Source organism: Methanococcoides sp. AM1 (genome assembly GCF_900774055.1).
Lineage (GTDB): Archaea > Halobacteriota > Methanosarcinia > Methanosarcinales > Methanosarcinaceae > Methanococcoides.
This window is the reverse complement of the sequence record NZ_CAAGSW010000002.1, coordinates 461,371-516,161: the sequence shown is the minus strand read 5'-3', so window position 1 is coordinate 516,161 and position 54,791 is coordinate 461,371. Positions and strand designations below refer to the sequence as shown.

Annotated in this window: 50 protein-coding genes; 31 read left to right on the top strand and 19 right to left on the bottom strand. The window is 37.2% G+C overall.

The features are described 5' to 3' along the window. Nucleotides 1-493 precede the first annotated feature (493 nt). From hisS to E7X57_RS05095, 15 genes are all read left to right on the top strand, one after another. The gene (hisS, locus tag E7X57_RS05165) at nt 494-1,729 is read left to right on the top strand and encodes a histidine--tRNA ligase (protein WP_135611191.1); all 1,236 of its coding nucleotides are present in this window, start codon (nt 494-496) and stop codon (nt 1,727-1,729) included. 17 nt (nt 1,730-1,746) lie between these two features. Beyond that, complete coding sequence (locus E7X57_RS05160; protein ID WP_135611189.1) at nt 1,747-2,220, top strand: hypothetical protein; 474 nt, start codon at nt 1,747-1,749, stop codon at nt 2,218-2,220. Between the two features lie 17 nt (nt 2,221-2,237). Continuing rightward, nucleotides 2,238-2,831, top strand: a complete 594-nt coding sequence (locus E7X57_RS05155) for a hypothetical protein (protein WP_135611187.1) — start codon at nt 2,238-2,240, stop codon at nt 2,829-2,831. Next, entirely contained in the window at nt 2,806-3,303 is a 498-nt protein-coding gene (locus E7X57_RS05150) for a hypothetical protein (protein WP_135611185.1), read from the top strand. Before E7X57_RS05155 ends, E7X57_RS05150 begins: the two co-directional genes overlap by 26 nt. Before the next feature lie 12 nt (nt 3,304-3,315). Further along, nucleotides 3,316-4,476, top strand: a complete 1,161-nt coding sequence (locus E7X57_RS05145; protein WP_135611183.1) for a hypothetical protein — start codon at nt 3,316-3,318, stop codon at nt 4,474-4,476. 158 nt (nt 4,477-4,634) lie between these two features. Next, nucleotides 4,635-5,093, top strand: coding sequence for a 30S ribosomal protein S15 (locus E7X57_RS05140; protein ID WP_135611181.1), 459 nt, complete (start codon nt 4,635-4,637; stop codon nt 5,091-5,093). A gap of 178 nt (nt 5,094-5,271) precedes the next feature. After that, on the top strand, nt 5,272-6,489 hold the full coding sequence (glmU, locus tag E7X57_RS05135; protein ID WP_135611179.1) for a bifunctional sugar-1-phosphate nucleotidylyltransferase/acetyltransferase: 1,218 nt from the start codon (nt 5,272-5,274) through the stop codon (nt 6,487-6,489). Nucleotides 6,490-6,501: 12 nt separating this feature from the next. Beyond that, nucleotides 6,502-8,346 carry a glutamine--fructose-6-phosphate transaminase (isomerizing) gene (gene glmS / locus E7X57_RS05130; protein ID WP_135611178.1) on the top strand — a complete coding sequence of 615 codons (1,845 nt, stop codon included), beginning with the start codon at nt 6,502-6,504 and terminating at the stop codon, nt 8,344-8,346. A gap of 17 nt (nt 8,347-8,363) precedes the next feature. Next, nucleotides 8,364-9,665: a phosphoglucosamine mutase gene (glmM, locus tag E7X57_RS05125; RefSeq protein ID WP_135611176.1), complete on the top strand. Its 1,302-nt coding sequence runs from the start codon at nt 8,364-8,366 to the stop codon at nt 9,663-9,665. Continuing rightward, entirely contained in the window at nt 9,662-10,852 is a 1,191-nt protein-coding gene (gene glmU, locus E7X57_RS05120; RefSeq protein WP_135611174.1) for a bifunctional sugar-1-phosphate nucleotidylyltransferase/acetyltransferase, read from the top strand. Before glmM ends, glmU (E7X57_RS05120) begins: the two co-directional genes overlap by 4 nt. 37 nt (nt 10,853-10,889) lie before the next feature. Next, entirely contained in the window at nt 10,890-12,203 is a 1,314-nt protein-coding gene (locus tag E7X57_RS05115; RefSeq protein WP_135611172.1) for a DHHA1 domain-containing protein, read from the top strand. A gap of 9 nt (nt 12,204-12,212) precedes the next feature. Beyond that, complete coding sequence (locus tag E7X57_RS05110; protein WP_135611170.1) at nt 12,213-12,458, top strand: KEOPS complex subunit Pcc1; 246 nt, start codon at nt 12,213-12,215, stop codon at nt 12,456-12,458. Continuing rightward, a complete protein-coding gene (locus E7X57_RS05105) occupies nt 12,448-12,996 on the top strand; it encodes a uracil-DNA glycosylase (protein WP_135611169.1) in 549 nt (182 codons plus the stop codon). Before E7X57_RS05110 ends, E7X57_RS05105 begins: the two co-directional genes overlap by 11 nt. A gap of 258 nt (nt 12,997-13,254) precedes the next feature. Further along, entirely contained in the window at nt 13,255-14,763 is a 1,509-nt protein-coding gene (locus tag E7X57_RS05100) for a serine--tRNA ligase (RefSeq protein WP_135611167.1), read from the top strand. 169 nt (nt 14,764-14,932) lie between these two features. After that, on the top strand, nt 14,933-15,622 hold the full coding sequence (locus tag E7X57_RS05095; protein WP_135611166.1) for a 30S ribosomal protein S3ae: 690 nt from the start codon (nt 14,933-14,935) through the stop codon (nt 15,620-15,622). Nucleotides 15,623-15,878: 256 nt separating this feature from the next. On the opposite strand, the gene E7X57_RS05090 is transcribed toward E7X57_RS05095, so the two are convergent. The 3 genes from E7X57_RS05090 to E7X57_RS05080 form a co-directional block, all read right to left on the bottom strand. After that, nucleotides 15,879-17,588, bottom strand: a complete 1,710-nt coding sequence (locus E7X57_RS05090) for a glutamate--tRNA ligase (protein ID WP_135611163.1) — start codon at nt 17,586-17,588, stop codon at nt 15,879-15,881. A gap of 66 nt (nt 17,589-17,654) precedes the next feature. After that, complete coding sequence (locus E7X57_RS05085; RefSeq protein ID WP_135611161.1) at nt 17,655-17,954, bottom strand: hypothetical protein; 300 nt, start codon at nt 17,952-17,954, stop codon at nt 17,655-17,657. Then, a complete protein-coding gene (locus E7X57_RS05080) occupies nt 17,954-18,685 on the bottom strand; it encodes a fumarylacetoacetate hydrolase family protein (RefSeq protein WP_135611159.1) in 732 nt (243 codons plus the stop codon). Before E7X57_RS05080 ends, E7X57_RS05085 begins: the two co-directional genes overlap by 1 nt. Before the next feature lie 154 nt (nt 18,686-18,839). Here E7X57_RS05080 and E7X57_RS05075 point away from each other — a divergent pair, with 154 nt between their 5' ends. After that, entirely contained in the window at nt 18,840-19,469 is a 630-nt protein-coding gene (locus tag E7X57_RS05075) for a class I SAM-dependent methyltransferase (protein WP_135611157.1), read from the top strand. On the opposite strand, the gene E7X57_RS05070 is transcribed toward E7X57_RS05075, so the two are convergent. From E7X57_RS05070 to E7X57_RS05060, 3 genes are all read right to left on the bottom strand, one after another. Continuing rightward, nucleotides 19,466-20,365, bottom strand: a complete 900-nt coding sequence (locus tag E7X57_RS05070; RefSeq protein WP_135611155.1) for a mechanosensitive ion channel family protein — start codon at nt 20,363-20,365, stop codon at nt 19,466-19,468. The two genes, E7X57_RS05075 and E7X57_RS05070, sit on opposite strands and share 4 nt — an antisense overlap. Nucleotides 20,366-20,491: 126 nt before the next feature. Further along, nucleotides 20,492-20,908, bottom strand: coding sequence for a hypothetical protein (locus tag E7X57_RS05065; protein ID WP_135611153.1), 417 nt, complete (start codon nt 20,906-20,908; stop codon nt 20,492-20,494). Between the two features lie 98 nt (nt 20,909-21,006). Then, nucleotides 21,007-21,342: a Rieske (2Fe-2S) protein gene (locus tag E7X57_RS05060; protein ID WP_135611151.1), complete on the bottom strand. Its 336-nt coding sequence runs from the start codon at nt 21,340-21,342 to the stop codon at nt 21,007-21,009. Nucleotides 21,343-21,534: 192 nt separating this feature from the next. Between E7X57_RS05060 and msrB the strand changes: the two genes are divergently transcribed. Further along, entirely contained in the window at nt 21,535-21,930 is a 396-nt protein-coding gene (gene msrB, locus E7X57_RS05055) for a peptide-methionine (R)-S-oxide reductase MsrB (RefSeq protein WP_135611279.1), read from the top strand. 31 nt (nt 21,931-21,961) lie between these two features. Further along, nucleotides 21,962-22,420, top strand: coding sequence for a peptide-methionine (S)-S-oxide reductase MsrA (gene msrA, locus E7X57_RS05050; RefSeq protein ID WP_135611277.1), 459 nt, complete (start codon nt 21,962-21,964; stop codon nt 22,418-22,420). A 101-nt stretch (nt 22,421-22,521) separates the two neighbouring features. Here msrA and E7X57_RS12435 read toward each other — a convergent pair whose 3' ends face one another. Continuing rightward, nucleotides 22,522-22,689 carry a hypothetical protein gene (locus E7X57_RS12435; RefSeq protein ID WP_167880900.1) on the bottom strand — a complete coding sequence of 56 codons (168 nt, stop codon included), beginning with the start codon at nt 22,687-22,689 and terminating at the stop codon, nt 22,522-22,524. 185 nt (nt 22,690-22,874) lie between these two features. Between E7X57_RS12435 and E7X57_RS05045 the strand changes: the two genes are divergently transcribed. Further along, nucleotides 22,875-23,201, top strand: coding sequence for a DUF1801 domain-containing protein (locus E7X57_RS05045; protein ID WP_135611149.1), 327 nt, complete (start codon nt 22,875-22,877; stop codon nt 23,199-23,201). A gap of 100 nt (nt 23,202-23,301) precedes the next feature. Here E7X57_RS05045 and E7X57_RS05040 read toward each other — a convergent pair whose 3' ends face one another. Continuing rightward, nucleotides 23,302-23,868, bottom strand: coding sequence for a hypothetical protein (locus tag E7X57_RS05040; RefSeq protein ID WP_135611147.1), 567 nt, complete (start codon nt 23,866-23,868; stop codon nt 23,302-23,304). Between the two features lie 633 nt (nt 23,869-24,501). On the opposite strand from E7X57_RS05040, the gene E7X57_RS05035 reads away from it, so the two are divergent. From E7X57_RS05035 to E7X57_RS05005, 7 genes are all read left to right on the top strand, one after another. Then, complete coding sequence (locus tag E7X57_RS05035; RefSeq protein WP_167880899.1) at nt 24,502-25,623, top strand: site-specific integrase; 1,122 nt, start codon at nt 24,502-24,504, stop codon at nt 25,621-25,623. Nucleotides 25,624-26,658: 1,035 nt separating this feature from the next. After that, nucleotides 26,659-29,373: an ATP-dependent DNA helicase gene (locus E7X57_RS05030; protein ID WP_135611143.1), complete on the top strand. Its 2,715-nt coding sequence runs from the start codon at nt 26,659-26,661 to the stop codon at nt 29,371-29,373. Nucleotides 29,374-29,391: 18 nt separating this feature from the next. After that, nucleotides 29,392-32,409: a site-specific DNA-methyltransferase gene (locus tag E7X57_RS05025; protein ID WP_135611141.1), complete on the top strand. Its 3,018-nt coding sequence runs from the start codon at nt 29,392-29,394 to the stop codon at nt 32,407-32,409. Between the two features lie 3 nt (nt 32,410-32,412). Further along, nucleotides 32,413-35,604, top strand: coding sequence for a DEAD/DEAH box helicase family protein (locus E7X57_RS05020; RefSeq protein ID WP_135611139.1), 3,192 nt, complete (start codon nt 32,413-32,415; stop codon nt 35,602-35,604). 30 nt (nt 35,605-35,634) lie between these two features. Then, nucleotides 35,635-36,651, top strand: coding sequence for a restriction endonuclease (locus E7X57_RS05015; RefSeq protein ID WP_135611137.1), 1,017 nt, complete (start codon nt 35,635-35,637; stop codon nt 36,649-36,651). Then, nucleotides 36,627-37,469 (top strand): hypothetical protein, encoded by an 843-nt coding sequence (locus tag E7X57_RS05010; protein WP_135611135.1) that lies wholly within the window; start codon nt 36,627-36,629, stop codon nt 37,467-37,469. The genes E7X57_RS05015 and E7X57_RS05010 overlap by 25 nt, the downstream gene beginning before the upstream one ends. A 65-nt stretch (nt 37,470-37,534) precedes the next feature. Beyond that, on the top strand, nt 37,535-37,969 hold the full coding sequence (locus E7X57_RS05005) for a ribonuclease III domain-containing protein (protein ID WP_135611133.1): 435 nt from the start codon (nt 37,535-37,537) through the stop codon (nt 37,967-37,969). Nucleotides 37,970-38,109: 140 nt separating this feature from the next. On the opposite strand, the gene E7X57_RS05000 is transcribed toward E7X57_RS05005, so the two are convergent. From E7X57_RS05000 to E7X57_RS04990, 3 genes are all read right to left on the bottom strand, one after another. Continuing rightward, nucleotides 38,110-38,754 (bottom strand): recombinase family protein, encoded by a 645-nt coding sequence (locus E7X57_RS05000; RefSeq protein ID WP_135611132.1) that lies wholly within the window; start codon nt 38,752-38,754, stop codon nt 38,110-38,112. Between the two features lie 123 nt (nt 38,755-38,877). Continuing rightward, on the bottom strand, nt 38,878-39,816 hold the full coding sequence (locus E7X57_RS04995; RefSeq protein ID WP_135611130.1) for a hypothetical protein: 939 nt from the start codon (nt 39,814-39,816) through the stop codon (nt 38,878-38,880). Beyond that, the gene (locus E7X57_RS04990) at nt 39,817-40,842 is read right to left on the bottom strand and encodes a hypothetical protein (protein WP_135611128.1); all 1,026 of its coding nucleotides are present in this window, start codon (nt 40,840-40,842) and stop codon (nt 39,817-39,819) included. It abuts the gene before it with no gap. 335 nt (nt 40,843-41,177) lie between these two features. On the opposite strand from E7X57_RS04990, the gene E7X57_RS04985 reads away from it, so the two are divergent. From E7X57_RS04985 to E7X57_RS04970, 4 genes are all read left to right on the top strand, one after another. After that, the gene (locus E7X57_RS04985) at nt 41,178-42,620 is read left to right on the top strand and encodes a phospholipase D-like domain-containing protein (protein ID WP_135611126.1); all 1,443 of its coding nucleotides are present in this window, start codon (nt 41,178-41,180) and stop codon (nt 42,618-42,620) included. A gap of 14 nt (nt 42,621-42,634) precedes the next feature. Beyond that, nucleotides 42,635-43,090, top strand: a complete 456-nt coding sequence (locus E7X57_RS04980) for a ribonuclease III domain-containing protein (protein WP_135611124.1) — start codon at nt 42,635-42,637, stop codon at nt 43,088-43,090. Between the two features lie 68 nt (nt 43,091-43,158). Continuing rightward, entirely contained in the window at nt 43,159-43,737 is a 579-nt protein-coding gene (locus E7X57_RS04975; RefSeq protein ID WP_135611122.1) for a hypothetical protein, read from the top strand. Next, a complete protein-coding gene (locus tag E7X57_RS04970; RefSeq protein ID WP_135611120.1) occupies nt 43,734-44,246 on the top strand; it encodes a BglII/BstYI family type II restriction endonuclease in 513 nt (170 codons plus the stop codon). The genes E7X57_RS04975 and E7X57_RS04970 overlap by 4 nt, the downstream gene beginning before the upstream one ends. Here the strand turns inward: E7X57_RS04970 and E7X57_RS04965 are convergent. Then, nucleotides 44,238-44,912, bottom strand: a complete 675-nt coding sequence (locus E7X57_RS04965; RefSeq protein ID WP_135611118.1) for a hypothetical protein — start codon at nt 44,910-44,912, stop codon at nt 44,238-44,240. The genes E7X57_RS04970 and E7X57_RS04965 overlap by 9 nt on opposite strands. A gap of 112 nt (nt 44,913-45,024) precedes the next feature. Continuing rightward, nucleotides 45,025-45,573, bottom strand: coding sequence for a hypothetical protein (locus E7X57_RS04960; protein ID WP_135611116.1), 549 nt, complete (start codon nt 45,571-45,573; stop codon nt 45,025-45,027). Nucleotides 45,574-45,708: 135 nt separating this feature from the next. Here E7X57_RS04960 and E7X57_RS04955 point away from each other — a divergent pair, with 135 nt between their 5' ends. Next, entirely contained in the window at nt 45,709-47,067 is a 1,359-nt protein-coding gene (locus tag E7X57_RS04955) for a C2H2-type zinc finger protein (RefSeq protein WP_135611114.1), read from the top strand. Nucleotides 47,068-47,177: 110 nt separating this feature from the next. Here E7X57_RS04955 and E7X57_RS04950 read toward each other — a convergent pair whose 3' ends face one another. From E7X57_RS04950 to E7X57_RS04925, 6 genes are all read right to left on the bottom strand, one after another. Continuing rightward, nucleotides 47,178-48,869 carry a MarR family winged helix-turn-helix transcriptional regulator gene (locus E7X57_RS04950; protein WP_135611112.1) on the bottom strand — a complete coding sequence of 564 codons (1,692 nt, stop codon included), beginning with the start codon at nt 48,867-48,869 and terminating at the stop codon, nt 47,178-47,180. Between the two features lie 114 nt (nt 48,870-48,983). Beyond that, nucleotides 48,984-49,877, bottom strand: coding sequence for a hypothetical protein (locus tag E7X57_RS04945; protein ID WP_135611110.1), 894 nt, complete (start codon nt 49,875-49,877; stop codon nt 48,984-48,986). 639 nt (nt 49,878-50,516) lie between these two features. Beyond that, a complete protein-coding gene (locus E7X57_RS04940) occupies nt 50,517-50,714 on the bottom strand; it encodes a hypothetical protein (RefSeq protein ID WP_135611107.1) in 198 nt (65 codons plus the stop codon). 126 nt (nt 50,715-50,840) lie between these two features. Beyond that, complete coding sequence (locus tag E7X57_RS04935; RefSeq protein WP_135611105.1) at nt 50,841-52,865, bottom strand: DUF3732 domain-containing protein; 2,025 nt, start codon at nt 52,863-52,865, stop codon at nt 50,841-50,843. Beyond that, entirely contained in the window at nt 52,862-53,323 is a 462-nt protein-coding gene (locus tag E7X57_RS04930; RefSeq protein ID WP_135611103.1) for a three component ABC system middle component, read from the bottom strand. The genes E7X57_RS04935 and E7X57_RS04930 overlap by 4 nt, the downstream gene beginning before the upstream one ends. Then, a complete protein-coding gene (locus E7X57_RS04925; protein WP_135611101.1) occupies nt 53,316-54,446 on the bottom strand; it encodes an ABC-three component system protein in 1,131 nt (376 codons plus the stop codon). Before E7X57_RS04925 ends, E7X57_RS04930 begins: the two co-directional genes overlap by 8 nt. Between the last annotated feature and the right edge of the window lie 345 nt (nt 54,447-54,791).

The window sequence follows — 54,791 nt, the reverse complement described above, 5'->3', positions numbered from 1 at the left end:
GGAAGATTGTGACACATTTTTGGAGAATGTGCCGATATGCGTGAAAATATATCACGTTTTTCGAACTCTCAACAGATCGTGTCAGAATCGACAGCAACCAGCTCATTGAGAGCACCCCTACAATAGCCCCCTTGCATATATACGTTGTGTGACAATGTGTGACATGGGTATATATTAGATGCAAATTTAATACTTCAAACGACGAATACATCAACAATAAAATAGCACAGAAAATAGTATCCAGTATATAATTCAGCAATCAAAGAACACAGATCCATAATAAAATTGAAGCATCAAATTATTTGAAAATACAAAAATCAACCGTTCTTCGGGCAACATCTTATGAGAAAACTAATCGAAAATATAAAATACATCATTCCTTACTATAGACCAGCCAAATACCACAGGCCCTACATAATATAACAAGAATAATGGCATAAAACGTAGTGCCGAAAATAATTATAATAATCCGCATCAGCAGGATTCGATCAAAATGAAAGTCAGCAAACCAAGAGGAACAAGGGACTTCCTTCCAGAAGAGACCGCTCGCAGGAGAAATGTAGAGAACATCATGAGGCAGGTAGTGACAAAATGGGGATACAAAGAGGTCATTACACCCACATTCGAGCATCTGGAGCTCTTCACCCTTAAATCCGGAGAAGGCGTGGTAGGCGAACTTTATAATTTCAGCGACAAAGGTGACAGGGACATGACATTGCGCCCCGAACTTACCGCACCTGTGATGAGGATGTACGTCAACGAAATGCAGGCAATGTCCAGACCACTTAAGTTGTTCTATTTTGAGAATTGCTTCAGGTATGAAAGACCGCAAAAAGGACGCTTCAGGGAATTCTGGCAATTTGGCGTAGAGGTCATAGGCAGCAACCGCGCAGCCGCAGATGCAGAGATCATTGCCCTTGCAACGAACATGATAGAATCAGCAGGCATCAAAGGTGACCTGCATGTTGGTCACTTAGGAATTATACGCCACATCCTCAAGGATACAGAAGACGAACAAAAGAGCAAGATCATGCGCCTTGTCGATAAAAAGGACGATGAAGGACTTGACAACTACTTCGAAGAGATAAACGCACCTGCTGAACTCCGAAGAAACCTTCTTGAGCTAATCTGCCTAAGCGGTTCAGAAGCTATCGCAAAAGCAAGAGAGATCCTGGGAGACATTGAAGAGATCGACAAGTTCGAAGAACTTCTTACCCTGCTTGATGCATATGAGATCGACTACGACGTCGACCTTGGCATCGCAAGGGGACTGGATTACTACACAGGAATGGTGTTTGAGATATACGCAGAAGGTCTTGGTGCACAGAACCAGGTCTGTGGTGGCGGTTCCTACCAACTCATATCCCTCTTTGGCGGAGGAGATGTACCTTCAACCGGATTCGGAGTTGGGTTCGATCGCATAATGGAGATCTGTGAGATACAGCCTCCAAAAGAAAATAAAGTAGTGATTGTCGCAACTGATGATACCCGCACTGATGCAATAAAAGTAGCAACAAAGATGCGTAATGAACTCACCGTTTACATAGACATCATGAAACGCAACTTCAAAACTCAACTATCCCATGCTAATAACATTGATGCAGACTACGTAGTCATTGTAGGGAAAAAAGAGATCGAATCGGGTAAATTGACAGTAAAGAACATGCAAAGCGGAGAGCAGTTGCAGCTGCCAATTGAAGAAGCCATGCAGTTGATAAAAAGCAACTGATACTATAACCCAAAAGTATGTATTCACTTCTCAAAAACGAAAGGGCAGCCGATTCACTGCCCTTAAGGTTCACAATTGCATCCCTCCTGATATTGCTCATAATGGCACTTTTTTTCACTGCGATCTCCGATCTAAAAGGAAGTTCAGACGAAAATATGGCCATAATCGAGATTGACAAACTCGTTTCAAACTCCGAGCAAATCTCCGTACGCGGAGAAGGAAGTATCATTTATCTGGAGATCGACATTCCGGAAAAAGTGAAAGTGCATATGGGAGAACTGCCCCACGAGGATAACTTGTGGCCTTCAAACCCAAAAAATTATTATATGCAGATTGGTGAACGACATACCATATACGAATCAATGTCCGCATTTTCCAACGAGAACATGACCGGTGCATACACAATATCCCCCGGCCATCATGAACTGAAACTTGAAACCGAAAGAGAAACCATAACAGGAATGCTCTTCGTAAAGATATCTGAAAAATAAAAATGAAAAACGAAATAATGCCCCATACAATCCAGGAAATATTCAGGAACCGATCCGGCTGGATCGAGTTCACCCTATCAAAAGCTGCATTGATGATAACAAGCATAATATTACTTGCCGCATTCTACCAGATAGGAGCCGATTTTAGTGATATCCAAATGCAAAGACAACTTGATTCCGAAGTCCTTGACCTGAAAATGTCAATTGATGATATCGGCAGCATCTCGCCCGATAGCATCAGGCAATATTCCACATATCCATTCAATTCCGAATATCCAATTAATGCATTTATTTCCGGCGAATACATACGATTTGAAACGACTTATCATGAGCAGAATATTCACTCGGTCAAACCCCTCGCATTCAGGACAATTCCACTTAATGAAACTGAAATGAGAACAATCCTTTCAAATAATTTCAATGGACAGCACGGAACACTCGAACTTCCTTTGATTACGGATACACCCACTATCCTTGAAGTGATCTCAACTGTTGGCAGTCAGGAAGTAATGTTAAATACAGGAAAAATAGTCCACATTGAGAAAACATCCATTTACCTGAAAAACGATTCCGAGGTCAATAGACTTGAAGTTGTACTTGTTCATCAATGACGAGCAAGCGATCCTTGAACCCCACAATGACATCCTTGCCACAGCACTGGTAGTCATTGGATTTGTGGTCTTTGCTGCAGTCATGTCAAAAGCCTACCTCATCTACGATGAGCAGAGCCATTCTATAGAGAACTACGAAGAAGCATCCCGAATAGCTGAAAACATTGCCAGCTGGGATGAACTACAGGGAACACGACCCGACATAATATCCGCTGAGATACTTGAAGAGATCTCAGACCCGGTCTCAGACAGAGAAACACATGAGCTTTTCTTTGCACGATTCTCCGCGAACAATGAGTTCTCAGTAGAGATCCATACCGACGACGGAAAACACAATTGGGACATACAAAAAAGTAAAAATGCAGCAAGCGGAAATGTAATAGCAGCATCCATCCCAGTTATTATAGAGATAAATCCTGCACAATACACATCCGGAACACTTACTGTCCGACTCTGGAAAAGATACATATAAAGAAGGAAAATTATGCCAAAAACGAAACTCATAGAGGACCAGCGTGCATTTTCTTCAACGGCAGATGCACTCTTTTTCCTTGTGCTCATCTCCATTGCAACAGTCATAATTATGCCATCTATTATGGCAGAAAGGCAATACGATGCAGCAGCATACACCGCAACACAGGACTTTGACACCCATCTTTTAAGTTCCTTGCTCAACTCAAATGTGGATGAATTTGGATATGAGATCACACCTCTTGCGATCACAGGCATAACAATTCCTGAGAATTCCATCGTTAACGACCCCATCAATACAATGTTCAGAAGGCAGCAACATCATCGCACTTTCGCAGATATGATCGCAGAGGACATGGTACTAACACTTGCAATAGATAGCAATGGAACTACCCGCTACATCAATCCAATTGCACAGGAGCATAAAGAACAGACCTCTGCCGCAATTGCTTCATACCTCGATAAAAGAATAGGAGGAAGGTATGAATATAACCTTCAAGCAAATTGGGAACCGGTAGAAGATTATCCACTAAAAAGCTCCATATCAGTTGGAATTACACCACCATACGATGCAATCCGTCAGAGTTCACGGATAACACTGCCATTAAACACAAGAACATCCAGAGATGAACTTTTTGTAAACATAAACGACAGCATACTTGAAGGAGTTCATAATTCATCCAACACGACAAAGTTCTCCACATATCATGAAGCTTTCAACAACACCATAGAAGGGGCATCAACGTCCACTGCCGAACTCATCACAGACATTGTATTCCCCTCAGAATACCTTAGAAGTCTGATAAGGCAAGACCAAAGCACAGAAAACGTATTCATTAGCAACCCACAGGATGAAAACGAGGATCCCGAAATGCTGGTAGCAGCATACATGCTGAATTACAGCATGAACACGACATATGGGACCAGTTCCATGCCTGCAGAACTGAATAATAGCATAATATCCATTATTGAAAAGGAGATCATTGAACGTAACCAGCAGAGCATTGCAACGCACCTCCACAACGATATGGATCAGAAGATCAACGAAACGGTCTCACAAATGATAAACTCCACGGACACCAATACGACAAAAGAACTAAGAAATGTTCAGGTAGAGGAAATATACGGGAAAGTTAACAATGGATATGTGGACATCACCATTTCCATCTGGTAATATGAACATAAGCTTTATATTAAATGTCAGGTGTATTTAGGTCACTTCGCCAAAGTAACGATTCAAGTTATTGTTCCCAACGTTCCCTTAACTTGAGCATAAACTCAAAACATAAATATTCACTAAACGATCAAATTATAATCATCAGGAGGAATGCTATGGCAAAAATGCATACTCGTACAAAAGGTAAATCCGGATCAACAAGACCAATCAGGACAGAAGCTCCAGCATGGTCCACAGCAACAACTGAAGAGATCACAACTGTGATCCTCGATATGTGGAAGCTTGGTAACTCCACAAGCGTCATTGGAATGCACCTCAGGGACAACTACGGAGTGCCTGATGTCAAACTCGCAACAGGAAAGAAGATCACCGACATCCTGAAAGAGAATGATGAAGCTCCAAACTTACCGGAAGACCTGTACAATCTTATTGTAAAAGCTATCGGAATGCGCAAGCACCTTGTTCCTAACCACAAGGATGTACACAACAAGAGATCACTGCAGTCAACCGAGTCCAAGATAAGAAGACTCGTTAAATACTACCAGTCCACAAAGGTACTCCCTGCAGACTGGAAGTACAAGCCAGAAACTGCAGAAATGCTGATCACAAGATAAGCGGCCAGCCCGCTTATTAATTCATTGATGTTCAGTCCTGCTGAGCATCAAATGTCTTTTTTTGATTTATTTCTTATTTTTATAGGCCAACCTATAACCTCAAATTGAGTAGCTAATAGCTTTCAATATCATATATTAAAAGGCAAGATATAAATTCATAGAATGACCAGTAGAAGTTATGAAAGCTGTTATTCTGGCTGCAGGAGAAGGTATCAGATGCAGACCCCTTACATCCACTCGATCAAAGGTCATGCTCCCTGTCGCAAATAAACCGATACTTGAACATGTTATCGAGTCACTTGCAAAGAATGATATAAAGGAGCTAATACTTGTTGTGGGCTACGAACGAGAGCGTATAATGAACTATTTCGAAGATGGTCTCGATTTTGGAATCAATATCAAGTACGTTCACCAGAAAGCACAGCTTGGCACAGCCCATGCCATCAAACAGGCAGCAGACCTGATAGAAGAAGATGATCGGGAATTCATGGTACTCAATGGGGACAACGTTATTGAACCACAAACGATCAGGGACCTTATAGACAAGCATACCGGCGACGCAACGATACTGACCATCAAAAAAGAACATACCTGCGGATATGGGGTCGTTATCTCAAACGGAAAAGAAGTAACAAAGATCATAGAAAAACCAACCACGGAACTCAGCCACATCATCAACACAGGCATATACATATTTAACCATGATATATTCGAAAGAATAGAACACACATTAATATCCCCGCTGGGAGAGTATGCGATAACCGATACCATCCAACAGATGATCGAAGATGGCATGGATGTAGATCATGTTCTTACAAGATCATTATGGAGAGATGCAGTCTTTGCATGGGATCTGCTGAAGGATAATTCGATGGCCCTTGATAGACTAGAGGATTACAATATCGAAGGAACCGTTGAAGATGGCGCAATTATCCATGGCAAGGTCAGTATTGGCAGCAACACGGTGATAAGATCTGGATGTTACATAGTAGGACCTACAATTATAGGTGACAATTGTGAAATTGCACCCAATGTCGTGATACTCCCATCCACAGCTATTGGTAACAACATTTCAGTCGGCTCCTTCACACAGATCCAGAACAGTATAATTATGGATAACACCAGAATACGTTCACATGGATCCATCTCAAATTCTATAATCGGACTGAACAACATCATCGGACCTTACTTTGTTGCTGAAGACAAAGAAAATGTAAAGATGGAGATGGAAGATGGACTTTGTACTGCTGAAAAACTGGGAGCGATCACTGGCGACGATATTATAATCGGCCACAGGGTCCTTGTAAAAGCGGGATCCATGATATCCCACAACTGTCGGATCGAATCAGGAAAGACTATTGCCCAAATACTGCCCGAAAATTCCATTGTTGTTTAAAGGGGGAGCAAGATGTGTGGAATCATAGGATATGTAGGCAACCGTGAGGCAGCGCCTATACTAATAGAATGCTTAAAAAAGCTCGAATACAGAGGATATGACTCGGCCGGAATCACAATACTCAATGGAAATCTCGACACATACAAGACCGTCGGGAAAATACGAGAACTGGAAAAGATCATACCCGAAGAGGTCAAAGGAAATATTGGGATCGGACACACAAGATGGGCCACACATGGAATCCCAAGCACGATTAATTCCCACCCACATAACTCCGGCGATATATCCATAGTACATAATGGAATTATCGAGAACTATCTTGCTATCAAAGAGAAATTACAGCAGGAGGGTTATGATTTTTTATCCGAAACAGATACGGAGGTTATTGCCCATCTTTTACATTCAAAATTATATGGAAGCTTTGACAACACAGAGAAGATATGTGATCTGTTCACAGCACTTCGCGATACACTCCAGGAAGTTGAAGGGTCCTATGCAGTCACTGCCTTATGTAGCAGTGAACCCGACCTAATGCTCGCAGCCAGAAAAGACAGCCCATTGATAATCGGTATAGGAGATGGAGAATACTATGCGGCATCTGATGTTACTGCATTCCTTAATCACACAAAAGAGGTCATTTTTGTAGATGACCTTGATCTTGTTACCATCAGACCGGAAGGAGTAGAGTTCTTTGATGTCGAAGGCAATGTCCTTGAAAAAGAAAAGACCACCATTGAATGGGACATTGAATCTGCAGAAAAAGCAGGATATGAACATTTCATGCTTAAAGAGATACATGAGCAACCCAGATCTGTGAATGATACATTTTCAGGCAAGCTATCCGAACTGGATGGTTCCGTGAATCTTGAAGAGCTAAACCTCTCCAATGACGACATAAGGAATATTGACAGGATCGAGATCATTGCCTGCGGGACATCTTTAAATGCAGGACTTGTAGGAAAATACCTTTTTGAGAATCTAGCAGAGATACACACCGATGTAGATATCGGGTCTGAGTTCAGGTATAGCAGTCCCATAATGAATGAGAACATCCTTTCAATTGCGATCACCCAATCAGGAGAAACAGCAGACACCCTGGCTGCGATCAGAAGCTGCAGATCATATGGCTGCAATTCAATTGCCATTACCAATGTAGTTGGCAGCAGCATCACAAGAGATGCGAACAATGTTCTTTATACACATGCGGGACCCGAGATAGGTGTAGCTGCAACAAAGACATTTACGGCACAGCTCATCATGCTATACCTCCTTGCCATCCGATTTGCAAGAGCTAAGGGGACGCTTAATGTAAATGATGCAAAGGACCTGCTTGTGAACCTGAAGCGCATCCCAGCCCAGATACAGAAAATATTGAACCGAAAGGATGCGATCCGCGAATGTGCAGAGATGTTCGCAAAAGAGAGAGATTATTTCTTTATTGGAAGACACCTTAATTATCCTATTGCACTTGAAGGTGCTTTGAAGCTTAAAGAAATATCATATATACATGCAGAAGGATTTGCAGGTGGCGAACTTAAACACGGACCTCTTGCGCTTATAGAGGACGGAACACCGGTCGTTGCCATCGCCACAAAAGGTCATGTGTATGAGAAGATCCTGAGCAATATCAAGGAAATAAAAGCAAGAGAAGCAAAGGTCATAGCTGTGGCCAATGTGGATGATACTGAAATAGAGAAATATGTGGACTGGGTCTTGCGCGTACCTGCAACAGAGGAAATACTCTCACCAGTACTATCAACCGTGCTTTTACAACTGCTTGCTTATTATACCGCCCTTGCAAGAGGATGTTCCATAGATAAACCGAAGAACCTTGCAAAGAGCGTTACTGTCGAATGAAAATACGGAGTTATCACATGAAGTTATTCGGATCATCCGGTATAAGAGGCATTACTAACAAGGACATAACTGTAGATCTTGCGTTGAAGGTCGGACTTGCTCTTGGAAAGACAAAAGGAACGGCAGTTATCGGACGTGACCCGCGAGTTGCAGGGAAAATGATAGAACATGCTGTTATATCAGGTCTCCTTTCCTCTGGTTGCAATGTCGTACGCATCGGAATGGTAAGCACCCCCACACTTGCCTATGCATCCAGGAACTATGAATGTGGAGTAATGATAACCGCATCACACAATCCTTCGGAATATGTAGGGATCAAATTGTGGAATCCTGATGGAATGGCATTCGATTCGGGCCAGCAGGAAGAGATAGAGGAGATCATTGAAAATGAGACGTTCGAGCCTGTCAGATGGAACATGATCGGCAACCTGACCGAAGACAGCAATGCGATCAGACAGCACATCGAGATGATCGTGAAAAATGTTGAAAGATCATCAAAACGCGTGATAATAGATTGTGGATGTGGTGCTGCCAGTACTATCACACCTTATGTGCTGAGGGAGATCGGATGTGAGGTCATAACATTGAACTCACAGCCCGACGGACACTTCCCTGCACGGAATCCGGAACCGAACGATGCAAACCTGACATTACTCAAAAAAGCGATGAAGGAATTCGGAGCGGATATTGGTATTGCACAGGACGGAGATGCGGACAGGATGATGACGGTGGACGAGAACGGAGAATTCATCACCGGAGATGAGATGCTTGCAATGTTTGCCAGACATGAATGCAAAAGCGATGCGAAACTTGTCGTTCCGGTGGATACGTCGATGATGATAGATGATGCCCTGCCGGATTCAACGGTTGTCCGTACAAAAGTTGGAGATGTCTATGTTGCTGAAGAGATAAAGAGATCAAAAGCGGATTTCGGAGGAGAGCCATCCGGAAGCTGGATATTCCCTGCAATATCATATTGTCCCGACGGGATCTATGCGGCTGCAAAGGTGATGGAACTTATTCAGGAAAAAATGCTATCAGAGCTAAAGGGTGAACTTCCACACTATCCAACGCGCCGCGGAACGGTCAAATGTGACAATGATAAAAAGGATTCTGCAATGGCACTAGTACGTTCTGAGCTCGGACCTTCCGGAGAAATAATGGATATCGACGGGATACGCGTAGATATGGAAGAAGGATGGGTACTTGTAAGACCATCCGGAACTGAACCCAAGATACGCATTACCGCAGAAGCCAGAGAAGGTGCGGATAAACTATACGACATGGCGGAGAATATTGTCAAAAGAGGCGTGGCATGAAAGCTGTAGTACTTGCAGCCGGAGAAGGTACCCGGATGAGGCCATTGACATCAGCACTTCCAAAGGTCATGCTTCCGATAGCCAACAAACCGATGCTTGAACATATAGTTGATGCAGCGATAGAAGCAGGTATTGAAGGATTTGTGTTCATCACAGGTTACCATGAGGAAAGCATCAGAGAATACTTTGGTAACGGAGAAAGACAAGGCGTTACTATTGACTACATTCACCAGGAAGAACAACTTGGCACGGCCAATGCAATTGCCTGTGCAAAAGGGTATGTTAAAGACAGGTTTATCGTACTCAACGGAGATGTTCTTGTCAGTTCATCACATATCAAAAGGATGATCGAAGGAGAAGCTGATGCGATAATTACCGTAAAACATGTGAACAATGCTTCAGATTTCGGTGTTATTGAGACCAATGGGAACAAAGTTTCCAGAATAATCGAAAAACCAGAGATACCACCAACAAACCTTGCAAATGCAGGAATATACCTTTTCAGGGAAACCATTTTTGAACTTATCGAAAAGACCCCATTATCACCAAGGGAAGAATACGAGATCACTGATTCACTTCAGATGTTGATAGACAGCGATGCCAATGTTGGTTATGAGGTCCTGGAAGAAGAATGGATAGACATCGGAAGACCATGGGACCTCCTCGATGCTAATGCAATTCTATTAGAAGAGATGCAGCCAGCTAGATCAGGCATTGTAGAACCGAATGCCACCCTGATAGGCGATGTGAGCGTAGGAGAAGGAACCCTCATACGCAATGGAGCGTATATAATCGGACCTGTAGTAATAGGAAAAGATTGCGATATCGGACCTAATTGTTTCATACGCCCTTCAACAACTATCGGAAACAGGGTTCATATAGGGAATGCCGTTGAAGTTAAGAACAGTATCATCATGGATGATACAAAGATCGGACACCTGTCCTACATAGGGGATAGTATTATAGGACGAAAGTGCAATTTCGGTGCCGGAACAAAAGTTGCTAACCTTAGACATGATGGCAAGAACATAATGGTCAATATCAAAGGAAAGAGGACAGATTCCGGAAGAAGGAAGCTTGGCGTTATAATGGGCGACGACGTCCACACAGGGATAAACACCAGCATAAACGTAGGAACGGTTATGAAAAGTGGAAGTTTTACGAAACCCGGAGAAGTTGTCAGATGATAAAGAACCATTTTTACATTAATACACGGTGATCTGATTGATAGAAATGCAGAATTTAATAGAACTTGCAAAACAGATAGCTGCCATCATTGAAGAGTATGAACATGCACGGGTCATCTCCCATAATGATGCCGACGGCATATCTTCAGCTGCGATCATCTGTCAGGCACTGCTCAGGAAAGGGATACCATACCATCTGACGATCATTGGCCGCCTGGACGAAAGTGTGGCAGAGATGGTCAATGAAACTACTTCTGATGAGGATATTGTGATATTCTGCGATATGGGTAGCGGGCAGTCAGAGATAATCGAAAAGGTCGAACAGGATGTGATCGTGATAGATCACCACAAGCCAGTCGGAGATTCACCTGCTAAAGCCATGATCAATCCACATATGGTCGGAATTGACGGAGCAGTACACCTGTGTGCCGCCACTACAACATACCTTGTTGCAAAGGCTCTGGATGAAGAAAATATTGACCTTGCAGGACTTGCTGTCGCAGGTGCTGTTGGAGATAAACAGCTTTTCGAGACCGCAAATAAGGTAATACTGGATGAAGCTGTTGAAGCAGGCATCGTTTCTGTCAAAAAGGGACTGAAAGTGGGCAGTGGCGATGTTGCTGCCATACTGGAGAACACGCCGGAGCCATACCTTGACCTTACAGGCGAACGTGAGAAGATCGACCAGTTCCTGGAGATGCTTGACATACACGGCAATATTAACTCACTCGATACGGAACAGTTGCAGAAGCTAACTTCCACAATTGCATTAAAACTTACGAAATCCGCCAGCCCTGAAGCTATTGAAGCTGCTATCGGTGATGTATATATACTGAACAGAGAAGTTGTCAAGAATGCCTACGATCTTGTAGCTATCATGAACACCTGTGGCAAACAGAAAGTCCCCGGACTTGCCATTTCACTTTGTATGAAGGACGAGTCTGCACTTGAAGAAGCACAGGATATTACCCTTAAAAGCCAGAAGGCCATCATCGCCGATATTAAGAAAGCAGAAGAGCTGTTGCAAAAAGGTGAGAACATCTACTACCTGAGTGGTAAGGAACTTGAATCCACAGGAATGGTAGCGAGTACAATTATAAGATATGTCCATCCTGATATGCCCTTCATTGCCATTAATGAGGTAGAAGGTGTTATCAAGATATCCGGAAGAGGGACCCGGGAACTGGTTGAGAAAGGACTTGACCTTGCTTATGCAATGCGGACTGCTGCATCATCTGTTGGCGGAGATGGAGGGGGTCACAGTGTAGCTTCCGGTGCATCCATACCACTGGGAAGAACAGAGGAATTCATTGCACTTGTCGATGACATTGTCGGAGAACAGCTGAACTGATGTGAAATTATGAAGATATCCACGACGATCAGGTTCAACAGCCCGGATGCAACTGATGTTGCCAGGAAAATTGCACTTTCACTAAAACCAGACAATCTTACCAACATGGAAACAATGATAGAAGAAGATCAGGTATCCATAACCATCAGAACAGAGAAGATATCATCCATGATCGCGACTGTGGATGATCTGCTCATGAACGCAAAGATCTCCGAGGATATCATAAAGGAAGTGGAGGAGAAAGATGACCTCTGAATGGAAAACACTTGAAGTTGTTGAAAAGTATATCTTCGAATGTACTGCATGCCCTCTTTCTGACACGGTTATAAATAAGGTCATACGCAAGGGATCGGAGAAACCTAAAGTACTATTTATCGGGGAAGCCCCGGGAAAGAATGAGGATGAGACCGGAGTGCCTTTTTGCGGACGTGCAGGAAAGATACTGGATGAACTTATCGACTATGCCGGGCTTGAGGATAGCGATTGGGCAGTCATCAATACTATCAAATGCAGACCGCCAAAGAATCGTAATCCTAACAAGAAAGAGCTTGAAGCCTGCAAACCATTCCTGAAAAGGCAGATAGAACTGCTTGACCCGAAATTGATAATCCTCCTTGGCAATACTGCTGAAAAAGCCTTCCTTAATGGACATAAGATGGAATGGGGATCTGTCGAGGAATTCGAAGGACGGGATGTGCTTAAGATATTCCACCCGGCCGCATTGATCTATACAAGATCAAGAACAGATGACCAGCATAGGTTCATTGATGAGAACAGGCATTTGTTCTCATGAATTGAAAAAGTGATCTATACAAAGGCGATGTCTTCGCCTCCAACATATTTCTGGCAGATCGGCACTTTAAAGTGACGTTATCATAATTACAACTGCTTTTTATTGGAAAAATTATTAAATCTGGAGCCTATTTCATAACTGTTTGCTTTAGCAATAAATGCAATAAATGCAATAAATACAATTAATTCGATCATGACCATAAATGAAACTTAAGAGCCTGTTGACACAATATAAGGCCAGTTTCAAGAGGAATAACGTATGGAACTTAAATTCAACCTGAAAGGAGCATTCAAAACCAGCGCCGACCCGACCGACGCAAAAGATATTATTGCCCAGTATATCAATGAGGCAAATGAGACCATCCTTACAAAAGGAGCACCAGAAGGACAAGGTGCAAGGATCACAGAATGGAATATTGTTGGTAACAGTGTCGAGGTCTCTATAGAATCAGGAAGGTTCGTCAGGGCACATGATGCGATCATACGCCTCAGGAAACCCCTTGCAAGAAAGCTTGGGAAAGAGTTCCACATAGGTATTCGTGGCATTGATGTGAAAGAGTTCACCATTGAAATGCCTGCTGAGGAAAAACTTGAGAATATAAAGATCCCTCACGTAAGCAACATCACAAATGTGGAAGGTGGCATAGTCCTTGAGCTTGAGGTCGGTGAATCCGAACTTGAGAACCGTATTCCTGACAGGATACTGACCCTCATGGAAGAGAAGGTCAGGGCAAAGGATTACGGCGGCAAAGCAGAACACTGGCAGGTCCTCTGGGAAAGTGAAAAGAAGGAACACACATTCCATGGTGATCCTACACAGGAAATGATGAAAGAGGGATGGATCAAGCGAGGAGCAAGCCGCGGACAGTGGATACATGGCCCGCAGTCCACAAAGATGTTCAGGACATTCGAAAGGATCGTTATGGAAGAGCTCCTCGGACCTCTGGGATACAGGGAAATGATCTTCCCAAAACTTGTCCCATGGGAGGTCTGGCAGAAGTCCGGACATGCAAAGGGTGTATATCCAGAGATCTACTACGTCTGCCCTCCAAAGACAAGGGACCCTGAGTTCTGGGAAGAGGTCTCTGATCACTATAAGGTCACACATGAAGTGCCCACTGCACTGATCAAAGAGAAGATCGGCGACCCTATCGGCGGCCTGTGCTATGCACAATGTCCTCCTTTCTGGATGTACCTGCAGGGAGAAACAATCCCTACAGAGGACTTCCCGATAAAGGTATTTGACAGGTCCGGCACATCGCACCGCTATGAAAGCGGAGGAATTCATGGAATGGAGCGTGTGGATGAGTTCCACCGTGTGGAGATCGTATGGCTGGGTACAAAGGAACAGGTTGTGGAAACTGCAAAGGAACTGCATGAAAAGTACATGCACATCTTTAATGAGATCCTTGACCTTGAATGGAGAAAGGCATGGGTAACCCCATGGTTCATGGCACAGGAAGGTCTTACAGGCCTTTCAGAACAGGGTGAAGCAGGTACCACTGACTATGAAGCACCACTGCCTTACAGAGGCGATGACGGAGAATGGCTTGAGTTCCAGAATGTCAGTATCAACGGCAACAAATACCCATCAGGATTCAATGTGAAATCCCAGTCAGGTGAAGAACTATGGTCAGGATGTTCAGGCGTGGGACTTGAGCGCTGGGCATCAGCATTCTTTGCACAGAAGGGGCTTGATCCCGAAAACTGGCCAGAGGAGTTCAGAAAGAGAGTCGGTGAAATGCCAGAGGGAATTCATTTCCTCTGATATCCCTTTTCATTGTACCGATTTATTTATATAGAGACATGTACAGTATTGACCCGCTATTAATAACCATTCACACGGGAATTATAACGGTCAGAATCACGAACATCAAAACTTAATTCGATCAATTTATTGATCAAAAACAACTATCACAATAATAAGGAGGAATTTCTTGGCAAAAAAGAGAGTACAAAGGAAGCTGGATAAGTGGAAATCAAAAGAGTGGTATAACATCGAGGCACCAAAGTTCATCGGTAGCAACCACATCGGTGTAACCCCAACTGACGACCCGGAGAAACTGCTCGGTCGTATTGTGGAAACCACCGTTGGTGAACTCACCAATGATTTCTCAAAGCACAATATCAAACTCAAACTTGAGATCGATAACGTAACCGGTGATGTGGCAAATACAAGATTTATCGGCCACGAGATCACTACCGATTACCTTCGTTCCATCGTAAAGCGCCAGACTTCCAGAATTGATGCAAATCTTAATGTCAAGACAAAGGATGGTTACAAGATAAGGGTCAAACCTATCTGCTTTACAGTCAAGAGAGCAAGGACAAGCCAGATCAAAGGTCTCAGGGACGTCATGGTCGAAACAGTAGCAAAACGCGCATCAGAACTCGACTTTGAGCAGTTCGTAGAAGAAGCTATTGTCGGTAAGCTTTCCGCAAACATCTACAGGAAATCAAAAACCATCTACCCACTGAGAAGAGTAGAGATCAGGAAGACCGAAGTTCAGGTCGTTCCACCACACGCAGTAGCAACTCCAGTAGTTGAAGAAGCTCCAGTAGTTGAAGAAGCTCCGGTAGTTGAAGAAACTCCCGAAGTTGTAGAAACCCCTACAGCTGAAGAATGATCTTTTAAAACATAATGGTGGCCTCCTTCGGTCACCGTTAACATCTTTTTTTAACAATATTCATTTTCGATGAGCTTTAGCCAGCATTGCAAACTTACATGCATGCAGGAATACATATTTTTATCTCAAGATGAAGCAAGTGACCCCCTACCATCAATTTGAGAACACACTTTCAGTTGACCAATCCATAGCTAAAATAAAAGAGAAAAGGTTGGTCAAACCAACCTTACAGGAATATCCAGATCCCAAATTAACTTCACTTATGGGTGAAGTACGCAACAACACTATCATCCACTGAATCGATCCTGCAGAAGCCGAATCTTTCGAACTGGACAACGTTGTTAAGCTCTTCAACAACCTGCTTCTCGCCAACGCCTGTGAACTCACCATGCGGTGCCAGCACTTTTATGGCGACGTTATCTTCAGGTGCCCAATGGATTATGCGCATCTTCCTGGTTTTGGCATCTTCCATGGAATTTCCAATGCAACGACCTTTCAGCGGACTCACAGAGGTAACCTCGATATTATAGAGGTCTTTCAAACGCAGCACATCGCCTTCTTTGACAGGACCTACATCATCATTACAGACAAACACATTTGATCCGACATTGATGCTACGCCTTCCCCTCTCTTCAGTAGGATGCAATGAAGGTTCCACAACACAGGCTTCCGCATTTTCGATCTCAAGTTCAACAGGGTCCCATACGAAGAAATACCTGTTAGCAATAGGATCAATGATCTTCCTGTTCTCTGCATAGAGCGTGTCCATACTGATGCTGACATCGGTTTCGCCCACACCCATTTCGATCATGAATTTACGGATCGCTTCAGGCTTGATTCCACGTCTTCGGAGTGCACGTAATGTTGGCAGGCGTGGATCATCCCACCCGGAATACTCCCCTTCCTCTATTGCCTGTCGGAGTCCGCTTGTACTGAACTTGCCGAACTCGTGCACCTTGATACGACCCCAGTGAGTGGTCTTTGGATAGTCCCAGCCGAGATAATTATAGATATACCCCTGGCGCTTCTCACTGTCCATCAGGTCCTTACCCCTGATAATATGGGTCATTCCAAGCTCATGGTCCTCAATAGCACCTTCAAAGTCAAGCAAAGGCCAGACCACATATTTGTCACCGACCTCAGGACGTGGGTGAGGGGTCTTGACGATCCTGAAAGCACCATAATCACGAAGTGCAGGGTCCTTGTGCTTGATATCTGTCTTTATTCTGACCACTGCAGCCTTTTCCTCATATTCGCCTGCAAGCATCTTATCCCAGTGCTCAAGGTTCACCACCGGGCTCTGTCCACGGTGAGGGCAGGGTTCCTTGGCATCCTTGAACTTCTTGAAGTCGCCGCCTTCACAGAAGCAAACATAGGCATGGCCCATCTCAATGAGTTGCCTTGCATAATCGTAATAGACTTCCATCTGGTCTGATGCAATGACCACCTTGTCCGGTTTTGCATCAAGCCATGTACAGTCCTCGATGTACCAGTCATACGCCTCAAGCATCGGACGCTTGGTCTGCGGATCAGTGTCATCGAAACGGATGATGAACTTGCCACCATATTTCTTAACATATTCAGAGTTTACCACAATACCACGGGTACTTCCAAGTGTAGGAGGACCATTGGGGTTTGGTGCAAAACGCATGACAACGGTCTCACCCTCTGCAACGTCAAGAGGCTTGAGCCCTTTATCAGGCACTTTTTTCGTGTTAAGCTCCTCGATAAGCTCAGGTGCTATTGCCTCAAGGCGAGACTCCCACTGCTCAGGGCTGCCTTTTGATACCTCATCCAGTATCTGCTGGATCATAGGCCCAACATCCTTTGCAAGAGGGCGCAGGTGAGGACAAGAACCCATTACACGTCCCATAACAGCTCCAAGCTGAGGGGTCTTCCCATATTTTACAGCGTTTTGAAGCGCAAATTTCTCTATAGTGATTTTATCTTCATCAGTCAGGGTCATCTAAATTCCCTCGCAGGATCAAATAATTTTTAATATGTAATATATGAATTTAAAAGCAGATGAATATCAGAGCCTGTCACCCAGATCACTGATCTGATTCACCTTTTCCAGAATACTGCCTATATTCTCATTGAACTTTTCAACGAACTCTTCTGCCATATCTCCGGCCATTGCGCCGTGTGAAGAAGGCTTGATAAGATGCTCCTGTTCCAGCACACGCAACGAATACCTTACCTTATGAGTTGGCATTCCCGTCTCTTCGGCCAGCTTCAATATGCCAATCGGTCCTTTTTCAACGACCTTCTGGAGAACGATCAGATGTCTTTCAGTAAGTTCGAGTTCCCTGTTGATCTGGTCAAATAGCATTATACCACCTCATTCGTCAAAGTACCAATTCCTTCGATCTTCACTTCCACAATGTCACCACGTTGCAACTCACCGACTCCCGGCGGAGTTCCTGTAGCGATCAAATCACCGATCTCAAGGGTCATGATCCCGGATATGAACTCGATTAGATGTGGAATATCAAATATCAGATTAGATGTGCTTGAACTTTGCCTGACCTCACCGTTCACAAAGCTGCTAACATTGACATCAGAAGGATCAAATTCCTCTTTTGGAACAATGAACGGACCAAAGGGTGCAAATGTATCAAAGCTCTTGGAGCGTGTCCATTGGCCATCTTTTTGCTGCAGGTCACGAGCAGTCACATCATTAAAGCAGGTATAACCTGCGATAACATCCATTGCATCCTCCGAGCTGATGTTCCTACATCTTTTCCCGATCACAACTGCCAGCTCTGCCTCATAGTCCACACGATGGCTCATGGCAGGATAGACTATCTTACCACCCGGCCCGATCATGGAAGATGACGGTTTCATGAATATAACAGGCTCTGTGGGAATCTCCATATCAAGTTCAATAGCATGATCGACATAGTTCAGACCAATGCATATTATCTTTGAAGGAGTTGCAGGAGGGAGTACAACAAGCTCAGATAGCTCAAATGTCCTGCTTTCGTGGTCCATGGATGTAACGAGATCACCGCTGACGTTACCATAGAAAACATCATCAACGTGTTTGAATCGACCTATCATAATTGCACATTCTCTATTCTAATTGTAGTTAAGAACAGAATTGTAGTATAAATTATTTGTCAAACATTCTTCCATGATACGAAATGGGACAAATACCCACTGAGTATCACATGTGAAATAAATATATAATAAATGGTCTCATATATTTTATTGGATGAGTGCGAAGGGTAACGACTTTGGGACTATATATGGCGGGAAGAACTACGATATTTTCGCAACATTACTGGGATTCGGACATTCCTTCTATGAAAGAGCTGTATCGGAGATGCCTATTGAAAATGGAATGAAAGTACTTGATCTTGGATGCGGTACTGCATCACTTGATCTTGAGATCGAAGAGAAGATGGAACATACCGGAAAGGTCCTTGGAATAGACATCTCAAATAACCAGCTTGCCTATGCCCATTCAAAGATAAAACGGACAGCCGATGAGATCTCCCTATACAAAGGCACTATGGATGAACTGCCATTTAAGAGTGGAAGCTTTGATATGGTGGTTACGAGTGTCGCATTCTGTGAAACAAATTCAGAAGTTAGGAGATCTGCAATAAAAGAAGCTTCCAGAGTACTGGTCACCAACGGTCATTTTATTATTATAGACTGTGCAAGACCACGATTTTCAATAACCAGTGTGATGATGCTACCATTTTTCATGTTCAAGACCAATGAAGACAACTGGAACAACGCTTATGTAGAGATCTGTGAAGAGAACTCCATGACCCTGGAGAGGGAAGCCTATCTGAAATCATACATCAGATGCCAGATCTTCAAAAAGCAAGTTTAAGCCGCAGACTCGTGCTGTGACTCTTCAAGATCTTTTTTGTAAACGATGGTCCTGTATGGGAATGGGATCTCCACCCCTTCAGCATCGAACCTTTTCTTAATAGCCTCTTTCAGTTCACAGCCAGTGTCAAATGCAACTGAGCGGTCATGGACCCACACATATAATTTAAGATTCACCGCGAAATCACCCAGTTCAGTGACCAGCACAGAGATCTCTTCACCACTCAGTTTATTGGGCTGATAATGCAGGAGTTGTTCATAATTCATGACCTTTGGATGTTTACGGGCCTCAGCGATCATTATACTACGTGCAAGATCGATATCTGAATCGTAACTTATTCCGACCTCAACTGTCCAGTTGACGGAAGGATCATCAATGGACCAGTTAATAATGGCCTCATCACTTATGATATGATTAGGGATGTTCAGCCTCCTGTTGTCCCATGTCCTGATCTTTGTATAGCCCAGCGTAATATCCGTCACACGACCATATTCATTATGTATGGTCAGCAGGTCACCTACACGAAATGGCCTGAAGGTCGCAAGGGAAATACCTGCAATGATATTGGAAAGCGTGTTCTGGGCAGCCATACCAATGACGATACCTGCAAATCCTGCTCCTGCAAAAAGAGCTATGGACAGATCACGAAGGCTTTGATTACTGAAAATGACCACAAGGAAACCGGAGAAATAGACTATCGCCACTATTATTCGTCGTACAAGCCCGTAAGTTGTCTCATCGATGTTCATCTTCTTGCTGGCCAATACAAAATATGCTTTTAGCAGCCGATCTATTAGCTTAGCTAACAGGAAGGTCAATATTATGACCAGAAATACGGACAAAATTATCGCATCATCCCATGAGAGCCAGGAAGGGATCAGACCTAGAACATCCATAGAATATCATTACGCACAGATGATATACATATTTGACTATTGTCAAGAGATATGATCTGGCTAAAAGTCACCTGTTTAACCCAGAACCTGAACTTTGAATTTAAGATCCGGCACCTAAGCAAGTACTTACATCCTACTGTATAAGTAGAACAAAGCGAAGAGCACAGTGACACCAAGGATCAGAAAACTGATGGTAAAGACCAGAAGTGTCCTTTGAAGCCTTTTTTCTTCCTCTGTCAGTTCCCGGATATGATTTTTATGTTTCTTTTCAAATATAGACCCTATAGCACTTCCAAAACCCATTCCAAATACAGGACCAAGAGCAATACCAAGTCCGAGATTCCCGGTTAAGATACCTGCACCAAGACCTAATGGCACACCAAGCAGAAGACCAAGGGCAATGCCTCTTCCCAGCCAGTAACCTTTAGGATATATTACTGAGCTCTGATCAACATCAGAGTTCTTCTTTACCCCGATACCAAGCATGATAACAGTAAGTAATACTAAGACAGAAATGAATCCCAATATAAGTAGAAGTGCCATGAATACATGATAAGACTGCCTGATATAAGCATTTACGGTAGGAACTAATGTATCAGGAACCGTAGCAAAATTGCTCGAATATAGATCAAACAACGAATTTATATTTTTACGAAGACCTTGCCATCTTCTACTTTCAGCTCATATGCTTTCTGGTCACCACATTTACCTGAAAGCGATTCAACAAGAAATCCGGCACCCCTTTTGACCTTCCCGGATGTCACATCATAACGGCATCGATGAACAGGGCATATGACAAGGTTATCCCTGAGCCTTCCTTTGACCAATTTGCCTCCCATGTGATTACAGATGGCGTCAAGACCATAGAAATCGCCTTTCAGGTTAACTACCATAACCTCACTATCCCCTGTAGCGAAGCTTCTCATTTCTCCTTCCGGCACATCAGTTGTGCTGCACAATTCTATATATTCCGCCATAATAGTTTACCCCATTAATTATTTGTAGGATCTCTATAAGAACATTCCCTCTTTCCAATTAAGAGTATTACATATTATGTATTTATATAATGATAAAATATATCACAGTAGTCTCAATTATTGCATAAAGTACTTATCTTCAAACCCCAATTTTTATACATTATTTTTCTGCTAAAGGGGGGTTTTAGCGTAATAGAAAAAATAAAGAGATCAGATGAGGAGTGGAAAAAGCTGCTGACGCCTGAACAGTATGCTATTTTAAGAAATAAGAGAACGGAAATGCCATTTACGGGAAAGCTGTTGTCAAACAAAAAAAAAGGAACATATAACTGTGGTGCCTGTGGTCAGGTTATATTCGCTTCAGATAAAAAATTCGATTCGCAATCTGGCTGGCCAAGCTTTTACGATGTGATCTCCAGTGACCGTGTGGAACTTGTTACTGATGATAGCCACTCCATGCATCGGATAGAAGTGCTCTGTTCCAGTTGTGGAAGCCATCTGGGACATGTTTTTAATGATGGACCTGAACCCACAGGGAAGCGCTATTGTATAAATTCTGCATCCCTGCAGTTCGGGGAAGAGGAATAAGAACACGAAAGGACAGGGATGAGTAACAATGATGGAAAAAGCCACATTTGCAGCAGGATGCTTCTGGGGAGTTGAGGAGAACTTCAGCAGGGTACGGGGAGTAGCATCAACAAAAGTAGGATATACCGGTGGTTCAATGGGAGATCCCGGATACTATGATGTAGCCACAGGGAAAACCGGACACGCCGAATCCATAGAGATCATTTTCGACCCGGAGATCATTTCATATGAGGAGCTGCTGGAAGTGTTCTGGAGCATACATGACCCCACAACAAAGAACAAGCAAGGACCGGATATCGGCACACAATACCGATCTGCGATCTTCTACCATGATGAGAAGCAAAAAAAAGCTGCCCTGAGTTCAAAGAAAAAACAGGAAGACAGCAAAAGATATGATAGCGAAATAAAGACCGAGATAGTTCCGGCTTCAATTTTTTATCCTGCAGAAGAATATCATCAGATGTACTTCGAAAAGCTGAGATCAAACTGATTTTTTACAAAAAAGAAAATGGAAAATAATGAAAAATAATGAAAAATAATGGAAATCTCTGAAATAAAGGAGTTTCCGGATCACCGGAATTTTCCCTTACTTCAAAAGAGGTTGATATAAGATGCAAGTCTGAGGAAAGCCATCAGAGCAATGGACACTGTAAGTGTGGCAATGAATGCACCGTTGCCATCAACATTAAGTCCTTTAGCAGTCCATTCAAGGATGCTTTCTTCATCGTCCATCATGGAACCTTCGTAGTATGTGTCCATTTCTTCTTTCCTCCAATTTTTGTATAAGGTTGTGTTGTCAATGATTAACTGTCACGATTAATCATTGCACATATCTATAATGATTAATCGTTTATAAAGGTTTCTATTGCTGACCCAAGTATTATAGCCCCACAACCCAATATTATGATGATATCAAACTCATATGAGCACGGGGAGGTGGGAATATGGACAATAAAGTCGAGGCATATATCAAAAAGCAAAGGTCACCACAAAAAGAGATCATCGGGAAATTAAGACATATAATTCTGAAGACATGTCCTGGCATAAAGGAAGAGTTCAAAATGGGCGTTCCCTGGTATGAAGGCAAATATTACCTCGTTGGACTCAAAGACCATGTGAACATTGGCTTTTCAATTGATGGGATGTCAGAAGAAGAGAAAGAACTTTTTGAGGGGACAGGAAAAACAATGAAGCATATCAAGATATTTTCCCTGAAAGAGATCAACGAAGATGAGATCATAAAGTTGCTGAAAGTTGTAAAGGAAGATTAAGCTGAACATCAAATGAATGAAGTAAACAACCATCGACCAAACCATGAAAAGAACCGGCCCATTGGAACCTCCAATGAGCTAAAAAAATATATGATCAGGATCAACTGATCAAAGCATAGAACTTCATCACCAGGGGCATTATTGCAAGAGATATTTTTGTTGTAATACGTGCATCATCGGCACCCTCAATGATGATCATGTCACTATCGTATGCTTCCATAAATGTCTCTCCCGGAGATTCGGAATCCAGGATCGCCCTTGCAGTATCCTCATTTGTTGTTACAATGATGGTTTCAGCAAAATCCACACCATCCCACTTGTATTCGGGATCCATCTCACTCCATTTGCCGAAATTGGATACAGTAGCATCACTATCTGTGATAGCGATCATGTTCATAGTGACACCACTTTCAGTAACGAATGGACCGTCACTGAGAACCACATCAAATTCAGGGCCACCTGTAGTCCCATTTTCAGCATCATTCATGTAAATAGCAAGAATTACATGCTGATCCGAAAATATAGACTGCACGGTTCCGGGAACCTGATCAATTTTATCATTGTATTCACCGACCTGAGCATTTAGATCATCGAACAGATCTGCACTCGCAGGCACCATTAAAAGTATAGCTACAAGAACCAGTGAAATTACTAATCTTAATTTCATATATAACACCCCATTTTATAATTAGTAATAAGAAGATTTGTAGTTAACCCTTTATAACCTTCCAGCAAACAGCAGATCCAGCACAGGTATAAGGTTCAGACATGCATCGTTCCCCATTCAAATGAATGAAGCAAAAAAAGATATTATAAAATTTAATTGATTGAATATCTGGAAGCCAACCTTTCTGAAAAAGTTAAAGAATAGATGAGAAGACCCTCAAAACATAAAATAGTAAAAGGATAAAACGATTTAAATGAAGTAAATTTGATTTAAAACTTTTATTTATTCGATATAAATATATAGTGATACACCCTATTAAGAGTGTAAAGGCATGACAAGGTTGGGAATAAGATATGATGAGTGGGGGCTCATCTTTCCTTTTTTATGATCAGTTTCCGATTTTTGAAGATAAAGAAAGAAATTTCTGATATGTTGACAGCATTATAGATAGTAACTTGATCTTGCCACATAAACAGGAATAAAGTAACACATTTAGATTGTAAATATATGAAAAATATGCGGGGGGTGCGATTCGAACGCACGAACTCCTACGAGACAGGGTCCTAAGCCCTATTTACAGGGCTTCGCTTTAATTGCGAGTATATAAATAGAATGAATACCATACATAGATGCATGAAACACCCCCCCAAATATACAGGCAGAAATGCTGAGATTATAGAAAACTATACAGAACATTTAAATTTAAAAGGTCGGAAAGAAAGCACAATAAATACAAAATTGTGGAAAATATATACATTTCTAATAAATAATGACGACATTGACTTAAATACAGTTGTAAAAGAAGATATTGAAAAATATCTACTTGAAAGGCGAAAAGACAAATCTGAAAGAACATACGAAAACGACATCAAAGAGTTACGACCTTTTTTTAACTGGTTAAAACCAGAAAATAGCTTCTTTGAGAACATAGAAGTTCCACCAAAAAGAAAAACAGTCCCAACAAATAATCCATTAGATCCAAAGGATATCAAAAAACTTCTCGCTGCTTGTAAAACACAAAGAGATAGAACAATTATTGCTATATTATATGACAGTGCCGCAAGAATTGAAGAGCTGATTCGGCTTAATGTTGGTGATGTGGTATTTGACCAATATGGTGCTGCTATTACTGTCAATGGTAAGACAGGTGAAAGGCGTATAAGATTAATTAATGCCGAGCCTGAAATCAAATTGTGGTTAAATCAACATCCTTATCGAGACAATCCAGATAAACCATTATTTGTTGTGGAACGAAAGACAAACGGAGAATTTCAACGCATTAGTATTAGAAGAATACAAAATATGTTGAAAGACCGTGCCAATAATGCAGGAGTGAATAAACGAGTAAATCCTCATTCATTTAGGCATGGTAGATTAACTGAAATGGCAAAACGTGGTCTTGGTGAAATGGATATGCGTGTTTTTGCAGGTTGGGAACGAAGCTCAAAGATGCCAGAAATATATTTGCATATTAGCGGTAAAGATGTTGATGATAAAATATTGTCAATTCATGGCATTGAAACTGATACTAAAAAGCCCGAAGAAAATAAAACACTTACACCTATCGAATGTCCAAGATGTCATAATAAAAATCCATGTGATGCAAAATATTGCTCACATTGTTCATTGGTGTTGGATGATTTAACAGCCATGGATCTTGAACAATATGAAGGTAAAATGTCAGAATTATTGGTGCAATTTATGCAGAATGAAGAAGCTCGAAAGATATTTGAAGATTTGCAAAAGAAAGATTGATAAACTCATTTATTTCAAGCTGATATTTTATTAATAGCATAGGAAGAGGAACTAGTACTTTACATTATGATAGAACAAAATGCCCATCAACCAGCACAGTACATCTATTAATAAATTCAGTTTATCAACATTCATTCTGAGCATGCAACAAAACATGCTCTAGCTTTGCCTATTACACTAAGTAGTGAAACAACTATATAGTTCACAAATTCTTTGAAAAAGAAAGGTGAGAAAAAATACTCAAATTCCAGACTTAAACAACTTTTGCTTCCTTCCCCATTTAAACTTCCATCCTTCCTGAACAGCATGGCAATATGCCATGTAATCTTTTTTATGACACATATAACATTCCGAAAACTATTGATTCTACGATTACACCAAAAGCATTTCATGAATTCTATCCCCACGATGTACAGAATACTGATAAGATGGAGATATAAATCAATTCAATTAATATTTTCAAGCAGATATATATTCATTGAATTTTAATCGCCTATATAATATTATATCGGAGCTGATTTGGAAGTGAAGATTTCTCCAATTGCAACATATGTATTCATATGGAAACATACCCCTCTGCCTGCCTTCTCTCTCCGAACTTTCAGCTCTCCATCAGGTCATCAGAATGATGACCATCTTATCGATATACATATAGAAGTAATTTAATTGTTCATTATACAAGTTACATCAAAATCATTTTCAAATATTCTATCCCCGCAAGACATCCATCATTATGGATCATCCACCCTACTGTGAAAATGTTCTATCAATCAACATGTAACATTTAACCATTGCATATAGGTACACAACCAAATTAATTCTCAAAATGCTGTATCATATTGCTGTTATATCTTTCAAATTTTGAAATGTATAGTACTATAATTTATTATTCAATCAATGGCTTTCAAGCATAGATATAATTTTCACAATAATGAAACTATCGACTTCTCAACTTATCAAATCATATCAAAATATTCAAGATACCTGCAAAAAAAATAACAAGATTAATATATTGGCTATTCATTGGCTAATAACATGAATGGGGAAAGGGATCTGCTCGACAAAATACTGAATGAACCTAAAAAATTATCAGATAGCCAAAAAGATGCCGTCTTATCCAAAAAAAGCCATTTGAGGATTATTGCAGGTGCAGGTGCTGGTAAAACAGAAACTCTTACAAGAAAAATTGTATATCTACTTCTTCACGAAAAGGTGGATCCCTCATCTATTGTCGCATTTACATTCACTGAAAAAGCTGCTCAAAGCATGAAAAGTCGTGTTTATGATAGAATCAAACATATGGCTGGCGATGAAATCTGTGCTAAACTTGGTGACATGTTTGTTGGTACAATTCATGGATATTGTTCACAATTGCTGGAAGATTATTTTGGATATGGGGATTATGGAGTAATTGATGAAAACCAAGAAATGGCTTTTTTGATGCGTGTTGGATGGGAAATTGGACTTGGTAAAAGCGGTAAATATTCAACAAACTGTGAAACTTTTCTAAATACTTCCAATGTTGTTTATGGAGAATTAATTCTAAAAAGTAAAATTAAAAAGGATGCACCAGAATTTCAGAATCATTTTCTTAAATACGAGGAAATATTGGATTCTCACAAGCGTCTAACATTCAACCGTATGATAAATCTTACAATCGAGAATCTGAGTCCCAATCCAGAAGTTCTTGAACATGTAAAATATCTAATAGTAGATGAATACCAAGACATTAATCGAGCACAGGAGAAGCTTATTCGATTAATTGGTGAAAAAGCTAGCATATTCATTGTTGGAGACCCTAGGCAAACTATTTACCAGTGGCGTGGTTCAGATGAAGGCTGTTTTGATGATTTTGTTACATATTACTCTGATACTGATACAGTTCCCATAACAGAGAATAGGCGTAGCACGAAATCCATACTCAATATAGCAAATGAATTTGCAGATAAGTTTGAAACTAAGTATGCTCACTTAGACTCAACAAGAAAAGAGGATGGGGCTGTTTATCTTGGTCAGTTTGAAGATGCTGCTGAAGAGGCAGAATGGATTGCTGATCAGATTGAATCACATGTTAATAGTGGTGCATGTACTTATAGCGATTTCGGAATATTGTTTCGTAGTGTGAAGACTTCTGCCCCTGCTTTCATTGATATCTTCAGAGAAAGGAACATACCTGTAATGGTGGGAGGAAAAGTTGGTCTTTTCCGTAGATATGAAATCAAAGCGGTGGGTAAACTTTTTGCATGGCTATTTGAAGGAGCCTTTTGGAAAGATAATTCTGACGAAGAGCCACTTGAAGGTGATGATATCCTCTATTCAGCACTTGAAGATTGGAATATTGGTGCGTCTGATATTTCTTTGCCTGGAGACATGGTTTCAACTTTGGTGGAATGGAAAAAATCGGCACTTGCGGGAGAATATGGAGATTTTTCTAGGATTTATCATGAACTTCTTATCAAACTTGGTTTTCATCAACTTGAACCAGATAATCCAAATCATATGGTTATAATGGCCAATCTTGGGAGATTCGGCTCAATTCTTTCTGATTATGAAGCTGCTAATATGCTTGGTGGAAGAAAACGAAAATGGGAACGTGACCTGAAAGGTCTGTTTTGGTATATGACATTGTATGCTACATCTTCTTATGAAGAGCAAGCAGGAGATGATATTGGTGGCGTGGATGCAGTCCAACTTATGACTGTACATCAGGCCAAAGGACTGGAATGGCCAATTGTTTTCATTCCTTCAATGTTGGCAAGGCGTTTTCCATCGACTATGACAGGAAGACAAAGGAAATGGTCCATACCACGTGATATGTTCGATGTTGAAAAATACGAAGGTGACATTGATAGTGAAAGGAAACTATTTTATGTGGCACTTACTCGAGCAAAGGAGATTCTTGTTGTTAGCTATTTCAAAAGAGTCAACAATAATGTCAAACCGAGTGAATTCATAACCGATGATCTTGATGTTAACAAAATGATAGAATTGTCAAGTAGCGATACTTTACCTTTGTGCAAAGTTGAAAAAATAGAGGACATTGAAGATTTGCAAACCTTTGCTGCAAGCGAACTAATAACATATGGGAAGTGTCCCTATCTTTACAGATTTACACATGTATGGAACTATCAACCAGGACTAGATCCTATGCTTGGATATGGTAATACATTACATTTCTGTTTACGTCGTGCTGGAGAACTCATACGTGATGAAGGATATAACTCAATGAGTGCTATTGTGGAAGCTTTGGATGAAAATTTCCATTTGCCATTTGCTGGAAAAACCATGACAGAAAACGCCAAACGAACAGCTGTCGATAAACTTGTAAGGTTTGTAACAGAACATGAGGATGATATGAATCATATCAAAGAGGTAGAAAGCCGCATCGAGTTCCCAATGCAAAAAGCTACTGTTATGGGTAAAGTCGATGTGATACTTCACGATGATGAAGGTCTCGAGATACGGGACTATAAAACGTCAGATTCTGTAACATCCATGGAAGAAGTAGCTTTACAAGTACAACTTTACACAAAGGGTTTAAAAATGATTGGTGAACCTGTTACCAAGGGATCAGTTTCTTTTTTGGAAAATGCAAGCACTGAATCTGTAGATGTAAGCGAGATGGCACTCCAGAATGCTGAAACAAACGCAGAAAGATATATTGATGGAATTATGAAACGAGATTTTACAGCTTGCCCAGGAACATTCTGTGGGAAATGTAATTTCAAACGTATTTGCAAATTTAAATAATGAAAGTGGGTGAGAAATATGGCAGAAAATTACAAAAACCAACTCAAAAGTTTACTCAAGAATTTATTTCAGTTTGATTCTGCGGACCTTGATTTTGGGATATACCGCATAATGAACAAGAAACGAACAGAAATTGAACGTTTCATTGAGAAGGATCTTATTGATGTAGTGAATGCAGAGTTTAGTGAATATTCTAATTCAAAACATGAGAACTTTGAAGAAGAAGTTGAAGCTATCAAATCCGAAATATGGGATAAACTTGGTGAAGATGCATTCGATGAGAATGAGAAAGTTAAACCTATTTTTGTTACGACCCCATTTGCAAAAGAGTTGGTCGGAAAGTATGAGAAGGCATGTGCCAATATGAAAGATTCTGGAATGTCAGATCAACACGAAGCTGAAATATTCAGTCATATTTTCCAATTTTTTTCACGATACTATGACAACGGGGATTTCATGTCAATGAGGCGTTATTCACAGAAAGAGAAATACGCTATTCCCTATAACGGTGAAGAAGTTATGCTTCACTGGGCTAACAAAGACCAGTATTACATTAAGACTGGAGTAAATTTCAAGAACTACTCATTCAAAGTAGGCGAATATGCTGTTGAGTTTCTTATAAAGGAAGCTGAGGCAACCGCTAATAACAACAAAGCTGATAAGCGTTTCTTTGTGTTGTCTTCTTCCGATAATTCTCTTGATTATAATGATTCAAAAAAGAAACTGACCATTTTCTTTGAATACCGAGGATTGACTCAGGAAGAAGAAACAAAATATGGTAAAACGAATGTTCAAGAGAACATCCTAACAAAACTTAACGAAGAAATCATTTCAAGGGTATCAGATCCTGGATTGAAAACGGCTTTAGATAAATTTGTGAATGAAAGCACAAAAAGAAAAGTTCTTGAAAAGCATTTAGGTGTTTACACAAAAAAGAATACCACTGATTATTTCATCCACAAGGACTTGAAAAATTTTCTCTCCCAAGAACTGGATTTCTACATCAAAAATGAAGTATTCCATCTGGATGATCTAGGTACTGAGAATGAAGTGACTGTGGAGCAATATGTAACCCGAGCAAAGGTTATGAAGAATATTTGCTTGAAGGTTATCGATCTCCTTGCACAAATAGAGGATTTCCAGAAAATGCTGTTTGAGAAGAAAAAATTCGTTGTGAAGACAGATTATTGTGTGACTCTGGACAATGTGCCTGACGAACTTTATTCAGAAATTGTGCAGAATGAAGATCAGCTCAATGAATGGAGTGAATTAAATTATATTGGGGAGAAAAAGCAGTCCAATCTTACTTCATTTGGAAATGAGGACATTAATGAATCATATCTAAGAGAACATCTGTATCTTGTGATTGATACGAAGTTCTTTAAATATGAGTTCAAGGACAGGCTGCTTGCTTCATTTGATGACATTGATGAAGCCACTGGTGGGCTTATGATCAATAGCGAGAACTGGCAGGCATTGAATCTAATGAAGGAGAAGTACGCTGAGAAAGTGAAGTGTATTTACATTGATCCGCCGTATAATACAGGGAGTGATGAATTCATCTACAAAGATGCTTATCAGCATTCGAGTTGGTTGACGATGATGCAAGACCGTCTACTTTCTTCAAAAGAATTATTAGATGAATCTGGAGTGATTTATAGCAGTATAGATGATATAGAATCACCAAACTTGAGACTTTTAATGGATAATGTATTTAATAAAAATAATTTTATTTCACAGCTTGTTTGGAAAAAGAAAGCTGGTGGGGGTTCTGATGCTAGATATTATGCAGCAGATCATGAGTACATGGTATTATTTTCTAAAGATGAAACTAAACAAGAAAAGTACTTTACAGGTCTAACAGGCACTTTAAAATCAGAATATAAGTATAATGATGAAAACTTTGAAAAGTTTGGCCCTTACAAAAGAAAAAACCTATATCAAACAGGTATTGATACTGATAGACCTAATTTAAGATATCCTATAAAGTGCCCAGATGGGATTGAAATTTACCCACCTACAATTTGGAGATGGGAACAAAAAAGATTTCTTAAAGAATTAGATGAAGGAAAAATTGACTTCATTAAAAATAGAAATGATGAATGGCAAATTTTTACTAAAATGTATCTTTATGATGAAAACGGAAATGAGTACAGAATTAAACCACGAAGTATTCTTTTAAATATCGCCTTAACAAGAAATGGAAATACAGAGCTAAAAAATTTGTTTAATAAGACAGTATTTGATTATCCTAAACCAACTGATCTCATAAAATATATTGTTGCCATAAATAGCAGCAAAAGTGACATTATACTTGATTTTTTTTCTGGTTCCGGAACAACAGGTCATGCTGTATTAAATCTTAACAAAGAAGATAATGGTAAACGAAAATATATTCTTGTAGAAATGGGCGAATATTTTGAGAGTGTTACTAAACCACGCATCCAGAAAGTAATGTATTCAGACAAATGGAAAGGTGGAAAACCTTTGTCTGATGAAGGTATAAGTCATATTTTCAAGTACCAGTCTCTTGAACAATATGAAGATACACTCAACAACATTGAATTTACAGAAAGCGGTTCTGTTCAGAGAACACTCATGGATATGGATGGATACTTCCTGCGTTACATGCTCGACTTTGAGACCAAGGACAAAAGTCCTTGCAGACTAAATATAGAGAAACTGAACAAGCCTTTTGATTATACACTTAAAATTGCAAATGGAAATGAATTGAAGGAAGAGAAAGTGGATTTGGTTGAAACTTTCAACTATTTGCTAGGAATTCATGTTAAAAATATCAGGACTTTTGATAATAATGGTACTTACTACAAAGTAGTAGTAGGCAAGAAAGAGGAGGACACAATTTTAATTATTTGGAGAGATTGTGAAAACCTTGATCTTAAAGAAGATAAAACGTTCATTGAAGAAAAAATCATTGCTGAATTTAAACCTTCAAAGACTTACATAAATGCCGACTTCTATGTGGAACGAGCATTACCAATAGAACCAGAATTCAAGAAACTCATGGTGGTATAAGACTTGGTTCCAGCTAATAATAAGAAAGTTCGACTCGATGATTATCTCGTGCTCAACAATTATATGAACAAATTATTTGGGATGGAGAATTTTGATGAGTTTCAAAAGATACTAAAAAATGTAGAGGATGGTTTTGATGATGAGGGTAGAAGTTACGTCTTCAATGTACTTTATTCCCAAAAGAGCATTAATTCACATTTAAGAACGAAACTCGAAGAGTATGACTCCAATATTAAAGAGTATGTGGATTACATCAATATCAAGCAAGAGACACCTATACGGTTGAAATATTTCCAATACCTTTCCGTTCTTTTCACTGAGATATATCTAGACCGCTATTTCGATGATCCCATTAAACTGATGAACGGGCTAACCCCAAGTCCAGAAGAATTTATTCATTCCAGAAAGAAAAACAAAGATTTTAATCCTAGTTTTGTCAAGAAAGATCTTAAAAAATTGGCATTCTGGATGGCAACAGGAGCAGGAAAGACTTTCTTGTTGCACATAAATTATCTTCAGTTTATGAAGTATAATCAAGGGCCAAACAAAATAGAACTTGACAACATACTATTAGTTACTCCCACCGAATCCCTTTCTAAACAGCACATCGAAGAAATGCAAAAAAGTAGCATTCCATGTGAACTCTTCCGTTCCCAGAACATTGGTCCCATGTCTCAGTACGCTGGACATAATGTGGTAAAGGTTATTGATATTCACAAGCTTACAGACGAGAAGAAAGGTCAGGGAGTAACTATAGACATTGAAAGCTTTGGGCAGAAAAACCTCATATTTGTTGATGAGGGTCACAAAGGTTCAGGTGGAAATAAATGGAAATACTTCCGAGAAGAGCTGTCAAAAGAAGGATTTGCTTTTGAATACAGTGCAACATTCGGGCAAGCTGTTGCTGCAGCAAATAAAAAAGATTCACTTGATTTGCTTCACAAATATGGGAAATCAATTATCTTTGATTATTCCTACCGCTACTTCCATAGTGATGGATATGGTAAAGAGTTCAGTATACTGAATCTTAAAGATTCAAAATATTCTGAACCGACTAAACACTTAGTAATGCTCGCTAATCTTCTCACATTATACGAACAAAAGGTTGTTTTTGAAAAATATTTTGATGAAATTGAAGAATACAATATCGAAGATCCACTATGGGTATTTGTAGGGAGTAAAGTTCAGGGAAAACAAAACCAATCAGACATACTCGAAGTTATAAAATTCTTCGATCTTGCACTCAACAATAAAGAGAATTGGACTGTAGATAATATCAAAAAGATACTCTCGGGGAATTCAGGCCTTAAAGATAAAAACGACAGAGACATATTCTTGCCAACATATCCTGAACAACGACTTGGATACTTACGAGATGGTGGTTACACTCCGGAAGTTATCTTTAAAGATGTCCTCAAGCGTATTTTTCACAGCGAAAATAAAGCACCATTATACCTCTTCAACATAAAGAATGCTGCAGGCGAGATTGCACTAAAATGTGGTTTAGGGGAATATTTTGGTGTTATAAACATAGGAGATGACGCACAGTTCCTGAAACTCGCTGAGAAGGCTGGTATAAATACAAACAAAGATGAAATGGGAACTTCCTTGTTTAATGATATTAATAAGAAAAATTCAAACATAAATGTGCTCATCGGAGCAAAGAAATTCATAGAAGGGTGGAATTCCTGGAGAGTTTCAAATATGGGACTTCTCAACATTGGAAAAAGTGAAGGAACACAAATAATCCAGCTTTTTGGTCGTGGTGTACGATTACGAGGGAAAAACCATTCGCTAAAGAGAAGCAAAGCGGTGGATGAATATGCACCTGAGAGTTTGCATGTTCTTGAAAAGCTCAATATCTTCGGGATTGAAGCAAATTATATGGATCAATTCAAGGAATATCTTGAAAACGAAGGTTTGCCTTCTGAAAATTATGTAGATATTCCAGTTCCGATAAAACTTAACACCGGATATCTGAAAGAAGATCTATTAATCCCATATGTCGATAAAAAGAGGTTTAGAAAAGAAGACTTCTTTGAAGTAAAAGCCGATGAAAATATTAAACAGGTTGAAGTTGACCTCATGCCCAAGATTGAGATAATTGAAAGTCAGGAAAACCGTGGCATAGGTGCTCAATCTGAAACAAAAGCAAAAGTAATCGAACATAAATATCTTGACTTACTTGATTGGTCACGAATATATTTCTCACTTCTTGAGTTTAAAGTTGCAAAGTCATGGAACAACATGATCTTTTCAAAAGAAGTGCTCCGTGAAATAATCGAACGGAATGAAAATACATATTTCTTGAAATGTCCGGATGATGATATAACTCCTACTAAATTTGAAGACGTTTGGCATCTTGAAGAGATTGTTGTGTCAATCTTGAAGAAATATCTACAAAGCGTTCACAATCGCCATAGAAATGTCTGGACTAAATCAAATATTGATGCTGTTCCTATCACCGAATCAAATGGTAATTTTGAGTTCAGGAATTTTAGAGTAACAGTCAATGAAAACGATGTGGAGATCATTGATGCGATTAATTCTCTGAAAGAAAATCTAAGAAAAGAAAGCTTTGAAGAGTTGTATGCAGGAGACGAAGTTCAATATGTTCCAAACGTTTACTTCGAAAAACACCTGTATCAACCTTTGTTTGTCAAAGATGAAAGTAATTCTCCAAAATACAAGATTGTTCCAGATAGCTTAAACAAAGGTGAAAATGAATTCCTTTTGCATTTAAAAAAGTACGTTCAGCAGAACAAATCCAAATTTTCCGAACAACAGGAACTGTTTGTTCTCAGGAACATTCCTCGAAAAGGTGTTGGATTCTTTGTTGAGACGCTCAATTACTATCCTGATTTCATTGTATGGATAAAAAAGAATGATAAACAACACATTATTTTTGCAGATCCTAAAGGATTAGCAAAAATGTATGATAATGGTTTTGAAGATGAAAAAATAAAACTTCACGAATATATAAAGAATATTGAAAGCATTCTTGCCGAAAAATTAGAAGAACGTGGAGTAAAACAGAAAATTGTATTGGATTCTTACATTATATCTGGAACACCATTTAGAGAAGTACAAACGATATTCCATACAAATTCTCGTAATAAATATGAAGAAAATCATATTTTCTTCCTTGAAGAAGGAGAGAAATATGTTAGCAAGATGCTTGACGATAAATTATGATGTTGATTTAGTGAATAGGGGGGAAACTAATTGAGTTTTTGGTTAGTAAGAGCAGGTAGTCACGGGGAACAGGAACAGGTAGCTTTAGAAGAAAATGTCGTCACAATAGGCTGGAATGAATTTCCAGACCTTTCCAGCGTCAAAAGTAGAGATGAGTTATATCAAATCTATAGAGAAGAATATCCCGATGCTAGTAAGAACAAAGCAGGCAATGAAGTTGGACAAATATGGAGATTTGTCCGAGAGATGCAAATTGGTGACTTGGTAGCACTTCCTCTGAAAACTGAATCATCAATTGCTATTGGAAAGATAGATGGGAATTACACTTACAAAGAATTGTCTGATAATGTAAGACACATCAGGCCTGTGAAATGGTTGAAAACACTTCCAAGATCTGCTTTTGACCAAGATATTCTATATTCTCTTGGTGCGTTCATGACGGTGTGTAAAATCCAGAGAAATGATGCTAAAAACCGTGTTATGAAGCTTCTGAAAGGGGAAGTACAACCAAAAGGAACAAGCAATGAAGTGCCACAAATTGAAACGGAAAATGATCAAGAAGAAACTATTGATATTGAGGATTATTCCAGGGATCAAATTGTAAAGTATATTGAATCAAAATTCAAAGGACATGGTCTAGCAAGACTTGTTGATGAAATTCTAAAGGCACAGGGATACATTACGAGGGTTTCACCACCGGGAAGAGATGGTGGGATTGATATACTTGCAGCATCAGGTCCATTAGGCTTTGAAAATCCAAGGATATGTGTGCAAGTGAAATCATCATATTCTCCAGTAGATGTGAAGATACTCAGGGAACTACAAGGCGTAATGTCAACTGTTGGGGCTGACCAAGCTCTCTTAGTTTCATGGGGTGGATTTAACTCTGCTGCAAAACAGGAAGCTAAAAATGCATTTTTCACAACAAGATTGTGGGATCAGGGAAACATACTTGCTGAAATTTTCAAGTATTATGAACGGTTTGATGATGAACTTAAAGCAGAGTTACCGCTAAAAAGAATATGGAGTTTGGTGATAGAGGAATGAAGATTCAAAGATATGTTCAACTCTATCAGATTGCACAAGATGTACTTGGTGACAATCTTGTAAAGCACGTTGAAGATGATAATGAAATAATCTCAGAATGGATCTCTAAAGAAGAATGGTTGATGCTACCACTACCTTCGGAGAGAAGTATGAATGAGGCAAAGAACCGGATGGAACCAAACATTTATGTTTCAATCGATGACGATGAACAAAATGTGGTAATCGGGCTTGATGCCAATACATTAAATAGTGTGAAAAAATTGAAAAATATCCTTCATGAGTTTCACAACAGCGAAAAAAACTATCTTCTTGAGAAAATAAGTCAATTGGATGATTCATTTTCAACAAAAGTAAACAGTAAAATAAAAAATAATCATTTTAGTCAACGACCTGATTACAAGCAGGAGTTTCTAATACAATCAAACAAACTGGATAATGATTCAATAGAAGAGATGTTCATAAAAGTAGATGAAATTCGAAAAAGAGGATTGAATTTAATGCAAGTTAAAGGAACATCACATCCTATTGAAACACCAAATATAGAACTTGTATCTACTAAATTTCAAAATGATGATGAAATCTTCAAACATAAACTGCAAGTAATTATACCTATTTTTGAGACGTGTATAAACATCAAAACGGAAACATCATTGAAGAAAATCGAAAAAGAGAAAGTTGTATTTGTTTGTACAAAATGCAAAGAGATTATTTCTAAAAGTGAATTTACCCAAGATCCCTTTTGTCAAAAGTGTCGTTCGATTTTGAAAAGGACAAAAATGAAGAATATTGATGAGTCATATCATTTAAGAAGTGATTGAAATAACAAAGTGGTTTTCCTTTTGGTTTGATATGTTAATATCATTTAATTCGTAACAGGTGATGCATGACGGGCAATATAGAAGAAATTCTTGGATACCATTTCAGTAATAAAGAACTATTAATCCAAGCACTTACGACACGAGCATATTCAAATGAACATCTATGCAAGGATCAAAATGAATTTCGAACAGTTGGAGATGTTGTAATAAAGCTTGCCTTAACAGAGATGTTAATGGGATCTGGGAAAAGAAGTGGGGGGACAATAACTCCTGCACGTATTAAACTTGAGAAAAAGAAAGGACTTTCAAATGCTGCCCGTAAACTTAAGATCGAACCTTTTCTAAGATTAGGAAAAGGCCAAATAATTCAAAATCATGGCAATAGTGATCATGTGTTAGCTGAAACGCTTGAAGCGATTGCAGGTGCTATTTTTTTAGATGCTGGCTTTGATAAACCGAAGGATGCCATAAGAAAGTGGTTCATTGATGAAGGGATATGATGATTTTATCATTCTAACTATCATACTTCCCATATGCTGTAACTCAAATCCCTTTCAATATCCAGCAAAATCTTGCATAATACTTCGCAATGATTATCATACTGCTATGATTCATCCTGAATAAATCAAAAATACTTAGATTACAAGGAATCTGAGCTTTTCATCCACTCTCCGTTTTCATAAACATATCCATATTCAAGCAATCGATGTGTAATAGTCGAAGCAGTTACTCCAAAGAATTTACCGCATGCATTGGCAGATAATCCTTTCCCAACAAGTTCTTCAAGCTTCCTTTGGGGAATATCTTTCCTTGGTCGATGACAAACAACACCTCTTTGCTCAGCAGCTTTTCTTCCAGCCTTCATTCTTTCATTTATGATGGAACGTTCAAATTCCGCAAAGCAGGCCATAATCTGAAGTGTAAGTTTGCCCATAGCTGACGATGTATCAATAGGTTGGCTTGTTGCTGCAAATGCAACTCCATACGATTCCAGTTTTTCAACATTAATAAGACAATCAATAATCGACCTTGCAAAACGGTCAATCTTGGTTACAAGTAGAATTTGAAATTTACCAATTTCTGCACCTTGTATCATATTCTGAAATGCAGGACGCTCTGTATTCTTACCGCTGAAACCGAAATCAATATACGTTTCAACGATTTCGTATCCTTTAGCTTGACAGTATTTTTTTAATTCTTTTTTCTGTAATTCTATCGATTCACTCTGATTATCAGTAGATGTCCTGATGTAGAGTCCAGCTTTTACTTTACTTTTTACATTCATATAAAAAGTTAATAACTTTGAATTTATATATATACATTATTATTTAAATGTAAAATAGCTGAAAGATATTAGATGCAAATGGAATAACAATTTCAGAAAAATGTAAAAAATTAGAAGGATATATTATTTTTTATATCCTACAATTTTTCCGACCTCATCGACAAAATTCCGTCTATTGTATTTCACAATACCTTCAGCTGCAAAATTATCAAGGTTTAAGTCTGTTCTTGATATGACCTTCATTGTTTTAGGCCAAGTTAAATTCCATGGAACGGTGTCATGACATTTATTTCCCCTTAAGCAGTCAGAATAATGAAAATCTTTTTCCACGTCTATATATTTGCAGAATGATTGTGGTATGAAAACTTCTTGAAGTGCACCCAGAGCTTCAACAGCTGTTTTCTTCTTACCCCTAGAACGCATTGCTTGTATTTTCTCTACACCAAGTTGGTGGAATCGGTGAGGGTCTGTTTCTTTTAAAATCTCAACCCCAATTTGTAGTTCTTTTTTGAATGCATCTGGGATTACAGTATTTATATCACCACTTATGCCAACGTCAACGTTAAAATCAATATCTTGCAACTCAAGCTTTCCATATTTTGTCTTTAGTACTTTCGGATGTTTTAATTCAGCATGCATCCAATATTCATGACTATCTGTACTCGGAATTTCTTTTGCATGATGTCGCTCAACTAAAGAAGTTATATAGTTAGGGTCTTGGATATCGTATTCCAAGTCCAATATGAAAGTATCTTCAGATTCCATTGATTTTGTTTTTAGCTCAAATCCATCTGTTGTCCGAACGACTGCATCTGATAAATCTGTTAATCCACGAAGTGGTCTCAGTTTGATTCTACGTGCAGCTCCATATGGGAACTTAATTTTTTTAGGTAGAAATCCACCCTTTGCTTCGAAAACAATGGAATATTTTTGGATATTTTCAGGGCAATAAATTACAATCTCTGGTGGGAATACATTGTATGAGCCCCTTATTGTGTCGTATACTTTTGAAGCATTTTTTAATGCATGGTCCGTTAATTTTTGTGCCAATTCATAAGACATTTACTCACCTGCTCCTGATTCACCATTCCATTCAAACAAAGAGTATATTGGAACTTTGCATTCCTTTTCACAATTGATAGCTATACTAGGGATTTCTATTGTTGGATAATCGTTATAATTGAGGTCAGTTATTTCTATCAATAGTTTTATATTCCCTTCCATTTTTTCGCATTTTAAAAGTTCAATCGAATTGAGCAATAATATTTTATTTTTACCTACGGAATTAAGATAACTCATGAAGCTTTCTATTTTAGTAACAAGTTGAACATTTTTTATGTAGGCATTCCAGATACACAATGAGAAACCTTCATGGAATTTTTCGTTTTCTTCAAATATTGATACAAAATTTGATTCAATAGATTCAATTTTCGCTTTAGTGTCTTTGTCTAGAGATATTGGTTCCTTGAGCAAAGAATAAAAGTCATCAAGAAGAGAAGAATGTTCTGGATAATCTGATTTCAGACCCTCTAGCTCAGTTTCAAATGTATGTAGTACTTTTGTGTTGAAATCATCAATCTCATGAGGAACTGCCATATTAAATCCATCTTCAGAATCTATCTTCACCGAGATTAAAGCAGTTCCATTTCCATAATTTTTAAGGTGAATTTTTTCATCAATAATTAAATTATCCTCAGAATCATGTTTTATTACAATATTTGATGGTGTTTTGATTAACTCTATTGCTGGTCTGAACAACTGTATTTGTTTGACAAAACGTTTTGTTTTTGAAGTATCCAAATCTTTAATAATAAATTCTACATCTTCAATTGATTTTGATTCATTCAACAATCGTGTCTTAAAAACAAAGCCTAAATATCCATTTACTTCAAATTCATCAAACTTCGCAGAAGACGATTCTAAATTTTCAATATATTCGGAAGGTACATTATACACTTCTTTAATTTCAATTGTTTCTGGCAAAATTACAGTTATCTCTAAATTATCATTCTTGTTCCAAGTAACATGGGCTGGAAATTCATCATTTTGGATAATACTGTCTGGCATGTAGAGTGATTTTAGTTGCATATTTACACATCAAAATATAATTTTACTGTTGTTAGTGTGTCTTGAAACTATTAATAATCATTTATTTTATTTTAAAATGCAACCTTAAAGATTTTAAAATAAATGTATTCTTTTTATCTTAAGGTGATGAAGGCGGCAAACACCTATATTATGTGATTGAAAAATACTGGCTTTCAAACATCCGTTAAGAAAAAATAAAATTAGTACAGGAATTAGTACATACATAAAAAAATATAAAAAAGTATATATGCATTTAAAAATATGCTCTTAATATCAACTTTGAAGTGTGGATGCTGTATTTCTAACAAATCATTTATGGAATTGGAGAACATTAAATGACAATCAAATTCATTGATTCAATATCAAACGACCTTAATAATGAAATCCCAGAGCTATTTGATTCAAGTGATAAAGTTTCAATTGCTGTAGCATTTCTGAAAAATTCAGGACTGGATTTAATTAAACAAAGTATTAAAGAAAATACTGATACTAAAATTTCTATCATTACGGGTCTGGATTTTTCGATTACTGATGTTGAAGCTCTTCGTGAACTATTAGATTTAGGAATAAATTGCAGTATTGTACATGGAACTAATTTTCATCCAAAATTGTATATTTTCGAGAACGAAGATGACAATGCTACTATAATTGTTGGTTCTTCGAACTTAAGTGAAGGTGGTTTCTCTACAAATTATGAAGCTAATTTAATGTTCACTGGCAAGGCATCTGAATCCCCAATAAAAAATGCAATTGAATATTTTAAACAATTAGACTCAGAAAGTGTGCTTTTGGATGATGAAATCATTAAGCTATATAGTGAAAACAAAACTATGAACGAAGATGATAGGGACAAAGCTAATGAAAAAAACAAAGAAGCTACAATGAAATTAAATGAGTACCTCAACTCAAAAGTTGATTCTGAAAGCTTAAATGATGATAACACTAAATTGTGGGAGGAAGCGGAATCATTGCTCAATGAAGGCCAAAATTTATACGAAATGGGAGATATTGAAGGAGCTTTACATTCATATCAAAAATCATACGAGATATTTAGCAAACTGGTTAAAATCGAAGAGGGATACAATCATTTCACTCTCAAAAAAATTCACAGTTTAATTGGTATTTCAAAGTCATATTCCCGTATGTATATGTTTGAAAATGCTCAAAAACCTATTGATGAAGCAGAAAAGTTAGCAAAAATATTGAAAGATGATATTCTCCTTCTTGATGTGTTAGTTTGTTCCATTGATTCAAGAATTAAATTAGATGAAATAAACAAAAAATGTGATGAATTTATTCATATTTATGAATCAGATGCTATGAAATTAGAATATACTAACTATTACAATGTTGGTTCTGCATATCATTCATCAGCAGAATACAAATTAAAAAACAATAAGTCTTTAGCAATAGTGCATATCTCCAATGCAATTATTAATTATAAAAAAATGGATTTATTAGCAGAAGATTGGAATTCTACGATAAACAATTGCAATATTGCAGCAGCTTACAAAGTAGAGAACAAGCTAAAACATAATATCAATGGTCACGAAATTGAAATTAATAAGCATTTGAATCATGCACTTTCAATAGCAAAAAATAAATTAAAATCTAAATATTGGGAAGGAAGTGTAAGGATAGATATTGCCAATTCTTATAATTGGAATGTTGAAACATGCCATCATCTAAAGAAGGCTAAGAAAATATTTAATGACTTAAAGTATTTCAAAATTGTTGATGAAATCGATGAATTGAGGAATAATTATGAATGTAAGTGAATGAGAGCGATATCGTGGAACAAGTTATCAAATTCATGTACAAATTTCTGGATAATGAATTCGAATTCACAGATGATGAATTGGAGATGTACAAGCTTGCACTTACTCATAGCAGCAACAATTCATTAGTAAATCACAATCAACGGCTTGCATTCATAGGTGATTCTGTTCTTCGTTTGATTATCCGTGAACACCTCTATAAGCAACATCCAGATTGGACAAAGGGTCAGCTCTCTGATACTGCAAAAGGTACAGAAACAACACTTGGCATTGAACAGGATGAGAACTTTGCACCAATTGCCATAAAATTAAAAGTTCTCGAATATATGGACATTCAGAATCAAACATTTGAAATGGATGATGTAACGCCTAATGCTGAAGTATTTGAAGCATTATTTGGTGCTGTTTACCTTACGAGAGGACTTGATGAAGCAAAACGTCTGACAAATAAGTATGTCTTGAAGGAATGAGGTAATGGCATGGAAGTTTGTTGTGAAAAAGATGATGGAGCGATGAATCATAAAAGGACAATGAAAAAATGATATATGAAAAATTAGGTCTTGGAAATGAGGATGAACTTGTTGTCACTAAATTTGCGTGTTATAGTTTCGTTTTGGGCAATATTATATTATATTTAATAGATGCAAAAAGTTATGGTACTTACTATGAAACAGCAGGTTTTTTGTTTGGCTCCTTTGTATGTATGCTGTTTGGAGTGACGGCATTGGTAGCAATTGGGATTATAGATGCAATTATTTTTACAGATTCTAAAATCGATAAAACTGAAACATGTAAAGCTGAAACATGCAAATATAATATTAATGATGTTATTAAATTTTCTGAAAAGAACGGTTTTTACGCTAAGAATGGAAAATCAGGTTTTGAGAAGTCTGGTGGAATTAGATTTAGCGATAAAGGTAATCGTGTTGTTGTAACCAATTCTCATAACTATTTAGGGAATATTGCAAGAAAAATTGTGATAGGAAACGTTGCTGTTATATGGACTTCAACAGAGCAACATTATTCTAGAGATGAAAGAAGACATCGTGAACTTATGAATATTGGAAGGGAAATTGGGGAGATGCTTGAAAAGGTTGAATGGAAGGCTAATTCATGAAATTTAAGGAAGAATATTTCTTTTGCAGTCCTAAGCTTCTACGCAATGTCGATGAAGTCCATGAGATATTTGATTGCATTGATGCTATAGAGTGGAAACCTGAATTTGAAATTGAAGTTGGCAATAATACATTCCAACATCAAACAGCATATAACAAGGCATTTGAAGCTGAATTTTCAAAATCTGATTGGCAAAAGAAACCATTACTCCACGATAATCCGAAGCTGATAGGAGATTTTCAAAAGGATGATGTATTCATAGAAGTTCAGTTTGGAAACAGTGCCACTATCTACCGTGATTACTACAAATTCCATTATGGATTAACAAAAAACTTGCTTTCACTTGCGGTGCTGATTGTTCCAACTACCCCAAAAGAGTTCTTTCCAACAAGACCATCGAGTGTTAGCAACATGGCAGAATTTGATTTTGCATATCGATATTTCAAATTATTGCCGATTCCAGTTCCTATACTATTGTTGGGATTACTACCAGAAAATAACTCATACTGAATCAAAGAACTTCACTGCAAAATTACAGAAATCAACAATCACATCTTTATCCAATTCAAACTCCTTTCTATTGCCCAAATAATTATGACATTTTGGAGTTATTTCTTTACCATTTTTAAGTTCTTCATATGAGATGCATTTTATGTGCTTCTTTGAAACGACAACAAAATAACAGTTTTCATATGGATAATCTTTGGGTAAATCTTTGAATTTAAATTCTTCGCTTTTTCTGAATTTCACTTCAATAAAAAAGACTTCCCCTTTGTTATTTTGAATCACGAAATCTGGCATACGCCTGATGTTTGTAGCCACATCACTTCTGACTCCCTTTAAAAGATTCATTATTCCGGGCACAGTGTTTTCCATACCGTACCTGAAAACAGAATAATCTAAAGACAAAAACAATTCTTCAATAAGAGTTTCTGCAATCCTGCCTTTAATCATGCTCTCTTTGTAATAATGTTCCCTCTTGGATAGACCGCTCTGGGAATCTTTTTTAGTAGGTTCTTCAGAAATTGAATTATTATTAGATTTTATTGTTGGATTATTTGTGCTGGAGAAACTTTTTTGATGTTCTCGGCATAAAGCACAATTGTATTTGTTCATAGAATAATCATATTCTTTAGATGTAATCGCTTCTTTGCACTTTGAGCAAAAATAGTCCATAATAATTCACCTCATTTATCAGAATTGTATAGAAGTTATCTTCATATTTAAATTAAATGACTAAGTTGAGGGTATCGAACAGCATTCTATTAAAGACACAGCATTCTCGTAATTAATCAAGTATGAGTTCTTTATGCCACATCACTTTGCTTTGAATCTCATCTGGCCATATTCCGACTACAGCCTTTTTTCTCCATTCTTTTATAGACTGGGTAGTGCCATTTTCAAAATATTTATTAATTGCTGTAATCAAATCAGAATTATCTGTTAAATCATTTCCAATTTCTCTCATTAAAACATCAACTCTACGATTGGGATATTTATCAATATCATCATTTGGATACCGACCAAATTCTGCCATCTCACAATCATAAGAACATACTCTTTTTGGATAAATTCGTATCAACTTGCCATCTTCATCATATTTATTGCCATTTTCTTTGTATAATACTAGGACATCAAAATCTTTAATCCCATTAATTCCATTAACATAATGCAAAGCTGCACCTTGAACTAAAAGAATACAGTAAATCTTTTCACGAAATAAATTATATTTTGGATATCTTGAAAAAAAAGAATCTTGGTCTTTAACCGTTATGTGTCTTAGTTTTTGTAAGTGCTCTCTTTTGATTTTCAGATATGAACGGTTTTCTTTATCCATAAATTAAATTAAAGATTTATTTTATTTAAGAACTTATAATTCCGATAGCATTAAATTTAGCAATATATTCCTAACATATTAAATATAAATTAATTTTAGGCATGCTTATATATATTTAATAATTAAAGCAATTGTATGTTGATATGTAGAAGTTGTGGAAAAACTGTTGGATTTAATGAATTTTGCAGCAATTGTATGACTTCTGTATACGTTACTGAAGTGAAAGATGAAGGTGAACTTGATTTTATTAAAGCTAAATCCTCATCAACTGTAAAAACTCCACTACCAACAATTCATGGAGAGGATGAAGGAAAGCATATAGTATATTCCGATGAAATGCTGAATACTTATATTTGCAAATATTGTGATGAAAAGTTCCAATCAAAAATTCTTTTGAAGCAGCATATTGAAGATGCCCACATCATATGCAAATATTGTGATAAAGAGTTCCAATCAGAAATTCTGTTGGAACAGCATATTAAAGACGTGCATAACAGCTGCAAATACTGTGGTGAATACTTCCAATCAATGAAAAGTTTGAAAAAGCATCTTAAAAATGTGCATTACCACTGCAACTATTGTGGTCAAAATTTCCCTACTGAAATTCTTTTGCAACAGCATATTAAAGATGCCCACATCATATGCAAATATTGTGATAAAGAGTTCCAATCAGAAATTCTGTTAGAACAACATATTAAAGACGTGCATACTTGCAAATATTGTGATAAAGAGTTCCAATCTGATATTAGTTTAAAACAGCATATTAAAGACGTGCATACTTGCAAATGCTGTGGAGAAATTTTCCAATCAATAAATGGTTTGGAAAAGCATATTAAAGAAATGCATGTCACATGCAAATGCTGTGGAGAAATTTTCCAATCAAAAAAGAGTTTTAAAAAACATGTCAAAGACACCCACTTCATATGCAAATGCTGTGGAAAATTTTTCCAATCAATAAATGGTTTGGAAAAGCATATTAAAGAAATGCATGTCACATGCAAATGCTGTGGAGAAATGTTCCAATCAAAAAAGAGTTTGAATAAACATATCAAAAAGATACATACTTATAAAATTTGTAAATATTGTGGTCAAAATTTCCCTACCGAAATTCTTTTGCAACAGCATATTACAGATGTCCATACCAATAACCAAACAAAAGAAAATCCAAAACCAAATATTCCAAAATCCCGTCAAAGTTTGAACAAGTTGTTGTGGAATGAAATTCAAATAAGAGAGTCCAATCGAAATATTGATGATTGTAGTTTCAAAGACTATAATGAACAAAAAGTAACAATTCTTGCTGAGTATCAAATATTTGTCAGCGATATGAAACGTTTCAAAATGTCAAATTTTGATTGCGAAATAATTGAACATGATAATGATAATAAACTAAGGATACAAAAATGGGTTCAGGGAAGGATAAAAATTGTAACGGATGAAGAACCAAGATTTTATCCAAAAAGACATACCTCATCATTTAACCCCATTACGTAGGATTCAAGAAATAGAAATTCAGGAACTCTGATTGTAAAAGATATTAAAAAAGGATGGGTATAATACGTAAAATATTAATCTCAGAACATGACCTTCCAATCATTACATCTTTAATTTATTATGATATTTGCATGAATCATATCGATGAAATATCCATCTTCCTCATATATTTCAATAAGGTCTTCATTCGTAATTTCATAATATGTAATATTATTAATTTTTACCACCCTTGAGCTAATATGTAATGACTCTAATATTTCGAAAGGAAGCTTCTCTTTTTGCAAGCTTTCTACAAATTCTTGCATATCCTTCTTATACTGCAAATCAGGATTGCCAAAATTTGTAAAAACGATATCTTGGTCATAGGATTCTTTAAATGTCCAATACCATAATTCAGGCTCCTTAAAATCATAATTAATAAGGTCGTCCAGTTCCACATAATATTGTTTCAGAAAATCTTCTGCTGATTCAGATTTATGAATTGTAGATTTTGGTAATAATTTGTAGGTAGCTAATACATTTGATGGAGCTTTCTCTCTTTTAATTAAATTTTTACTCAATAATTTTGTCACAATTCTTGAGCACTCTCGGTAGTCCATTCCCAATGTTCTCCACACATCCATTTGATAAATGCCTTTTTCAGATTTTATTAAATTCAAAACCTTCTTTTCAATAGGTTCTATTTTTTCGGATTTTAACTTCGCATGTGGTTGCTTTTCCAAAAATAATTGAAATGCCATGTAAGTTTCAGTAATACTATGGGCAAAATCCATAATTGCACTAATAGGTAATCCAAATACACCAACCAACTGCCCTTTTATTGCATCATTCCAAGCATAACATGCATTTTCTTCTTTGCCGGTTACGTATATGATATTTGGATTTATTTCAGAATAATAAACACATTGGTTTCTTATTATGTCATCGTCCGCAAATCCAATCATATAATCGTGCATTCTATTAATTGATTGGAGTATCGTTTCATATAATTCCTCTAGTTCACTTTTAAAGAACTCGAGGATGATTAAATCATTTATTTTGAAACGTTTTTCAGATTCTTTTATCCCATGTTTAAGCATATTGGTGGCAGTCAATAATCGAACATATTTATTTCTCATGTCATAGAACAAGTGACTGATTTTAGCTGCTTCATAATTATCAGGTACATCAAAAAAAGTATGATATGGACATTTTTCTCCCTTTGAAGTACAACAATTCTCAAAATATGATGATATAAAAAGTTCAATTTTGCCCACAGGTTTTTTCGTAATTTCAGAAAGTGCTTCAATGCCGTGATTCTTGTATATCATATATTTGTCATTGTCTTTTAAATTGAATGCATACCAATTAATTATTAATGATTTATTAGAATTCGTTCCGCATAATTTACAAATCCATTCTTTTTTCCAATCATTATATTCAAGAGAATAATTTTTACATTTTGGACACATTAAAAGCCCAGTGAGAGTATCATATACCTTTTCTCCTGATGCTAATCTGAATTCTTTATTTGTGTCTATGTCTTTTGTCATTACTTTAGCGACCTTATTTTTATCACAAAATTGCTTGGCAAATGAAGAAGAATAGCATTCAGGGTGTCGAAGGAGTATCATATTTTTATGGCTAAGGTTTTTTGTTAGGCTATGGGGTTTACCACAAAAATTACAATATCCATTCGGTAAATATTCTTTGTAACTCCCTTTAAAATCCATTAATGCTAAGTGGCATTTGTTGGAACACGTATGTCCACGGTCTTCAAGTTCAGAACCACAAATGACGCAATAAAAATTCTTCATAGACATTATAGATTAAGAGCATCCTGCTCTATAAAAATTTAATCAGCACCCGCATTAATATTTTATAGAGTTTTCATTTATCAAATGCTAGTCAGAACTTGATGGATGCCACATACAATTTTACCATTTCATATTCTTCTTCAAATCCAATCTATCGCTCTTGACGACTATCCCATCTTTATTTATTTTATCAATCCGGAAACAACAAGCTAGAATCTCATCATTGGACTGCAATATTGCTCTGGTATGCCCTCTATCCATCTCCCGCTTGGCTTCATCAATTGACATAATTTCAACGCTTCTCTTGTTCAGGAATTTCTTTCCGCTAAGAAGCACTGGAACCATATTCTTCCATTGTGAGAAAAATTCAAAATCCAGCCATAACTTCTTCTGATAATAATGGTTGGCAAGTTTTTTCCTGTCCTCAATTCTTTTTTCATCAGTATTCTTCTTAGCAGTTCGCTGTGTAGTTTTATTGATTTTACTTTCGACAGGACGTGAATTGACCTGATTGAAATAACGAGATTGCCAAGTTTTTATTTCTTTATCTTTCTTTGCGATTATATTCGCTACAGTCATTTCACCTTTTGAAGTGGGTTCACTGAAATTATTCGCACTACCGGTTATAATGCTTTCAACATTTTTCTCGATAATTTCCATTCTATTATCAACTTCACTATCGACTGCTGCTGTGAATTTTTCATCATCGTTGAGTATTCCATGGACTGTTGCATTGAGTTTTTGTACCTTCATTCTTTGATAATAGTCCGGCTGCAACCGATGGAATTTTCCTTTTTTTGTCAGAATGTATTGTTTTACCTTTCTGTCCTTTGATTCAGGAGCGAAGCTAAGGTATCCCCTGCGTTTAAGGGCATAGATTTCCGACTTGAAGTTGGAGTTGGAACCTTTGTATTCGATTAACTCACGTATCTTCCTGGAAATTGCATTATCTCCAAGCTTATGAACCGCATTCAGTATTTGACTTTTAAGTGAATTATCATTGTACTTTTTCATTAATTTCTCCTAGGGCTGCACATAGTGTAGACCTAATAATATTTTTTACGATTTATTTATATAAACATTCGTTTTGGACTGTATTCTGGAAGCTTCGGTGCAGCTTCTGAAGAGGACTAAGTATAGCTTTGAATGTATCTCAGAGTGAATCTCAGCCTGTTTGAGAGTAGAAAACAATGAGTAAATGGAAATGTATGATTTGCAATGCAATGCCTTTAGGAAGGTTTAAAATAAGGTTTAAGCGAAGTGTTTCAGCATTAATTAATTTTAAATGGACTTCGTTCTGAAAAAGAGAAAAAATAGGAGATAAATATGATAATATAGAATTAATTTGACACTATATAAACTTATTTGATATGCTGTAAATTTTTTATTTTGAACTTTGTAGTAACCTGTCCAACAACCTGTCCTGATTAAATTTGAATAATCTTAATCTACTGGACAGGATGAGAAAAAAAGCCATATTGTAGATTATTATAGAAAAATTTTGAGAAAATATTCCTGTGGAGATTACAATATGGGCTTTATCCTGCATCCTGTCCAACAGTGCCTATTGATGGCGATATTCTGCGGACAGGGTACTGGACAGGATAAGAATATCAATCTCTGATTCTAAGAATAATTTATTTTGAACTTACCTTAACCAAATAATGATTGAAGACTGTTAATAACTGAATTTATTGCTTCAAGTAAAGGTATAATGAAAGTTACATCCATGTTCAAATACTGATATATTGCAAGAAATACGGCTAAAAGTATTGCAATAATTAATAGCGAAACAATACCAATTATTGAATTTATGAATGATTCCAGAGGTTCAAAATTTGCAGAACTCATTTGATCACTTAATAATCATATCTTTGATATTCTCTTTCATCAGGGATCAGCACGTAAACGATGGCTGCTATTAATAGAGCGGGCGAAGACATAAATCTTAAAAATAGGCCAAGGATCTTTGTCGTTTTATTCACCAAGTATGTTTACTTCACTAATTTTATCAGATGGCACAATGAAACCTCTGTCCCTCCATCTTCGATTTTTTACTAATGAATCAAATTCAGCATTATCCAATTTCAAATTATCTGCATGATCTGTAATAATAATCTGAGGTTTGATTCCTGTTTCTTTGAGAGTATTATTCGCAAATTTAACAATTTGGTCAAATAAATTATTCACTGCAGCTAAATCGTCATCAGTTTTTTCCTTTTTGCCTTCCTTCTCTTTTAATTTTGAAGCATCAAAATTGTTGCCATCGTCTACAATTGATGTTGGGAAATATACTTGACTTGGTTGGTCTAAAAACAAGATTGGTGGAAGCAAAGATTGACTACCCAGTGAGCAGAAGTATTTGTGAAGTGACATGAAAAGCGTTAAATGGCTATATAACCAATTTGCACCACTTCCCATAGAACGAAGATATATTCTTTCATATTGACCTTTTTCGTTCCAGAGTTCAAAACGATCTAATGAAAATTTAAGGTTAACTGGTTTGTATGATTCTTCAAAATCAAAATTATTACCAATTTGGTTCATTGTATTGTTTATATATGTTTCTGCATCTTTGAGCTTGTGTTCAACATTGTATTTTTCTCGGAGAGTGCTTTTAAGACTTTTAATATGATCCTTTGAATTTTTCATCTCCGTTTCTAGATTTAAACCATTTGCTGCAATCTGTTTTTCTAAAAAGTTTTCTATTTTTAATTTTACTTTTAATCCTTGTTCATCTAAATCACGATTTGCTCTCAAATTTTTTGTTATATTTTCAAGCTTTGTAATTTCAGAGTATACCCCTGTAATTTCTCTTTTAGTTTGCTTAATTTCTTGTTCAAATCTTTTTTTATCAGACTCAAAAGAATCCAATAAGTAAGTGGATTTACTTAATTCATCATTAAGCCATTTAATGGACTCAGATAGCAGATTAGCCTCAGTTAAAATACTTTCATTTGAAGTTTTACAAAAGGGGCACTGAGATAAATAAATAATTTCATCATCTTTTTCAGGAACATCGTTTAAGTATTCCTTATAATTATTTGCATACTCTACCGATGAATTTATGTCATTAAGTTTAATTTGAAGAGTTCGTTGTTGTGCAAATAAATTATTTTTACGTTCTTTTAAATTTTGCAACTGAATTAGGGCTTCATTTGATTCATAATTTGATTCTATTTTTTTAGAATTTATTTTATCTAGGTAATTTGCTGGGTTTGACAATATTGTTTTGGGTTTTTCTTTTAAACATTCATTACCAGTAATTGCAATGAATTCTTTTAATAAATTTTCAAGTTCTTCGCAGTTTTTAGCAAATTGCTCTTCAATGCTTTTTTGCTTCCTTTCCAACTGTTTTAGATTTCTCTCTTCATCTGCTAATTTCTGGTTAATTAAAAAGTATTCTTGGTTTACAAAACCAGCAAATATTTTAAATTGATCAATGGTATGTTCCCTTTTTTCTTTTTCATCAAACCTGTAAAAGATAGCATGCTTATTTGCAATTAAGTTTTGATGTTGTAGCATAAAGGGAGTCATATTTCTTATAGATGGCCTAGCTTTTTTCATTTTTGTATATTTTCGGTCTTCCAGATCTTCATCCGTGTCGACGATTTCAAGACCAAAATATCGGCCAAGTTCAAGTTTAAAATCTTTGAAATTGATGAAATAATTATCATCGAAGTAATCAATCGATAGATCTTCTATGTTGGGTAAAGAAGATTCAGTTTTCAAAAACACTGCTTTTTTTTGTGGAGTCCTTGCCAAAATGATATTGGTTTCTTTAACTGACAACACAATAAAATAAAGTTGAGCAGAATCGGTAATAATTCCTGCTGGTATAGTGAATTCAGAACTCCCAAAGCAATAATCAAATATTTCAATCATTGCACTTTTACCGGTCGATGATTTACCAGTTATTACATTAACACCAGGTCCAAACTCAACAAAATGTACTTTATCAAGTTTGTCAATCACCCCAATATATAGTAAACAGCTTTTCATAGCATTTTAACTCCCAATAATCGATATATGGCAACAATCTCTAAATCTCGAAAAACTTTATGTAAATTTGATGATGCTTTTAGCGACTTTTTCAGGTATTCTGCAGTGTTATATTCTGTCTTCAACACTTCAATAATTAAGTCATCATTGATTTTAATTATTTCATTATCCACTGCATATTGGATACATTTATTTGTTAAATCTTGATAGAGATAGACTCTCTCTTGAAGTCCAAAAAGGTTCTCTTTGTTCTTTTTCAATGTATGTATTGAACTTGTTGTTTTAGCTCGTGACAACCAATTTTTGCTGTCTTCATGCAAAACTAATGGTAACACTAAATATGCTAAAAGGAGATTTTGGGGTTTTGGAGGTATATACTTAAAAAACTCAACAATTAAAGGAGATAATACAAATGGATTGTTGTGTATTTGAGATACGCTATCTACAAATTTACTCATCCTTATCCACCTTTAATTTCCAAACAACATTTTTATCTTCATCGTTTGCCAAACCATGCAAAATTCCATTTTTAAAGAACTTTGGAGTGTCATTGAAATGTATGAACTGTGGAGCTTCTGAAGCAGTAATTGTATCATAGAAATCTTTTGAATCGCTTGTTCTGTCAGTTTCATTTGTGTTTCTTGAAGCTTTACTATAAGCAGGATTATAGGTATCCAATATTTCTTGTTCATAGTCATTATAGTGCTTTTTCTCGACAGCATATTTTTTAAATTCTTGAGAAATAGTATAATTTGTGCGTACATAATCTGAAATAGCTTTACCTTTTATCTCATGATAATCGATGTCTTCTATTTTTTTTACAAATAGGTGTTCATTGTGACTATCAATCTTATCATTATCAATGTTTAAACTTGGTTTTGGAAAAATAGTAGTTCCAGATCGAAACTGATTTACTAATGCTCTCACTTTGGAAGTAAAACCTTGATATGTAATCTCCCATCCGTCACCAATTCTAACTTCTGGTGAAAGTAAATATCCCATTAATGAATTAATATAATCATCTGCATTTGAAGATAAAACAGCTTTTCCATGTTTTTGTTTAATCATTTCATAATAAGTGGTGCTTTCTGCCGAAGAATCAAAAATTATAAATTTGTCTAAAATATCCAGTAGCTTATCTTTTTTGGTGTCATCCAAGACTGAATCAAGTAACTTTTCAGTTGATTGACTTCTATTATTTCGTTGCTGGTACTTCAGAGCAATATCATCTAATATCTGCTTTTTCTCAGACTTCAATCTATTATTCCATCCTTTGAATGATGATTTTGATCCGAATCTTTGAGTTGTTAGAAGTATTAGATTTTTATAAAAACCGGTATCAAAATTATCTTGTAACCAATTATTGATTGTTTTCCAAACATTTTCATGCAGGTCTGTTAAATCTTCGGTGTAATGTTTCACTTCTATTTGACACATACCAGAGACAGTTACATCACCATACGTCTCAATGAATATTTTTTCACCTTCAAGTAGTTCAAAACATTTGTCAATAGCAATATAGAATTGATATATTGTCCCTTCAATTGAGGGTGCTGCACTATGCTTTATTTTACTACCCATATACTCAACTTCATTTTCTCAAAACATCAATTTAGGCATATAGTATTCTACATTTTTCAAGAATATAAATTTGAATATGAACGTGTTTTATTTCATTTTATGCGTTATTACATTATTCAAAAAAATTAAATTTTCCTGAAATATAGCGATTTTGATTCAAACTATTATGCAAAGTGTTAGTTAGTTTATATTATATCAAAGTTATTGATCTTTTGAAGATACTAAAACAATTGGATGATTGGATAAATGTTGAGTTATCTATATCCAAAAGCTAGAGTAGAACCTCCCTACACCCTCGTAAATTAATGGTTCTTTGATTGCTTGATATCATGATATCGAAAAACA

Excerpts from the sequence above, each read along its gene's own strand:
- hisS (WP_135611191.1), top strand. The coding sequence starts at position 494 with ATGAAAGTCAGCAAACCAAGAGGAACAAGGGACTTCCTTCCAGAAGAG.
- E7X57_RS05160 (WP_135611189.1), top strand. The coding sequence starts at position 1,747 with ATGTATTCACTTCTCAAAAACGAAAGGGCAGCCGATTCACTGCCCTTA.
- E7X57_RS05155 (WP_135611187.1), top strand. The coding sequence starts at position 2,238 with ATGCCCCATACAATCCAGGAAATATTCAGGAACCGATCCGGCTGGATC.
- E7X57_RS05145 (WP_135611183.1), top strand. The coding sequence starts at position 3,316 with ATGCCAAAAACGAAACTCATAGAGGACCAGCGTGCATTTTCTTCAACG.
- E7X57_RS05140 (WP_135611181.1), top strand. The coding sequence starts at position 4,635 with ATGGCAAAAATGCATACTCGTACAAAAGGTAAATCCGGATCAACAAGA.
- glmU (WP_135611179.1), top strand. The coding sequence starts at position 5,272 with ATGAAAGCTGTTATTCTGGCTGCAGGAGAAGGTATCAGATGCAGACCC.
- glmS (WP_135611178.1), top strand. The coding sequence starts at position 6,502 with ATGTGTGGAATCATAGGATATGTAGGCAACCGTGAGGCAGCGCCTATA.
- glmM (WP_135611176.1), top strand. The coding sequence starts at position 8,364 with ATGAAGTTATTCGGATCATCCGGTATAAGAGGCATTACTAACAAGGAC.
- glmU (WP_135611174.1), top strand. The coding sequence starts at position 9,662 with ATGAAAGCTGTAGTACTTGCAGCCGGAGAAGGTACCCGGATGAGGCCA.
- E7X57_RS05110 (WP_135611170.1), top strand. The coding sequence starts at position 12,213 with ATGAAGATATCCACGACGATCAGGTTCAACAGCCCGGATGCAACTGAT.
- E7X57_RS05105 (WP_135611169.1), top strand. The coding sequence starts at position 12,448 with ATGACCTCTGAATGGAAAACACTTGAAGTTGTTGAAAAGTATATCTTC.
- E7X57_RS05100 (WP_135611167.1), top strand. The coding sequence starts at position 13,255 with ATGGAACTTAAATTCAACCTGAAAGGAGCATTCAAAACCAGCGCCGAC.
- E7X57_RS05090 (WP_135611163.1), bottom strand. The coding sequence starts at position 17,588 with ATGACCCTGACTGATGAAGATAAAATCACTATAGAGAAATTTGCGCTT.
- E7X57_RS05085 (WP_135611161.1), bottom strand. The coding sequence starts at position 17,954 with ATGCTATTTGACCAGATCAACAGGGAACTCGAACTTACTGAAAGACAT.
- E7X57_RS05080 (WP_135611159.1), bottom strand. The coding sequence starts at position 18,685 with ATGATAGGTCGATTCAAACACGTTGATGATGTTTTCTATGGTAACGTC.
- E7X57_RS05075 (WP_135611157.1), top strand. The coding sequence starts at position 18,840 with ATGAGTGCGAAGGGTAACGACTTTGGGACTATATATGGCGGGAAGAAC.
- E7X57_RS05070 (WP_135611155.1), bottom strand. The coding sequence starts at position 20,365 with ATGGATGTTCTAGGTCTGATCCCTTCCTGGCTCTCATGGGATGATGCG.
- E7X57_RS05065 (WP_135611153.1), bottom strand. The coding sequence starts at position 20,908 with ATGGCACTTCTACTTATATTGGGATTCATTTCTGTCTTAGTATTACTT.
- E7X57_RS05060 (WP_135611151.1), bottom strand. The coding sequence starts at position 21,342 with ATGGCGGAATATATAGAATTGTGCAGCACAACTGATGTGCCGGAAGGA.
- msrA (WP_135611277.1), top strand. The coding sequence starts at position 21,962 with ATGGAAAAAGCCACATTTGCAGCAGGATGCTTCTGGGGAGTTGAGGAG.
- E7X57_RS12435 (WP_167880900.1), bottom strand. The coding sequence starts at position 22,689 with ATGGACACATACTACGAAGGTTCCATGATGGACGATGAAGAAAGCATC.
- E7X57_RS05045 (WP_135611149.1), top strand. The coding sequence starts at position 22,875 with ATGGACAATAAAGTCGAGGCATATATCAAAAAGCAAAGGTCACCACAA.
- E7X57_RS05040 (WP_135611147.1), bottom strand. The coding sequence starts at position 23,868 with ATGAAATTAAGATTAGTAATTTCACTGGTTCTTGTAGCTATACTTTTA.
- E7X57_RS05035 (WP_167880899.1), top strand. The coding sequence starts at position 24,502 with ATGAAACACCCCCCCAAATATACAGGCAGAAATGCTGAGATTATAGAA.
- E7X57_RS05030 (WP_135611143.1), top strand. The coding sequence starts at position 26,659 with ATGAATGGGGAAAGGGATCTGCTCGACAAAATACTGAATGAACCTAAA.
- E7X57_RS05025 (WP_135611141.1), top strand. The coding sequence starts at position 29,392 with ATGGCAGAAAATTACAAAAACCAACTCAAAAGTTTACTCAAGAATTTA.
- E7X57_RS05010 (WP_135611135.1), top strand. The coding sequence starts at position 36,627 with ATGGAGTTTGGTGATAGAGGAATGAAGATTCAAAGATATGTTCAACTC.
- E7X57_RS05005 (WP_135611133.1), top strand. The coding sequence starts at position 37,535 with ATGACGGGCAATATAGAAGAAATTCTTGGATACCATTTCAGTAATAAA.
- E7X57_RS05000 (WP_135611132.1), bottom strand. The coding sequence starts at position 38,754 with ATGAATGTAAAAAGTAAAGTAAAAGCTGGACTCTACATCAGGACATCT.
- E7X57_RS04995 (WP_135611130.1), bottom strand. The coding sequence starts at position 39,816 with ATGTCTTATGAATTGGCACAAAAATTAACGGACCATGCATTAAAAAAT.
- E7X57_RS04990 (WP_135611128.1), bottom strand. The coding sequence starts at position 40,842 with ATGCAACTAAAATCACTCTACATGCCAGACAGTATTATCCAAAATGAT.
- E7X57_RS04985 (WP_135611126.1), top strand. The coding sequence starts at position 41,178 with ATGACAATCAAATTCATTGATTCAATATCAAACGACCTTAATAATGAA.
- E7X57_RS04975 (WP_135611122.1), top strand. The coding sequence starts at position 43,159 with ATGATATATGAAAAATTAGGTCTTGGAAATGAGGATGAACTTGTTGTC.
- E7X57_RS04970 (WP_135611120.1), top strand. The coding sequence starts at position 43,734 with ATGAAATTTAAGGAAGAATATTTCTTTTGCAGTCCTAAGCTTCTACGC.
- E7X57_RS04965 (WP_135611118.1), bottom strand. The coding sequence starts at position 44,912 with ATGGACTATTTTTGCTCAAAGTGCAAAGAAGCGATTACATCTAAAGAA.
- E7X57_RS04960 (WP_135611116.1), bottom strand. The coding sequence starts at position 45,573 with ATGGATAAAGAAAACCGTTCATATCTGAAAATCAAAAGAGAGCACTTA.
- E7X57_RS04955 (WP_135611114.1), top strand. The coding sequence starts at position 45,709 with ATGTTGATATGTAGAAGTTGTGGAAAAACTGTTGGATTTAATGAATTT.
- E7X57_RS04950 (WP_135611112.1), bottom strand. The coding sequence starts at position 48,869 with ATGTCTATGAAGAATTTTTATTGCGTCATTTGTGGTTCTGAACTTGAA.
- E7X57_RS04945 (WP_135611110.1), bottom strand. The coding sequence starts at position 49,877 with ATGAAAAAGTACAATGATAATTCACTTAAAAGTCAAATACTGAATGCG.
- E7X57_RS04940 (WP_135611107.1), bottom strand. The coding sequence starts at position 50,714 with ATGAGTTCTGCAAATTTTGAACCTCTGGAATCATTCATAAATTCAATA.
- E7X57_RS04935 (WP_135611105.1), bottom strand. The coding sequence starts at position 52,865 with ATGAAAAGCTGTTTACTATATATTGGGGTGATTGACAAACTTGATAAA.
- E7X57_RS04930 (WP_135611103.1), bottom strand. The coding sequence starts at position 53,323 with ATGAGTAAATTTGTAGATAGCGTATCTCAAATACACAACAATCCATTT.
- E7X57_RS04925 (WP_135611101.1), bottom strand. The coding sequence starts at position 54,446 with ATGGGTAGTAAAATAAAGCATAGTGCAGCACCCTCAATTGAAGGGACA.